The organism is Nocardia sp. NPDC088792 (assembly GCF_044750615.1).
Taxonomy (GTDB): Bacteria; Actinomycetota; Actinomycetes; order Mycobacteriales; family Mycobacteriaceae; genus Nocardia.
The window spans coordinates 512,130-555,455 of sequence record NZ_JBIVKC010000008.1 but is presented as its reverse complement, the minus strand read 5'-3'; the positions used below and the strand labels follow the sequence as shown (position 1 = coordinate 555,455).

44 protein-coding genes and 2 tRNA genes (1 of these 46 cut by a window edge) are annotated in these 43,326 nt (G+C 67.2%); 8 read left to right on the top strand and 38 right to left on the bottom strand.

All coding sequences use genetic code 11. The features are described from left to right. Positions 1–454 precede the first annotated feature (454 nt). The 20 genes from murA to rpmE form a co-directional block, all read right to left on the bottom strand. Entirely contained in the window at positions 455–1,717 is a 1,263-nt protein-coding gene (gene murA / locus ACIP5Y_RS44905) for a UDP-N-acetylglucosamine 1-carboxyvinyltransferase (protein WP_400359781.1), read from the bottom strand. A gap of 10 nt (positions 1,718–1,727) precedes the next feature. After that, complete coding sequence (locus tag ACIP5Y_RS44900; RefSeq protein ID WP_400359779.1) at positions 1,728–2,321, bottom strand: cob(I)yrinic acid a,c-diamide adenosyltransferase; 594 nt, start codon at positions 2,319–2,321, stop codon at positions 1,728–1,730. A 93-nt stretch (positions 2,322–2,414) separates the two neighbouring features. Beyond that, complete coding sequence (locus tag ACIP5Y_RS44895; protein WP_400359777.1) at positions 2,415–2,837, bottom strand: DUF2550 family protein; 423 nt, start codon at positions 2,835–2,837, stop codon at positions 2,415–2,417. Positions 2,838–3,000: 163 nt separating this feature from the next. After that, on the bottom strand, positions 3,001–3,696 hold the full coding sequence (locus ACIP5Y_RS44890) for an MspA family porin (RefSeq protein WP_400359776.1): 696 nt from the start codon (positions 3,694–3,696) through the stop codon (positions 3,001–3,003). Positions 3,697–3,726: 30 nt separating this feature from the next. Continuing rightward, complete coding sequence (locus ACIP5Y_RS44885) at positions 3,727–4,326, bottom strand: MspA family porin (protein ID WP_400359774.1); 600 nt, start codon at positions 4,324–4,326, stop codon at positions 3,727–3,729. 255 nt (positions 4,327–4,581) lie between these two features. Next, entirely contained in the window at positions 4,582–4,962 is a 381-nt protein-coding gene (locus ACIP5Y_RS44880) for a F0F1 ATP synthase subunit epsilon (protein ID WP_397007103.1), read from the bottom strand. A gap of 4 nt (positions 4,963–4,966) precedes the next feature. Further along, on the bottom strand, positions 4,967–6,409 hold the full coding sequence (gene atpD / locus ACIP5Y_RS44875) for a F0F1 ATP synthase subunit beta (protein WP_397007101.1): 1,443 nt from the start codon (positions 6,407–6,409) through the stop codon (positions 4,967–4,969). An 18-nt stretch (positions 6,410–6,427) separates the two neighbouring features. Next, the gene (locus tag ACIP5Y_RS44870; RefSeq protein ID WP_400359772.1) at positions 6,428–7,399 is read right to left on the bottom strand and encodes a F0F1 ATP synthase subunit gamma; all 972 of its coding nucleotides are present in this window, start codon (positions 7,397–7,399) and stop codon (positions 6,428–6,430) included. Between the two features lie 58 nt (positions 7,400–7,457). Further along, positions 7,458–9,098: a F0F1 ATP synthase subunit alpha gene (atpA, locus tag ACIP5Y_RS44865; protein WP_400359770.1), complete on the bottom strand. Its 1,641-nt coding sequence runs from the start codon at positions 9,096–9,098 to the stop codon at positions 7,458–7,460. A gap of 64 nt (positions 9,099–9,162) precedes the next feature. Next, positions 9,163–9,972: a F0F1 ATP synthase subunit delta gene (locus ACIP5Y_RS44860; protein ID WP_400359769.1), complete on the bottom strand. Its 810-nt coding sequence runs from the start codon at positions 9,970–9,972 to the stop codon at positions 9,163–9,165. 19 nt (positions 9,973–9,991) lie between these two features. After that, on the bottom strand, positions 9,992–10,546 hold the full coding sequence (locus ACIP5Y_RS44855; protein WP_400359767.1) for a F0F1 ATP synthase subunit B: 555 nt from the start codon (positions 10,544–10,546) through the stop codon (positions 9,992–9,994). 27 nt (positions 10,547–10,573) lie between these two features. Continuing rightward, positions 10,574–10,816, bottom strand: coding sequence for an ATP synthase F0 subunit C (locus tag ACIP5Y_RS44850; RefSeq protein ID WP_397007091.1), 243 nt, complete (start codon positions 10,814–10,816; stop codon positions 10,574–10,576). 75 nt (positions 10,817–10,891) lie between these two features. Then, entirely contained in the window at positions 10,892–11,677 is a 786-nt protein-coding gene (atpB, locus tag ACIP5Y_RS44845; protein ID WP_400359809.1) for a F0F1 ATP synthase subunit A, read from the bottom strand. Positions 11,678–12,041: 364 nt separating this feature from the next. Continuing rightward, a complete protein-coding gene (locus tag ACIP5Y_RS44840) occupies positions 12,042–12,479 on the bottom strand; it encodes a hypothetical protein (RefSeq protein ID WP_400359766.1) in 438 nt (145 codons plus the stop codon). A gap of 2 nt (positions 12,480–12,481) precedes the next feature. After that, positions 12,482–13,678, bottom strand: coding sequence for an MraY family glycosyltransferase (locus ACIP5Y_RS44835; protein ID WP_400359764.1), 1,197 nt, complete (start codon positions 13,676–13,678; stop codon positions 12,482–12,484). Between the two features lie 11 nt (positions 13,679–13,689). After that, positions 13,690–14,355 carry an L-threonylcarbamoyladenylate synthase gene (locus ACIP5Y_RS44830; RefSeq protein ID WP_400359762.1) on the bottom strand — a complete coding sequence of 222 codons (666 nt, stop codon included), beginning with the start codon at positions 14,353–14,355 and terminating at the stop codon, positions 13,690–13,692. 48 nt (positions 14,356–14,403) lie between these two features. Next, positions 14,404–14,901: an SAM-dependent methyltransferase gene (locus tag ACIP5Y_RS44825; protein WP_400359761.1), complete on the bottom strand. Its 498-nt coding sequence runs from the start codon at positions 14,899–14,901 to the stop codon at positions 14,404–14,406. Positions 14,902–14,934: 33 nt separating this feature from the next. Next, positions 14,935–15,813, bottom strand: a complete 879-nt coding sequence (gene prmC, locus ACIP5Y_RS44820; RefSeq protein ID WP_400359759.1) for a peptide chain release factor N(5)-glutamine methyltransferase — start codon at positions 15,811–15,813, stop codon at positions 14,935–14,937. A gap of 91 nt (positions 15,814–15,904) precedes the next feature. Next, complete coding sequence (gene prfA / locus ACIP5Y_RS44815; protein ID WP_400359758.1) at positions 15,905–16,987, bottom strand: peptide chain release factor 1; 1,083 nt, start codon at positions 16,985–16,987, stop codon at positions 15,905–15,907. Positions 16,988–17,125: 138 nt separating this feature from the next. Then, positions 17,126–17,347 (bottom strand): 50S ribosomal protein L31, encoded by a 222-nt coding sequence (gene rpmE, locus ACIP5Y_RS44810; RefSeq protein WP_040856062.1) that lies wholly within the window; start codon positions 17,345–17,347, stop codon positions 17,126–17,128. 397 nt (positions 17,348–17,744) lie between these two features. On the opposite strand from rpmE, the gene ACIP5Y_RS44805 reads away from it, so the two are divergent. Beyond that, positions 17,745–18,287, top strand: coding sequence for a hypothetical protein (locus tag ACIP5Y_RS44805; protein ID WP_400359755.1), 543 nt, complete (start codon positions 17,745–17,747; stop codon positions 18,285–18,287). Here the strand turns inward: ACIP5Y_RS44805 and rho are convergent. The 6 genes from rho to argS all read right to left on the bottom strand — a co-directional run bounded on the left by rho (position 18,185) and on the right by argS (position 27,149). Further along, the gene (gene rho / locus ACIP5Y_RS44800; protein WP_400359754.1) at positions 18,185–20,323 is read right to left on the bottom strand and encodes a transcription termination factor Rho; all 2,139 of its coding nucleotides are present in this window, start codon (positions 20,321–20,323) and stop codon (positions 18,185–18,187) included. The genes ACIP5Y_RS44805 and rho overlap by 103 nt on opposite strands. Positions 20,324–20,647: 324 nt before the next feature. Further along, the gene (gene thrB, locus ACIP5Y_RS44795) at positions 20,648–21,598 is read right to left on the bottom strand and encodes a homoserine kinase (protein WP_400359752.1); all 951 of its coding nucleotides are present in this window, start codon (positions 21,596–21,598) and stop codon (positions 20,648–20,650) included. Positions 21,599–21,623: 25 nt separating this feature from the next. Then, positions 21,624–22,709 carry a threonine synthase gene (gene thrC, locus ACIP5Y_RS44790; protein ID WP_400359750.1) on the bottom strand — a complete coding sequence of 362 codons (1,086 nt, stop codon included), beginning with the start codon at positions 22,707–22,709 and terminating at the stop codon, positions 21,624–21,626. Then, on the bottom strand, positions 22,706–24,073 hold the full coding sequence (locus ACIP5Y_RS44785; protein ID WP_400359749.1) for a homoserine dehydrogenase: 1,368 nt from the start codon (positions 24,071–24,073) through the stop codon (positions 22,706–22,708). The genes thrC and ACIP5Y_RS44785 overlap by 4 nt, the downstream gene beginning before the upstream one ends. Then, positions 24,070–25,491: a diaminopimelate decarboxylase gene (gene lysA, locus ACIP5Y_RS44780; protein ID WP_400359747.1), complete on the bottom strand. Its 1,422-nt coding sequence runs from the start codon at positions 25,489–25,491 to the stop codon at positions 24,070–24,072. The genes ACIP5Y_RS44785 and lysA overlap by 4 nt, the downstream gene beginning before the upstream one ends. Next, the gene (argS, locus tag ACIP5Y_RS44775) at positions 25,491–27,149 is read right to left on the bottom strand and encodes an arginine--tRNA ligase (RefSeq protein WP_400359745.1); all 1,659 of its coding nucleotides are present in this window, start codon (positions 27,147–27,149) and stop codon (positions 25,491–25,493) included. Before argS ends, lysA begins: the two co-directional genes overlap by 1 nt. Positions 27,150–27,273: 124 nt before the next feature. On the opposite strand from argS, the gene ACIP5Y_RS44770 reads away from it, so the two are divergent. The 3 genes from ACIP5Y_RS44770 (at position 27,274) to ACIP5Y_RS44760 (ending at position 29,161) form a co-directional block, all read left to right on the top strand. Then, the gene (locus tag ACIP5Y_RS44770) at positions 27,274–28,221 is read left to right on the top strand and encodes a DUF3105 domain-containing protein (RefSeq protein WP_400359743.1); all 948 of its coding nucleotides are present in this window, start codon (positions 27,274–27,276) and stop codon (positions 28,219–28,221) included. Positions 28,222–28,232: 11 nt separating this feature from the next. Further along, complete coding sequence (locus ACIP5Y_RS44765) at positions 28,233–28,952, top strand: DUF305 domain-containing protein (RefSeq protein ID WP_400359741.1); 720 nt, start codon at positions 28,233–28,235, stop codon at positions 28,950–28,952. A 136-nt stretch (positions 28,953–29,088) separates the two neighbouring features. Beyond that, positions 29,089–29,161, top strand: a tRNA-Arg gene (locus ACIP5Y_RS44760). Positions 29,162–29,244: 83 nt separating this feature from the next. On the opposite strand, the gene ACIP5Y_RS44755 is transcribed toward ACIP5Y_RS44760, so the two are convergent. Together ACIP5Y_RS44755 and ACIP5Y_RS44750 are read right to left on the bottom strand one after the other, a co-directional pair. Further along, a complete protein-coding gene (locus ACIP5Y_RS44755) occupies positions 29,245–29,658 on the bottom strand; it encodes a nuclear transport factor 2 family protein (protein WP_400359739.1) in 414 nt (137 codons plus the stop codon). Positions 29,659–29,702: 44 nt separating this feature from the next. After that, the gene (locus tag ACIP5Y_RS44750; protein ID WP_400359737.1) at positions 29,703–30,629 is read right to left on the bottom strand and encodes a zinc-binding dehydrogenase; all 927 of its coding nucleotides are present in this window, start codon (positions 30,627–30,629) and stop codon (positions 29,703–29,705) included. Between the two features lie 93 nt (positions 30,630–30,722). Here ACIP5Y_RS44750 and ACIP5Y_RS44745 point away from each other — a divergent pair, with 93 nt between their 5' ends. Beyond that, positions 30,723–31,118 (top strand): winged helix-turn-helix transcriptional regulator, encoded by a 396-nt coding sequence (locus ACIP5Y_RS44745; protein ID WP_400359735.1) that lies wholly within the window; start codon positions 30,723–30,725, stop codon positions 31,116–31,118. A 118-nt stretch (positions 31,119–31,236) separates the two neighbouring features. After that, on the top strand, positions 31,237–32,505 hold the full coding sequence (locus ACIP5Y_RS44740; protein ID WP_400359734.1) for an alpha/beta hydrolase family protein: 1,269 nt from the start codon (positions 31,237–31,239) through the stop codon (positions 32,503–32,505). Here the strand turns inward: ACIP5Y_RS44740 and ACIP5Y_RS44735 are convergent. Both ACIP5Y_RS44735 and ACIP5Y_RS44730 read right to left on the bottom strand, forming a co-directional pair. Next, entirely contained in the window at positions 32,460–33,896 is a 1,437-nt protein-coding gene (locus ACIP5Y_RS44735) for a hypothetical protein (protein WP_400359732.1), read from the bottom strand. The genes ACIP5Y_RS44740 and ACIP5Y_RS44735 overlap by 46 nt on opposite strands. Positions 33,897–34,095: 199 nt before the next feature. Further along, on the bottom strand, positions 34,096–34,449 hold the full coding sequence (locus ACIP5Y_RS44730) for a hypothetical protein (protein ID WP_400359730.1): 354 nt from the start codon (positions 34,447–34,449) through the stop codon (positions 34,096–34,098). Between the two features lie 139 nt (positions 34,450–34,588). Here ACIP5Y_RS44730 and ACIP5Y_RS44725 point away from each other — a divergent pair, with 139 nt between their 5' ends. Together ACIP5Y_RS44725 and ACIP5Y_RS44720 are read left to right on the top strand one after the other, a co-directional pair. After that, a complete protein-coding gene (locus tag ACIP5Y_RS44725) occupies positions 34,589–35,032 on the top strand; it encodes a hypothetical protein (protein WP_400359728.1) in 444 nt (147 codons plus the stop codon). Between the two features lie 7 nt (positions 35,033–35,039). Then, the gene (locus ACIP5Y_RS44720) at positions 35,040–36,434 is read left to right on the top strand and encodes a metallophosphoesterase (protein ID WP_400359727.1); all 1,395 of its coding nucleotides are present in this window, start codon (positions 35,040–35,042) and stop codon (positions 36,432–36,434) included. A gap of 66 nt (positions 36,435–36,500) precedes the next feature. On the opposite strand, the gene ACIP5Y_RS44715 is transcribed toward ACIP5Y_RS44720, so the two are convergent. The 8 genes from ACIP5Y_RS44715 to ACIP5Y_RS44680 form a co-directional block, all read right to left on the bottom strand. Continuing rightward, positions 36,501–36,571: transfer RNA gene (locus ACIP5Y_RS44715), tRNA-Cys, on the bottom strand. A 63-nt stretch (positions 36,572–36,634) separates the two neighbouring features. Next, positions 36,635–37,681, bottom strand: a complete 1,047-nt coding sequence (locus ACIP5Y_RS44710; RefSeq protein ID WP_400359726.1) for a hypothetical protein — start codon at positions 37,679–37,681, stop codon at positions 36,635–36,637. Positions 37,682–37,757: 76 nt separating this feature from the next. Further along, positions 37,758–38,300, bottom strand: a complete 543-nt coding sequence (locus tag ACIP5Y_RS44705) for a MarR family winged helix-turn-helix transcriptional regulator (protein WP_400359724.1) — start codon at positions 38,298–38,300, stop codon at positions 37,758–37,760. A 58-nt stretch (positions 38,301–38,358) separates the two neighbouring features. After that, entirely contained in the window at positions 38,359–39,135 is a 777-nt protein-coding gene (locus ACIP5Y_RS44700; protein ID WP_400359723.1) for an enoyl-CoA hydratase, read from the bottom strand. Further along, a complete protein-coding gene (gene mmsB / locus ACIP5Y_RS44695) occupies positions 39,132–40,034 on the bottom strand; it encodes a 3-hydroxyisobutyrate dehydrogenase (protein WP_400359807.1) in 903 nt (300 codons plus the stop codon). Before mmsB ends, ACIP5Y_RS44700 begins: the two co-directional genes overlap by 4 nt. A gap of 11 nt (positions 40,035–40,045) precedes the next feature. Next, positions 40,046–41,158, bottom strand: a complete 1,113-nt coding sequence (locus ACIP5Y_RS44690) for an enoyl-CoA hydratase/isomerase family protein (protein WP_400359722.1) — start codon at positions 41,156–41,158, stop codon at positions 40,046–40,048. Further along, positions 41,155–42,294 carry an acyl-CoA dehydrogenase family protein gene (locus tag ACIP5Y_RS44685; RefSeq protein WP_400359721.1) on the bottom strand — a complete coding sequence of 380 codons (1,140 nt, stop codon included), beginning with the start codon at positions 42,292–42,294 and terminating at the stop codon, positions 41,155–41,157. Before ACIP5Y_RS44685 ends, ACIP5Y_RS44690 begins: the two co-directional genes overlap by 4 nt. Before the next feature lie 3 nt (positions 42,295–42,297). Next, a protein-coding gene (locus tag ACIP5Y_RS44680; protein WP_400359719.1) for a CoA-acylating methylmalonate-semialdehyde dehydrogenase crosses the window boundary here: on the bottom strand, positions 42,298–43,326 show its 3' portion. It continues 471 nt past the right edge of the window; the window shows 1,029 of its 1,500 coding nt (coding positions 472–1,500); the start codon falls outside the window, past its right edge — the gene reads right to left on this strand; its stop codon occupies positions 42,298–42,300.

The window sequence follows — 43,326 nt, the reverse complement described above, 5'->3', positions numbered from 1 at the left end:
CTCTCCGTTGAAGACTCTCAACCAACCCCGAAGGGCTAATCGGAAGAATTAACCAGAGTCCGAAAACCTTGGCAAAATCAAACGCCAGCAAAAAGATTTGCTGACTAAATGTCCGACCTCAACACACGGGGGGCGTGAGGCCGGAACCAAATTAAATATTTGGCACTGACATTCATCGACACACTATTGAGTTCTCAAAGAACACACGCACAAGCCATCTCCCGGGCGCTGAGCCCGTTCGATCAGCTAGGCAACTTTTCAAGCTTAGCCCCAGCCGCGCAGCAGAACCAAATCCGCTGGTTGGTTGGGAGCTAGTGTGATCATCAGGCGCTCTCGTCTCACCGGAGTCGGTGTCCGTGTCGCTCTGACCTGGAATAAGTTACGTGTTGGTGGTTCGCATGTCAAATCGCCTGTTCAGGAGCGTTTTTCGCAAACACGTACCGACATGAGCTGTTCAGTCTGCCGTTCCGACGCGTTCGATCTCGGCCCCTAGGGACCGCATGTTCTCCACGAAATCCGGGTAGCCCCGGTCGATGTGGAAGACGTCGTGCACTTCGGTCACCCCGTCGGCGACCAGACCCGCGAGCACCAGGCCCGCGCCGGCGCGAATGTCCGAGGACCAGACCGGCGCGCTCGACAACCGCGGAATCCCGCGCACCACAGCGTGATGCCCATCGGTCCGGGCATCCGAGCCCAGCCGGATCATCTCCTCCACGAAACGGAAGCGCGCCTCGAAGATGTTCTCGGTGATCATCGAGGTGCCGTCGGAGATGGCGGCCAGGCCGATGGCCATCGGCTGCAGGTCGGTGGGGAAACCCGGGAAGGGCAGCGTCGAAAAGTTCACGGCACGAGGCCGATCCGACTGCACCACCCGGAAACCGTCCGGTTCGAACGAGATTCGCGCCCCCGACGACCGCAGCTTGTCCAGCACCAGCGAGAGATGCTTCGGGTTGATACCCGTCACCCGCACATCCCCCTGCGTCATCGCCGCGGCGATACCCCAGGTCGCGGCGACGATGCGATCACCGATCACCCGGTGCTCGGTCGGCGACAGCTTGTCCACGCCCTCGATGGTCAGCACCGAGGTGCCGGCGCCCGCGATCTTCGCGCCCATGCGGATCAGCATGTTGCACAGATCCACGATCTCCGGCTCGCGCGCCGCATTGTCGATGACCGTCTCGCCCTCCGCGAGCACCGCGGCCATCAGGATGTTCTCGGTCGCACCCACCGACGGGAAGTCCAGGCGGATCCGCGCACCCTGTAGTTCCTCGGCACGCGCCACCAGGCAGCCGTGCTCGATCTCGCTGGTGGCACCGAGTAACCGCAGGCCGGCCTGATGCATGTCCAGCGGACGCGAACCGATGGCGTCACCGCCCGGCAACGCCACCACCGCACGCTTGCACCGCGCCATCAGCGGACCCAGCACACACACCGACGCCCGGAACTGCGTCACGGCCGGAAAGTCCGCGTGGTACTTCGGTTCCGGCGGCGTCGCGATCGTCACGGTCTCGTGGTCGACCGTGACATCGCAGCCGAGGCCGCGCAGCACATCCGCCATCAACGGCACATCCAGGATGTCCGGGCAGTTCGTGATCGTGGTCGTACCCTCGGCCAGCAGCGCTGCGGCCATCAGCTTGAGGACGCTGTTCTTCGCGCCGCCGACCGCGACCTCACCGACGAGCGTGCTGCCCCCGGTCACCAGAAACCGTTCACTCACGGGGGTCAGCCTAGTGGTCCTCTCCCGCGCCCGTGGCTTCTCCGCCCGGCCGCCAGAGGATGTCGCCTTCCGGATTCGCGACCCGGCCGAGAATGAACAGCAGGTCGGACAGCCGGTTCAGGTATTTCGCGGGCAACACGCTGGTGTCGTCCGGGTGCGCATCGACCGCGGCCCACGCGGAACGCTCGGCGCGCCGCGCCACCGTGCGCGCCGTGTGCAGCAGCGCGGCCAGCGGCGTGCCGCCCGGCAGGATGAACGAATTCAACGGCGCCAGAGGCTCATTGAACTCATCGCACCACTGCTCGAGCCGGTCGATATAGGGCTGGGTGATGCGCAGCGGCGGGTACTTGGGGTCCGCGACCACGGGGGTGGAGAGGTCCGCGCCGGCGTCGAAAAGGTCGTTCTGTATGTGGCGCAGCACAGTCAGAATCCGCTCGTCCGGCTGACCCAGAGCAATCGCCACCCCGAGGGCGGCATTGGTCTCGTCACAGTCGGCGTACGCGATCAGCCGCGGGTCGGTCTTCGGCACGCGCGAGAAATCGCTGAGGCCGGTCGTCCCGTCGTCGCCGGTCCGCGTATAGATCCGCGTCAGGTGCACACTCACGAGATCACCGTAACCGGTTCCCACACAAACAGGACCTGTCCCCGTCGCAATAGCGACGGGGACAGGGAACTCGCGAGGTGGATGGGTGCTGTCTCAGTGCGCGGGCCGCCGCCGGATACGTTCGGACGGACGCGACTCCACCCAGGACAGCAGGGCCGCCAGCGCGCCCCGATCGAGGGCCAGCTCGTAACTGCCGTTGCCGTCGGAGATATTGACGATCGCCTCGTCGGTCATGATGTCGTATTCGTCCCCATCGGGGGAGCGCCGCGGACCCACCTCGATCGCCAGGCGACGCAATGTCGAATCGGGACCGAGCTTCAGACTCGAGAGTTTGTAGAAGACGAGGGTGTCCTCGTCATAGCGGATCAGCCCGTGCCGCCAGCCGCCGCCATGCCCGCGAGCAGGCAATACGCGCAGCAACGCCGCCGTCCCACCACGCCGCAACATGATCAGCCGATAGGTGGAAGCCAAGGCCAAGGCGACAAGCAACAGCACCAGAATGATCAGAAGCACCATCCCGGTTTGCAATGCCGCTCCGTCCCTTCGATTCGCGTCGGTCGAACCACCCGGCCGATGGCCGGACCCCGCGTGTATTCGGTCGATACTAGCGACCGCCGAAACGCCGGGTCCGGCCATCCACCGAATGTGACGTATGACCAGGTCAGCTGTGCCCGAAGGCTCAGCCCATACTGAACGGCTGACCCCACACGGTGACGTCACCGATCTGGGTATCGGTATAGGCCGAGATCAGCACGAACGACCGCGCCTGCGCGTAACCGCCGCAGCCGTTCACCTCGAACGCCTCGTCCACCCAGGACACGCTGGCGTGCGGACCCGGAGTCTTGTTGTAGCGGTTGTGCTTTTCCTGGCCGTAGTCGTCGGGCGCCTCGAGGTCGAGCATCAGCCGGGCGACCGCCTGCCCGGGCCCCAGGGAGAGACCGCCGCCGAAGGTCTGGGACGGGGTGAAAGAAGGCGCGCCGCCACCGGTACCAGGCGCCCCCGTGCCGGTGCCGCTCTCGGACTCGCTGAACTGGCCGATATCGACCTGACAGCCGACCACGTATCCGGGTGAGATCTTGATGGTGCTGGTCGCCGCGCTCGGTCCCGAAATGTCCACGCTGCCACGTCCGGTCACCCATACGTTCCGGTGCGCGGGCGTCGATCCCATCGAAGGACTGATCTTCGCCGATTCATTGTCGATCCGGACCGTCACCACGGTGCCGTCATCGAGTGTGCGGCTGATTTGCCCGCCGGGCAGCGGAATGAACGTATCGGCATTTGCCGCACCCCCGGAACTCGAACCCCATACCACCGCGGCAGCCATGGCGACGCCGAAAACCTTGCCGCCCCGCGCGTATTCAACCCTGCCGAACATACGATCCCTTCGCGTCGGAGTGAATACGGATCAGCCGATACTGAACGGCTGGCCGTAGAGCGAGACCTTGGCGTAGTCGGCGCCGATGATCTCGACCACCGAGAATTGCCGGGCCTGCGCGAATCCGGCGCAGCCCTGCACGTCCATCGGAACGTCCTGGTATTGAATGTGATACGTGCCGCTCTTGGGCGTATCGATATTGTCGATCTGCACCCACGCCACCTGCCCCACCGACAGCGGGAAACTCACGCCGCCGCTGATGGCGGGCGAGGTCGGGCTGATGGTGAACCCCGTCGACGCACTCAGCGCACCCAGCGCCACCTGACAGCCGACGATGTAGCCGACGGTCAGCCCCGAGGAGCCGTGCGTCGAAGAGTTGTTGGTACCGGGGAAATTCTTGGCGCCATTGTTCGGCCCGATGGTGCCGTCCGGGGTATCCACCTCCGCGGTGATATTTCCGGAGACCCAGGTCGAGCGGCCGGCGCCGTTGTCCGCCAGCGAGGGCGAAACTATCGCGCGCTCACCGCGACTCGTGATCTTCACGCCGGAACCCTCGATATGCCCGTCCGGTAGGGCCACCCAGGCGTCGGCGTTCGCCGCACCGGGTGAAAAGAATCCGATGGCGACCATCGTCGCGACGGTCGTGATGATTCCGCGGAGTGCCCGCGACGTACGTACAGCTCGAAACCCGCTCATTCACCCCTCGCTCTGCGCATGCTCATGACGGTAAAGCTGGGAAGTGCTTGTAATAGCTAAGGTTTAGCCAGATGCGCCAGATCACAGAGAGGACCGGCGAAAGAATTCAATCACACCGCTATCAATAGAAAAAGCAGCGGCCCCAGGAAAATCCTGGGGCCGCTGCCTATTTGCTCTCGGGCAACAGCGTCAGTGCGCTGCCGCCGCCTTCTCCAGGGCACGCAACCGGCCCTGCGCCTCGGCCTTCGCCGCCTCACTCGCATCCGCATCGGCGAGCACGGCCTTCGCGGCCGCCTCGTCGATATCGCCCGCGAACTCGGCGGATTCGGCCAGCACGCGCACCGCGCCGGCCGTGACCGAGAAGAACCCGCCGTGCACGGCAGCGACAATGCGCTCGCCCTCGACGGAATCGATGGTCACGGTGCCGCCCTCCACGAGCTGCCCGAGCAGCGGTTCGTGGTTGGGCATGATGCCGATCTCACCCTCCGTGGTCTGGGCGGAGACGAAACTCGCCCGCCCCGACCACAGCAGTCGCTCGACGGCGACCAGATCAACAGACATATCCGCCATTGGACTACTTCCCGGCGATCTTCTTCGCGGCCGCCTCGACATCGTCCAGGCCACCACAGGAGTTGAACGCCTGCTCCGGCAGGTGGTCGAACTCGCCCTTGCAGACCCGATCGAAGTCGTCGATGGTCTGCTCCAGCGGCACAACCGAACCCGGCTGACCGGTGAACTTCTCGGCCACGATGAAGTTCTGGCCGAGGAACTTCTCCAGCCGGCGGGCACGGCCGACGAGGACCTTGTCCGCCTCGGAGAGCTCGTCCATACCGAGGATGGCGATGATGTCCTGCAGCTCCTTGTACTTCTGCAGGATCCGCTTGACCTCGTTGGCCACCGCGAAGTGCCGATCGCCGACGATCGACGCCTCGAGAATACGAGAGGTCGAGGTCAGCGGGTCGACGGCCGGGTAGATGCCCTTCTGCGAGATCGGGCGGGAAAGCTCGGTCGTCGCATCCAGGTGGGCGAAGGTGGTCGCCGGCGCCGGGTCGGTGTAGTCGTCGGCGGGAACGTAGATCGCCTGCATCGAGGTGATCGAACGGCCACGGGTCGAGGTGATCCGCTCCTGGAGCTGACCCATCTCGTCCGCCAGGGTCGGCTGGTAACCGACCGCCGAGGGCATACGACCCAGCAGGGTCGAGACCTCGGAACCGGCCTGCGTGAACCGGAAGATGTTGTCGATGAACAACAACACGTCCTGGTTCTGCACATCCCGGAAGTACTCGGCCATGGTCAGGGCCGAGAGGGCGACGCGCATACGCGTGCCCGGCGGCTCGTCCATCTGGCCGAAGACGAGGGCGGTGTCCTGTAGGACGCCCATCTCTTCCATTTCCAGGTGGAGGTCGGTGCCCTCACGAGTACGCTCGCCGACGCCCGCGAACACCGAGGTGCCCGAGAACTCGCGCGCGATACGGGTGATCATCTCCTGGATCAGCACGGTCTTGCCGACACCGGCGCCACCGAACAGACCGATCTTGCCGCCCTTGACGTACGGGGTCAGCAGGTCGATGACCTTGACACCGGTCTCCAGGATCTCGGTCTTACCCTCGAGCTGGTCGAAGGCGGGCGGCTGGCGGTGGATGCCCCACTGCTCGCCGTCGCGGCCCAGGCCGGGGGTGTCCAGGCAGTCGCCCAGGGCGTTGAACACGTGGCCCTTGACGACGTCACCGACGGGCACCGAGATCGGCTTGCCGGTGTCGCGCACCTCGACGCCACGCACCAGACCATCGGTCGGCTGCATGGAGATGGTGCGAACGATGTTGTCGCCCAGGTGCTGTGCGACCTCGAGGGTCAGGGTCTTCGCCACGGACGGGAGCGCGATGTCCACGTTCAGGGCGTTGTAGAGCTCCGGGATCGAACCACGCGGGAACTCGACGTCCACGACGGGTCCGATGACGCGGGAGACGCGGCCTGTGCCGGCGCCAACCCGGGTTTCGTTAGTGACAGCTGCGGTCATTGCTTCTCTTCCTACGGCTTAGTCGCGGTCCGAGCTCGAAGCCAGCGCGTTGGCGCCGCCGACGATTTCCGTGATTTCCTGCGTGATTCCGGCCTGCCGCAACGAGTTCGCGGTACGGGTCAGTGAATTCACCAGGTCCGTCGCGTTATCGGTGGCAGCCTTCATAGCGGTGCGGCGCGCAGCCGACTCCGATGCCGCCGCATCCAGCAGCGACGAGTAGATCCGAGTGTTGATGTACTTCGGCAGCAGCGCGCCCAGCAGGCGGTCCGCGTCCGGCTCGAACTCGTACTGGGCGTGGACATCCGCCGTCTCCGAATCGGAGAAGCTGTCCGGGCCCATGTCGAAGTTCTCGTCCACGAAGCTGATCTGGATGGGCGCCAGGCGGCGCACCTCCGGCACCTGCGACAGCATCGACACGAAACGCGTGTAGACGATGTGCAGTTCATCCACACCCGGCATGGTGCCGACCCCGTTGGGAGCGGCGACCTCGCCCTCGGCACCCGCCATGAACGCCTCGACCAGGTGGTTGCAGGCGGCGGACGCGTCCAGGTAGTTGGGCGACTGGGAGAAACCGACCCACGAACCGTTCACCTCGCGGCGACGGAAGGTGTAGTAGGTCAAACCCTTCGAGCCCATCACGTACAGGATCGGCTCTTTGCCCTCGGAACGCAGGGTGGTCAGCAGCTCCTCGGTGCGCTTCAGCACATTGGAGTTGTAGCCACCGCACATGCCGCGGTCGCTGGTGATCACCAGCACCGCGGCACGCCGCGCATTCGGCCGCTCGGTCAGCAGCGGATGGGTGAGATTACTACTGGCGCTTGCCAATTCGGCGAGCACCTTGGTGATCTCCTCCGCGTACGGCTTGGCAGCCGCGACTCGGGCCTGCGCCTTGCTGATTCGCGAGGTCGCGATCAGCTCTTGCGCCTTGGTGATCTTCTTGATCGAGCTCACGGAACGAATTCGGGAGCGCAGTTCGCGCACGCTTGCCATTAGCGGTTCACACTCCCTTCATTCCTCGAGTCAGTCAGTCGCATTCGCTTCGCCCGTCTTACTTCTCGACGTGCTTGCGCGTGACGGAGAGCGACTCGACCTCTTCGTGATCGAGCTGGCCGGCCGCCGCCTCGTTCACGACACGACTGCCGTCGGAGGCCAGGAAGCCCTGCTTGAACTTGTCGGTCGCGGCCTTGATGGCCTCGGCCGGCTCGCCCTCGAGCTTCTTGGCGCCACCCTGCAGGGCGTCGAAGGAGGACTGCACGGAACCGTGCAGGTACTCCAGCAGCTCGACATTGAAGCGGCGGATGTCGCCGACCGGCACCGAATCGTAGAAGCCGGCGTCGACCAGGAACAGCGAAACAACCTGGTCCTCAACGGAAACCGGGGCGTACTGGTCCTGCTTCAGCAGCTCGACCCAGCGGCCGCCGCGCTCCAGCTGCGCCAGCGAGGCCGCATCCAGGTCGGAGGCGAAGGCGGAGAACGCCTCCAGCTCACGGTAGGAGGCCAGCTCCAGACGCAGCGAACCGGCGACCTGCTTCATGGCCTTGGTCTGCGCGGCGCCACCGACACGGGACACCGAGATACCGACGTTGATGGCCGGACGGACACCCTTGTTGAAGAGGTCCGACTCCAGGAACACCTGACCGTCGGTGATGGAGATGACGTTGGTCGGGATGAACGCCGACACATCGTTGGCCTTGGTCTCGATGATCGGCAGTGCGGTCATCGAGCCCGCGCCCATCGCATCGGACAGCTTGGCGCAACGCTCCAGCAGACGCGAGTGCAGGTAGAAGACGTCACCCGGGTACGCCTCGCGGCCCGGCGGGCGACGCAGCAGCAGCGAGATCGCGCGGTAGGCCTCGGCCTGCTTGGACAGGTCGTCGAACACGATCAGGACGTGCTTGCCCTGGTACATCCAGTGCTGGCCGATGGCCGAACCGGTGTACGGCGCAAGCCACTTGAAGCCGGCGGAGTCGGAGGCCGGGGCCGCGACGATGGTGGTGTACTCCATCGCGCCGTGCGCCTCGAGGGCAGCCTTGACGCCCGCGATGGTGGAGCCCTTCTGGCCGATCGCGACGTAGATGCAGCGCACCTGCTTCGACGGATCGCCGGTGGCCCAGTTGGCCTTCTGGTTGATGATCGCGTCGATGCAGACCGCGGTCTTGCCGGTCTTGCGGTCGCCGATGACGAGCTGACGCTGGCCGCGGCCGATGGCGGTCAGCGCGTCGATCGCGGTGATGCCGGTGGCCATCGGCTCACCGACCGGCTGGCGCTCCAGCACGGTCGCGGCCTGCAGCTCGAGCACGCGACGCTCGTCGGCCTCGATCTCGCCCAGGCCGTCGATCGGGGCGCCGAGCGGGTTCACCACGCGGCCCAGGAACTTGTCACCGACGGGGACCGAGAGCACGTCGCCGGTGCGGCGGACCTGCTGGCCCTCCTCGATGGTGTCGAACTCACCCAGGACGACGGCACCGATTTCGGTGTCCTCCAGGTTCAACGCGACGCCGAGGACGCCGCCGGGGAACTCCAGCAGCTCGTTGGCCATCGCGGACGGGAGGCCGCTGATGTGGGCGATACCGTCGCCGGTGTCGGTGACGACGCCCACTTCCTCGATGGAGGTTTCCGGGGTGTAGCTCTGGGTGTAGCTCTCGATCGCGCTACGGATCTCATCGGGGGAGATCGTCAGCTCCGCCATGTTCTTCCTGCTCTCGCTGTGGTCTCGAATGTCGGTGTGTTATTGCGCTTTTGGAGCGTTGGTCTCAAGCGAGAGACTGACGCAAGCGCTGCAGCCGTCCGACGGCGCTGCCGTCGATCACGTCGTCGCCCACGCGCACGACGACACCGGCCAGCAGGCTCGGGTCTTCCTGCACGTGCACGGTGACCGGCTTGTCGTAGATGCGCTGCAATGCGGCCGCCAGGTGCTCGCGCTGCTGCGGCGTCAGGGCCGCCGCGGCGCGCACGTGCGCCACGATCTGGTCGCGAAGCGACGCCGCCAGGTCGGACAGCTCATCGATGGCCTGGCCGACATCGCCCTTGTGCCGCAGCACGGCCTGTTCGGCCAGCTGCAGGGTGATGTCCTCGACCTTGCCCGCGAGCAGCCGCTGCACCAGGGCGCGCTTGGCCGGAACCGGCTTGCCGTGGTCCTGCAGCGCCTGCTCCAGGTCCGGGTTGTCGTCGATGATGCGGCCCAGCCGGAAGAGCTCGTCCTCGACGGCATCCAGGCGGCCGCGCTCGTCCGCGGCGCGCAGCAGCGCTTCGCGGCCGAGCACCACCAGGGTGTCGACGAGGTCGCGAGCCCGCGACCAGTCCTGGGCCACCGCGGTGGTCAGCACCGCCTGCGTGGCCGCGCTGATCTTGCCGCCGAACAGGCGTTCGGCCAGTTCGGCGCGCACCGAACTCGACACCGACTTATCCGCGAGCGCCACACGCAGCGAACGCTGGTCGTCGAGGACGGCGACAACGGCGAACAGTTCGGAGCCCGTCGTGGCCGCGACGGTGTCGCTTCCGGTCAGAGCGGCCCGAAGAGCTTCCCGCGCACGGGAGCTCGCCTCGCGGCTCGCTGCGTACATGCTTCCCACTTTCGGTTCGTTACCTTCCGACCCCGATGCCGGCGTTCGAATCCAGCTCCCGGAGGAACTGGTCGATCGACGCGGCCTGCTTGGCCTCATCGGCCACCGACTGGCCGATGATCTTCTCGGCCAGGTCGACCGCGGTACGGCCCAGCTCGGAACGCAGCTCGGTCACGATCTGCTGGCGCTGTGCCTCCAGCTGCGCGTGGCCCGCGGCGACGATGCGGTCGGCCTCGGACTGAGCCTCGGCGCGCATCTGGGAGAGGATGGTCTGGCCCTGAGTGCGGGCCTCCTCACGGATGCGAGCAGCCTCGAGGCGAGCCTCGGCCAGCTGCTCCTGGTACTGCTGCAGCGTGGCCTGCGCCTCGGCCTGCACGGTCTCGGCCTTGGCGATACCGCCTTCGATCTTCTCGGAACGCTCGTCGAGCACCTTGGACAGGCGCGGGACGACGTACTTGGCGAAGACGACGGCGATAACGATGAAGACGACCGCAGACCAGAGGATGTCGTACGGCTCCGGGATGAGGGGGTTCTTGTCGGCCCCCTCAGCCGCGAGCAGGTAGGTGCTGTTCATCGTTGATTCCTAGTCGTTTTGCCGGAATCAGAAAATGAAGCCGGCGACGAGACCGATCAGCGCCAGGGCCTCGGTGAACGCGATACCCAGGAACATGGTGGTCCGGATGGTGCCCTGCAGCTCGGGCTGGCGGGCGATGCCCTCGATGGCCTTGCCGACCACGATGCCCACGCCGATGCCGGGGCCGATCGCGGCGAGACCGTAACCGATGGCGCCGTAACCCTTGACGGTCGGAGCGTTCTCGGCCAGGAAGGTCATGGTGCTGCTCATTGGTGTTTGTTCCCTTTCTGTCGCCCACCCGCCGAAGCGGCGTGTGTGGCAGGTTTCTGGTGTTGGTGCGGTTGGTCAGTGAGAGTCGGCGTGCTCGGCCAGACCGATGTACACAGCGGTCAGCAGCGCGAACACGTACGCCTGCAAGAAGATCACCAGCACTTCGAAGAGGGTGAAGCCGAAGCCCGCGATCAGCGAGAACGGCGACAGGACCTTCATCCATGCGACGGCATCGAACAGGAAGAACTGGGTGGCACTGAAGAACAGCACCAACATGATGTGGCCCGACAGCATGTTCGCCATGAGACGAACGGTCAGCGTGAAGGGGCGCAGCAGGAAGGTCGAGATGAACTCGATCGGGATCAGCAGCACGTGCAGCGCGGGCGGAACGTTCGGCACCACGATGGACGAGCGCACGTACTTGACGAAGCCGTACTTCTTGATGCCCACATAGTTGAACGTGATGTAGGCGACGACGGCCAGTACGAGCGGCATGCCGACACGGGCGTTCGACGAAATGTTCAGGAACGGAATGACGCTGGAGAAGTTCAGGAACAGGACGCCGAAGAAGATCGACGCGATCAGCGGGAAGAACTTCTTCCCGGTTTCCTTGCCCAGGATCTCGTCACAGATCTGCTCCTTCACGAACACCAGACCGTATTCGGCGACATTCTGGAGGCCGCGCGGAACCAGCTGCGGCCGACGGAATGCGGCCAGCATGAGGATCACGAGAACGGCCGCCATGAGGATGCGAATGAGCATCAAGCGATCGAGATCGAAGAGCCCGAAAGGCGTGTCCCCGAGGATCTTCTCGGGGAAGAAGTCGTTAAGCGACGGCGCGTGGAACTCGCCCGCCAAAATGGTGACGCTCAGCGTTCTCTCCCGTGGTCGGGCCGCAGGAGATAGTTTTCTCCTGCGGATCGATCGGACATTGACGATCTGGTGGGTCGACTCAGGTCGGCTCGAAGTTCGTCAGCAGCTGTGGCAGTCACGCCCTGGCGTCTGTACGCGCGTCGGCGACATCGTCGACGGTGCAGAACCATGACCCTGGGGGTCAGGTACGGCTGTAAGCATAACCTGGTCTCAGGCGGGTCTCAGGCGACCCCCCCTGTTGATTCGGTTGGCTACAAGTAAAGAGTTTATCAAGTTATCTACGACAACGTGTAGGGGGTGGCAGAAACTCCCCCGCGAAAGTGTCGCGGGGCTGTTTCACGCAGGTCGGGGACTAGAGCTCCCGCTCCACCTGCACGGTCGGAACCCGGTGGCGCAGAAGGCCATACGTCTCCGCGCCGAGCACCACCAGCAGCGCCCCGACGACTGTGAAGAACAGTGCGTTGTGGCTATAGAAGTCGTACTGCTTGAGCACCGCGATGACGATCACGGCGACCAGCAGTTTTCCGACCCAGCTGCCGAGCAGGACGATGCCCTGCAGGCCCGATTGGATTTTCGCGCTGAACAGCACGGCGGCGGCCGTCGTGAGGATGAATCCGCCGCCGATGGCGGATCCGAGCAGGGCGCCCCACAGGCCGTGCAGGCCCGCGAAGATCGACGCCAGGACGGCCGAAACCACAACGAGCACAGCCAAACCCAGGAGGCCGTAGCGCAGCGCTGCCCGCAGCGGGGCGTCGGGATGGGTATCAGAAGGCGTGCTCACAGCTGGCAACTCTACCCGGCGGCGTGATCATGACTGCGGGGCGGTTTGCTGCGGGGTTTCACCTTCAGCTCGCGCCAGGACGGCACCGCGGTGACGACGAGCGCGAAAACGAGTCCGGCGGCGAACAACAGGACAACCATGCGCCGATCCGAGATCAGCGAGGTGCCGACCGCGCCGAATGCGAGCACGCTCACCCACAAGTAGATCAACAAGACGACGCGGCGCTGCGAATGTCCGATTTGGAGCAATCGGTGATGCAGATGCATTTTGTCGGGAGTGGAGAAACTCACACCTGCGCGAACGCGTCGCACGATGGCCAGAACAAGATCAAGTACCGGAATGAACATCACCGCGCCCACCAGCAACAGCGGTGACAGCAGACCCACGATGTCGCGCGGTCCGTAACCCTGCAGCGGAATTCTTCCGGAAGCGCCCGTGGATACCGCCGCCAGCATCAAACCGATCAGCATCGAGCCGGTATCACCCATGAATATTCGGGCGGGCTGAAAATTGTGCGGAAGAAATCCCAGACAGCCGCCCGCGAGTGCGGCCGCCAGCAACGCCGGCGGATAGGTGTCGGTGGAACCGCCCACTTCGTACAGCAATCCCACGGTGAACACGAAAACGGCCGCCGCGCAGATGAAACCCAGCCCCGCCGCGAGCCCGTCCAGGCCGTCCACGAAATTCATCGCATTGATGATCGTCACCGTGAGGCCGACGGTCACCAGACCGCCCTGCAGCGGATCCAGCACCACCGTTTCATTGGTGAACGGGTTGTAGATGGCCACCCAGCTCAAACCCATGACGGCCATGACGCTGGCCGCGGTGATCTGGCCGACCAGCTTCGTCAGCCAGTCCAGCCCCCAGCGGTCGTCGAGGATGCCCACGAGCACGATCAGCGTGCTCGCGGCGAGGACCGCGGGAATGTCCTTCGGGTAGTCGAATCCGCGCCGCAGGGCAGGCAACTGGTGGGCGAACAGCACGGCGGTCACCAGGCCGAACCAGATGCCGAGGCCGCCCATGCGCGGCGTCGGCTTCACGTGCACGTCCCGCTCGCGCGGCACGGCCACCGCGCCGAAGGCGATGGCCATCACCCGGGCGCCGCCGGTGCTCAGATACGCGACGACCGTGGCGACGAGCAGTACCAGCAGCAGCTCGCGGAGCGGGACCACCGCTCCTTGGCTGAATACGCCCTGACTGAGCAGCATCTATCGGGCCGTCACCGCGCGTCCTGCGCCAGGAGTTCCTCGGGCGACATGCCGAGGACCTCCGCGATCTTCGCCGCCGGGATCGCGCCCTCGCGCAGGATGCGCGGCAGGTCCGAGGTCAGGTCGACGATGGTGGAGGCGACGCCGTGATCGGCCGGACCGCCGTCGAGGTACACCCCGACCAGCTCGCCCAGCTGGGCCTTGGCCTCGTCCACGGTGGCGGCCGGCGGCTGCCCGGAGACATTGGCGCTGGACACGGCGAGCGGACCCACCTCGCGCAGCAGTTCGAGGGCCACCGGATGCAGCGGCATGCGCAGCGCGACCGTGCCGCGCGCGTCGCCGAGATCCCAGGCCAGCGAAGGCGCCTGCTGCACAACGAGAGTCAGGCCGCCGGGCCAGAACGCGCGGATCAGCTCGCGGGCCTGCGGGCGCACCGAGAAGACCAGGCCGTCGATCGTGGTCCACGATCCGACGAGCACCGGCACCGGCATATCGCGCCCGCGCCGCTTGGCGGCCAGCAGGGCGTTGACGGCCTGACTGTCGAACGCGTCGGCCGCGAGGCCGTACAGCGTGTCGGTCGGGATGACAGCCAATCGACCGGACTTCAGGGTGCTGCGGGCAGCGGACAGGCCGGCGGCACGGGAGTCGGGATCGGCACAGTCGTAGACGGTACTCACGGCTGACATCTTGGCACGTCTGCGCGGGCGCGCGGCAATGTGTCTGCGCTAGGTGGTATCCAGGCGCCCGCGCTGACTGCCATCGAGCTGCCAGTACCCGGACATGAGTTCGTGTGACCATGCGGGCTGGCGGATTTCGCCGCGGGCCGCGAATTCGGTCATATAGGGCTTGATATCGAGTACCGGGGTGCCGTCGATGGCATCGAGCCCGCGCACGGTCAGGGTCAGGCCGTCGACGCCGAGCAGTTCGCAGACGGTGACGCCGATCCGGTTGGGGCGGGCCTTGCCGCGCTGGGCGAAGATGCCGATGCGCGGCCAATCCTGGTTGCCGCGCGGATGCCGGGCGCCGGTGTGGATATCCGTTTCCTCGACACGGTCGAAGACGTACACCACCTCGATGTGGGAGAAGGCGTCGAGACCCGCCACCGCGTCGGGCGTGAAACGCGCCCCGTCGAGCGTGATCGTGGAGGTGACGGCGTCCCAATCGTCGTCCAGCGGTTCGGTTCTCGGCGACTTCACCCAGGCAATCGGTGCGACTTCGATCATGTCCCCGAACCTACTCCGGTGCGGGTCGGACGGTCAGGCGAGAATGCGCCGCGCCACCACGAACCGCGGCTTGCCCGCGAGATCGGGATGCTCGGCGATATCCGTGAAGCCGCCGTGGGCGGCGAAGAGGGCCGCCACGTCGGAGCCGTTGGTGTCGTCGTGTTCGACGGCCACGGTGCCGCCGTCGCGCAGCAGGCGCGCGATGGTGGTGATCATGGGCCGGATGACGTCCAGGCCGTCGGGCCCGCCGAAGAGCGCCCGGTGCGGATCGTGGTCCATCACTTCGGGATCCAGTTGTGCCGCCTCGGGAATGTAGGGCGGGTTGGAGACGATCACGTCGACGCGGCCGTCGAATTGCCCGAGGATGGCGGGATCGGTGACGTCCCCTTCGTGCAGTTCGATCGGGGTATCGCCTTCGTCGGCGAGTTGGCGGGCATTGCGTTTGGCCCAGGACAGCGCTTCCGGGTCGAGTTCGACCGCGTGCACGTCGGCGTCGGGCCGGGCGTGGGCGACGGCCAGGGCCAGGGCCCCCGAACCCGTGCACAGATCCACCACGACGGGCGGATGTTCGTGGCCGATCTCCTCCAGCTGCGCGAGCGCCCAGGCGAACAGCAACTCCGTCTCGGGCCGCGGGATGAACACGCCGGGCCCGACCGCGAGATCGATCTCCCCCATCGCGGCGGTGCCCGTGAGGTGTTGCAGCGGAACGCGTTCCGCGCGCCGGGCGACCAGCTTGCGGTACTCCTCCAGCTGGTCCAGGGTCACCATGGGGACCAGCAGCAGCCGCATGCGGTCGACCCCGAGCACATGTGCGGCAAGTAGTTCCGCGTCCGCCTGCGGGCTGTGCACGCCGGCCGTTCGCAACGCCTCGACGGCTTCGAGAATCGCAGGACGCAACGGCACGCGGCTCATGATTGCGCGACCTTTCCGGTAGGGGTTCCCGGCGGGGCACTCATGTTCGCACGAAACCTGTAGCGCCTCGCCGGTTTACAACCTACCGCTATTACTCGGCGGCGAGGCGGGCGGCACGGTCCGCTTCGCCGAGGGCATCGAGCAGATCGTCGAGGTTGCCGTCCAGCACCGAGTCCAGATTGTGCGCTTTGAAGCCGATGCGGTGGTCGGCGATGCGGTTCTCCGGGAAGTTGTAGGTGCGGATGCGCTCCGAGCGGTCCACGGTGCGGATCTGCGAGGCGCGGCCGGCGGCGGCGTCCTGGTCGGCCTGTTCCTCGACGAGGGCCTGCAACCGGGCGGCGAGAACCTGCTTGGCGCGGATCTTGTTCTGCAGCTGCGACCGCTCGTTCTGGCAGGTCACCACGAGCCCGGTGGGCAGGTGGGTGAGGCGCACGGCCGAGTCGGTGGTGTTGACGCCCTGACCGCCCTTACCCGAGGAGCGGTACACGTCGATGCGCAGATCCTTCTCGTCGATCTCGACTTCCTCGACCTCATCCGGTTCCGGATAGACGAGCACGCCCGCGGCCGAAGTGTGAATGCGCCCTTGGGATTCGGTGACCGGCACGCGCTGCACCCGGTGCACGCCGCCCTCGAACTTGAGCCGGGACCAGACGCCGTCGCGGGCGGCCTCCTTGCTCTTGATCGAGAAGCTGGCCTCCTTGTACCCGTCGAGGTCGGAGTAGGTGACGCCGAGCACCTCGACCTTCCAGCCGTGCCGTTCGGCATAGCGGAGGTACATACGGGCCAGGTCGGCGGCGAACAGGGCCGACTCTTCGCCGCCCTCACCGGATTTCACCTCGAGCACGACATCGTCGGCGTCGTGCGGGTCGCGCGGCGCGAGCAGGTCGGTGAGCTGTTTGTGCAGCTCTTCCGCCTGCGCCTGCAGGCCGGGCACCTCGGCGGCGAAGGACGAGTCGTCGGCGGCCAGTTCCTCGGCGGCGGCGAGATCCTCGCGCGCGGTCTTCAGCTTGTTGTAGGTGGCCATGATCGGCCCGAGTTCGGCGAATCGCTTACCGACGCGGCGGGCAGCGCCCGGGTCGTTGTGCAGCGACGGATCGGCCAGTTGGAGTTCCAGCCCGGCGTATTCGGCCAGGATGTCGTCGATCGCGTTCGGGGCCGTTGCTTTGTCGGCCATCGCGGTTGTCCTCCTGTCGGGAGTGCCGGGAGGGGCACACCCGGAAAGTATGTGTGAGCTGCGTCAGCTCCCTGCAAGTAGGTCCGTAAACGCACCAACGCCCGACCCGCGAGTGCGGGACGGGCGTCGGCGGGACAGCTACTTGGCAGCCTTGTCGCGCTTGCCGTAGCGAGCCTCGAAGCGGGCCACACGGCCGCCGGTGTCCAGAATCTTCTGCTTACCCGTGTAGAACGGGTGGCACTGGGAGCAGACCTCGACCGTGATCTGGCCCGACTCCTTGGTGCTCTTCGTCTGGAAAGTGTTCCCACAGCCGCACACCACGGTGGTGTCGACATAGGTGGGGTGAATTCCTGCCTTCATGGGTGTCCTTTCAATGGTCGCCGGGTCGCCGTCGCGAAGCGTCAGAAGCTGCGTCACGAGGACGTGAACCGGAACCGACTAGGCATGGTTGCCGACTGGCAAGTATAGACGTCGGCTCGCCCCCGGTTATTCCTGGGACAGGGAAAACGCTGCGACCAGCGGTTTCACCGCCAGTTCGGAGGAACTCATCGGTCTTTTCACAGCCGGTTCCCAGGGGTGCGGGCGTAATGTCTGTTCGTGGAATAGCGGCGGCCCCCAAGGAACTACGGGCACGCATATTTCGGGGTCTCGAGCGAGGCTGAAAGACGAGTAGTCGGCTACTCAGGAATGCGAACACTGATGTTCATAGAGTTTGCACCAGGTGAGAGATAGCTCTGCGACTACGGAAGGAACGGCCGTGACCAGGCAGGACGCGACAGCAGGGGTAAATGCCCCGGTCGGCGCGCACGCCGGGACCGGAGACAGGAACCGGCGCCGCGCGGAAACCGTCGCGGGGGTGGTCCTGGCCACACTGAGCCTGCTCGTAGTGCTGGGCTGGCTGACGGCTCCCGGAGAGCCGGCCGCCACGGCGGGGACCCAAACCCTGGCCCCAACCCCGCCGCAGGGGGACGGCACTCTCACCTACGTAGCGGTCGCGGTGCCGGGCGGCCAGCCCGGCGCCGTGACCGCCATCATCCTCGGCTTCATGATCGCCGGGGCCGCACTGATCGGGCTGTTCTTCTACAGCCCCCGCCCGCTTCCGGCAGCGACACCTACGCTGCCGGAAATGCGACGGCGACCCCACCCGAGCGGGGTCGCCGTCGCAACCAAATTCTTCTTACCGGCTGTGCGCCAGGCTTATTCGTCCAGCGCGCCCGGTGCGGTCTTCGAGACCGTCATCAGGAACTCGATATTGGACTTGGTCTTCTTCAACCGGTCCACCATCAGGTCGATGGCCTGATGTGAATCCAGGCCGGACAGTACGCGCCGCAGCTTGTGCAGCACGGCCGCCTCGTCCGGCGACATCAGCAGATCGTCGCGGCGGGTGCTGGACAGGTTGACATCGACTGCCGGGAACACGCGGCGCTCGGCGATCTTGCGATCGAGCTTGAGCTCGGCGTTACCCGTGCCCTTGAACTCCTCGAAGATGACCGTGTCACCGGTGGAACCGGTCTCGACCAACGCCGTCGCGATGATGGTGAGCGAGCCACCGTTCTCGATATTGCGGGCCGCGCCGAGGAACCGCTTGGGCGGGTACAGCGCGGTGGAATCCACACCACCGGAAAGGATTCGGCCCGACGCCGGGGACGAGTTGTTGTACGCGCGGCCCAATCGGGTGATCGAGTCGAGCAGCACGACGACGTCCTGACCCATCTCCACCAGACGCTTCGCCCGCTCGATGGCGAGCTCGGCGACCGAGGTGTGATCGCTCGGCGGGCGGTCGAACGTGGAGGCGATGACCTCGCCGCGCACGGAGCGCTGCATATCGGTCACTTCCTCGGGACGCTCGTCCACCAGCACCACCATCAGGTAGCACTCGGGGTTGTTGGTGGCGATCGCATTGGCGATGTCCTGGATGACCATCGTCTTACCCGCCTTGGGCGGGGACACGATCAGCGCGCGCTGACCCTTACCGATCGGCATGATCAGGTCGATGATGCGCGTGGTCAGCTTGTTGGGCTGAGTCTCCAGCCGCAGGCGCTGGTTCGGGTACAGCGGGGTGAGCTTGTTGAATTCCGGTCGGCGCTTGGCGCTTTCGACGTCCGAGCCGTTGACCGTGTCCAGCCGCACCAGCGGATCGAACTTCTGGCGCTGGTTGCTCTGATCCCCGTCACGCGGAGCGCGGACCGCACCGGTGATGGCGTCACCGCGGCGCAGGCCGTTCTTTCGGACCAGGTTCATCGACACGTACACGTCGTTCGGGCCGGCCAGGTAGCCGGAGGTGCGGACGAACGCGTAGTTGTCGAGCACGTCGAGAATGCCGGCGACCGGCTGCAGGACGTCGTCCTCGCGGATCTCCATCTCGCGGGTCTCGCCACCGGCGGCGGTGCCTTCGCGATCCCGCCCCCGACGACGCTCACGGAAGCGACGTCCCCGGCGGCCGCGGCCACCTTCCTCGTCGTCGTCGTTATTCCGGTCGTTGCGGTCGTTGCGATCATTGCCGCGATCGTTGCCGCGGTTGCTGTTTCGATCGTTGCCGCGGGCAGTGCCGTTCTGGCTCTGCTGGTTCTGACCGCCACCGTTCTGGTTACTGCGGTCGCGGCGACGCTCACCGCCGTCCTGCTCCGCCTTCTCGGCGGTATCGGCGGCATTGCTCTCGGCATTGGCGCGATTGCTCTCGGCCCGGGTGGCTTCGGCGGCGGCGCGATTGCCTTCGCCGCGGTTGCCCTCGGAACGGTTGCCTTCGGCGTTGGCAGTCGCGGCGGCGGCCCGCTGCTCGCGGCCCCGGCGCTGCCGTCCGCGGCCGCGCTGGCCACCCTCGCGGCTGTCCTCGCCGCCGTCGGCGCGAGCGCCGTCGTTCTCTTCGCGCTTGGAGCCCTCTTCGCGCTTGGATTCGCGCGCCTCACTGGCGTTTTCGCGCACCGGCTCGGCGTTCTTGGCCGGAGCCTGCGCCTGCGCGGTCTTCGCCTCGGCCTTGGCCGGAGCGGTTTCCGCCTTGGGAGCGGCGTCGGCGGCAGGCGCGGAGTTCGCGGCCTTCTCGCCCTTGGCGTCGGTGCGGGTCCGGGTGGCCTTGGCCTCCGTGACCGGCTTGGCGGCGCCCGCCTGGTTCTCCTTTATGGCGGCGATGAGATCACCCTTACGCATCCCGGAAGTGCCTCGGATACCGAGTTCTCCCGCGAGCGCACGCAACTGCGGCAACAACATTCCAGTCAGCCCCGATCGTGCGACGTCGGTTTGTTCACTCATCTTCGAAATCTGTCCGGAGTCACTATCGCGGTCCGAGGAGTCTGAATCACTGTCCACCCCGGGTGTCGCGAGCAGGTCCGTATCTGTCACGGAAATCCTTTCCTTCCCTCGAGTGCCTTTTGCCTGTTCGAGGGTTCCTCCTGCAGTCCGGTCGTACGCCGGACTCGGATGCCGTATCGCCTGTCCCGCCGGGCCGGTAAGGGCACCACCGCGTGGTCTTCGCCACCGAAGAAAAAGGTGGGAGAGATCATCCCAGTTGACTGGCTACCCCCAAGTTTCGAGCCTCAAGCCTCGAGCCTGAGCAAGGAGCCTCTGGAGCGATTGCCCTGATGAAGCACCGGCGTCTGACGCGCACGATGTACGGACTCGCTCAGGATAGCTCCCGCCTTTTGCATCGGCAAGGCAGGCACGCTGTCAATCCACGGATACGCCGTCGGCAATTCCGGGTTCGAGTACGCGCAGGCCGTCGGTAATGGCGAGTTCACGCAGTTCGGACGGGAATTCGCTGGTCGCGAAGGCGAGCACGGTGGGTCCCGCGCCCGACACGGTGGCGGGGATGCCGGCGTTGCGCAGTCGTTCGATCCATTTGGTGGTGAGCGGCAGCGCGGACGCGCGGTAACCCTGGTGTAGCCGGTCCGCGGTGGCGGGCATCAGCAGATCGGGGCGTTGCGTCAAGGCCACTACCGCGAGGGCCGCACGACTCGCATTGAAAGCCGCATCTACGTGCGGAACCATGTCCGGGAGCAGGCCGCGGGTGTGCGCGGTGGACGAGCGCTCCTCGGGAATGAGCACGACCGGGCGCAGGCTGGAATGCGGCGCCAGGCGCACGGCGCGGTACACGCGAGCGTGGTGTTCGGCGCCGTTTCCCTCTGCGGGCCGGTCGGTTTCGGTCCAGGACACCACTATTCCACCCAGCACGCTCGCCGAGGCGTTATCGGGGTGACCCTCGAATTCCGAGGCCAGTTGCACCATGACGGAGTCGTCATAGGCGAGTTCGGGATCGAACTTGGCGGCCAGGCCACGCCCGGCGGCCAGCCCGCCGACCACCGCCGAGGCCGAGGAACCCAGGCCCCGCGAGTGCGGAATCACATTGCGGCACACCACGTCCAGGCCGTCCGCCCAGACCCCCGCGGCCTGCAGGCCGCGTTCGATGGCGCGCACCACCAGATGCGAAGGGCCCCAGGGCACATCGTCGGCGCCCTCCCCCTCGACCCGGATGGCGAGCCCGGTGTCCGTGGTGGACACCGTGATCTCGTCGTACAGGCCCAAAGCGATTCCGAGGGAATCGAACCCCGGGCCCAGATTGGCGCTGGACGCCGGAACCCGCACGGTCACGGAGATTCCGGCGGGCAGCGTCCTTGTCATGAGCTGACCTTCGCGCGAATTCAACTCAGGCCAGCTCGAGTTCGTGCGCCACGGCCACGGGGTCGACGGCGATGGGCTTGACCTCGGGCATGCCCTTGAGGGCGTTGTCCGGGTCCTTGAGGCCGTTGCCGGTCACCGTGCAGACCACGGTGAGGCCGGAGTCCAGCCAGCCTTCCTGGCGGGCGGCCAGCAGACCGGCGATCGAGGCGGCGGAGGCGGGTTCCACGAACACGCCTTCCTTGGCCGCGACCAGGCGGTAGGCGGCGAGGATCTCGTCGTCGGTGGCCGCGCGGAAGGCGCCGCCGGACTCCTCCTTGGCGGTCATCGCACCGTTCCACGACGCGGGCGCGCCGATCCGGATGGCGGTGGCGATGGTCTCCGGGTTCGACACCGGGGCGCCGTTGACCAGCGGTGCGGCGCCGGCGGCCTGCACACCCAGCATGCGCGGGCGCGAGGTGGTGATGCCGTCGGCGTAGTACTCGCTGTAGCCCTTCCAGTACGCGGTGATGTTGCCCGCATTGCCGACGGGCAGCGCGTGCACGTCGGGGGCCTTGCCGAGCGCGTCCACGATTTCGAAGGCCGCGGTCTTCTGGCCCTCGATGCGGGCCGGATTCACCGAGTTCACCAGGCCGACCTCGGGGAAATCGGAGGTGACCTTGCGGGCCAGTTCCAGGCAGTCGTCGAAGTTGCCGTCGACCTGGATGATCTTCGCGCCGAGCATGACGGCCTGGGCCAGCTTGCCCATGGCGATCTTGCCCTGCGGAATGAGGACGGCGCAGTGCAGGCCCGCGCGGGTCGCGTACGCGGCGGCCGAGGCCGAGGTGTTGCCCGTGGACGCGCACAGCACGGCGGTCTTGCCGTTGTACTTGGCGTCGGTCATGGCCATGGTCATGCCGCGGTCCTTGAAGGAACCGGTCGGGTTCGCGCCCTCTACCTTGAGGTACACCTCACAGCCGGTGAGCTCGGAGAGGTGATGCGCGGGCACCAGCGGCGTACCGCCCTCGAAGAGGGTGACGGCCTGCCAGTCGGCGGGAATCGCGAGGCGATCCCGGTACGCATCGATGAGGCCGGGCCACGGCTTGTAGGTAGCAGCCCGCGCGGTTGCACTCATTCCTCGGTGCCTTCCAATCTCAGAACACTGGTCACGGACGTGACGGAGTCCAGTTCGGCCAACGCGGCAACCGTATCTGCCAGCGCTGATTCCTGCGCGTGGTGGGTCACCACGACCAGGCGTGCGCCCTCGGTGTCGTGGCCTTCCTGGCGGACCGTCGAGATGCTGACGCCATGCTTGGCGAATTCGCCCGCCACCGCCTGTAAAACGCCGGTGCGGTCGGCGACCTGCATGTTCACGTGATAGCGGGTGGGGGTGTCGCCGATCGAGGCGATCGGCAGCTCAGCATAAACCGACTCGCCCGGCGCCCGGCCACCGAAGAACTTGTTGCGCGCCGCCATGACCAGGTCACCCATCACGGCGGAGGCGGTCGGCGCGCCACCGGCGCCCTGACCGTAGAACATCAGGCGGCCCGCGTTCTCGGCCTCCACGACCACGGCGTTGAACGCGCCGTTGACGGTGGCGAGGGGGTGCTTGCGCGGGATGAGTGCCGGGTAGACGCGCACCGAGATGGATTCCTTGCCGCCGTCGTCGGTGACGCGCTCGGCCATGGCCAGCAGTTTCACCGTGCAGCCGACGGCCGCGGCGGTCTCCAGATCCTCGGCGGTGATCTGCGAGATGCCCTCGCGGTACACATCGCCGGAGGTGACGCGGGTGTGGAAGGCGACCGAGGCGAGGATGGCGGCCTTGGCGGCGGCGTCGTAGCCCTCCACGTCGGCGGTCGGGTCGGCCTCGGCGTAGCCCAGGCGGGTCGCCTCGGCGAGCACGTCGGAGTAGTCGGCGCCGGTCTCGGACATGGCCGAGAGGATGAAGTTGGTGGTGCCGTTCACGATTCCCACCACGCGGTTCACCCGGTCGCCGGACAGCGACTGGATGAGCGGGCGCACGACCGGGATGGCGCCGGCCACCGCGGCCTCGAAATACAGGTCGGCACGGTGGTTTTCGGCCGCGTGCGCGAGTTCGCCGGTGTAGTCGGCGAGCAGCGCCTTGTTGGCGGTGACGACGGACTTGCCGTGGTTCAGGGCCTGGGAGATGAGGGCGCGGGCCGGGTCGATGCCGCCCATGACCTCCACGACGATGTCGACATCGTCACGGGCGATGAGCTTTTCGGCATCGGTGGTGAGGAGTTCGGCCGGGATGCCGCGGTCCTTGCTCGCATCGCGGACCGCGACACCGCGCAGGACCACGGGGGCGCCGACACGGTTGCACAGGTCGCTGGCGTGGTCGCGGATGATGCGCACCACCTCCGTGCCGACCGTGCCCATGCCGAGGACCGCCACGCCGATCGGATGATCCGATCCCCACACGCCCTGCGCGGCAACCTTTGCACGGCTCGCCGTGGTGTTGTTGTTCGCCTCGGTCATGCCTTCACCTCCAAGCTGAGTAGGTCCTCCACCGTCTCACGGCGAAGGATCAAGCGCGCCTTGCCGTCTCGCACAGCGACCACCGCGGGCCGGGTGAGCAAGTTGTATCGGCTCGACATCGAGTAGCAGTACGCGCCGGTCGCGGCCACCGCCACCAGGTCGCCCGGGCCGACATCGGCCGGGAGCCAGGTATCGCGGATGACGATATCCCCACTCTCGCAATGCTTTCCGACCACTCGCGCAACGACGGGCTCGGCGTCGCTGGAGCGCGAAACCAGTCGGCAGTCGTACTCGGCCTGGTACAGCGCGGGCCGGATATTGTCACTCATGCCGCCGTCGATGCTGACGTAGCGGCGGCGGGCGCCCGCGTCCAGCACAACATCTTTGATGGTGCCGACCTCGTAAAGCGTTACAGTGCCGGGCCCGGCGATGGCGCGGCCCGGCTCGACCGCGATGGTCGGTACCGGCAGGCCCGCGCGCTCGGCCTCCTCGGCGACGATGCGGCGCAGGCTCGCGGCGAAATCGTCGAGGGCGGGCGGCGTGTCGTGCGGCAGGTACGAAATGCCCAGGCCGCCACCGAGATCCAGCAGGTGTACCTGGGCGGCGCGCTCGGGGCCGAACTTGTCGGCGACCTCGCGCAGCAGGCCGAGCATGCGGCGCACGGAGATCTCGAAGCCGTCGATCTCGAAGATCTGCGAGCCGATGTGCGAGTGCAGGCCGACCAGGCGCAGGTTGTCGGATTCGAAGACCCGGGCGATGGCCTGCATGGCGTCGCCGGCGGCGATGGAGAAGCCGAACTTCTGGTCCTCGTGCGCGGTCGAAATGTATTCGTGGGTGTGGGCTTCCACGCCGACGGTGACCCGGACCAGTACGTCCTGCACCTTGCCGGCGCGCTTGGCGACGGCTTCCAGGCGCTCGATCTCGATCAGCGAGTCCAGCACCACGTCGCCGACGCCGGTCTCGACGGCGGTCTCCAGCTCGCGCACGGATTTGTTGTTGCCGTGCAGGGCGATTCGCTCGGCCGGGAAGCCCGCGTTCAGCGCCACGGCCAGTTCGCCGCCGGAGCAGACGTCCAGGTGCAGGCCCTCGTCGCGGATCCAGCGGGCGATCTCGCCGCACAGGAAGGCCTTGGAGGCGTAGTGCACTCGCGCGCCCGCACCGAAGGCGCGGACCATATCGCGGCAGCGGGAGCGGAAGTCGTCCTCGTCGATGACGAAGAGCGGGGTGCCGAATTCGGCGGCCAGTTCGTGCACCGGCACTCCCGCCAGGCGCACCACGCCGTCGGTGTCGCGGGTGGCGTTGCGCGGCCAGACATTCGCGGGCAGCTCGATCATCTGCTTCGAATCGGCCGGGCGTTCCGGCAGATTCGGGGCGGGCGGGATGCCTTCGTGGCGGGGACCGGCGGGGTGGGCACTCATCACATACGCTCCGGAGCACTGACGCCTAGCAGCCCGAGGCCGTTGGCGAGAACCTGACGGGTGGCTTTGACCAGTTCGAGACGGGCCGCGTGCACCGGGGTGACGGGCTCGTCGCCCTGCGGGATCACGCGCAGCGCCTTGTCGGACTGGAACGGGTGGTACGCGCCGGCCAGCTCCTCGAGGTAGCGGACGACGCGGTGGGGTTCGCGCGTTTCGGCGGCGGTGGCGACGACGCGCGGGTATTCACCGAGGGTGCGGATGACCTCGCCCTCGCGGTCGGCGGTGAGCAGGGCGAAATCCGGTGTCACCGAGTCGTATTCGAAGGCGGCCGAATTGCCGATGATCTGATTCGTGCGCGCGTGCGCGTACTGCACGTAGTAGACCGGGTTCTCGCTGTCGGACTTGGTCCACAGGTCCAGATCGATGTCGATGCTGGTGTTCACCGACCAGCGCACCAGCGAGTAGCGCGAGGCGTCGATGCCGATGAGGTCTACCAGATCGTCGAGCGTGACAACCGTTCCCGCGCGCTTGCTCATCTTGACGGCCGCGCCGTCCTTGACCAGGTTCACCATCTGGCCGATGAGCACCTCGACCACGTCCGGGTCGTCGCCGAAGGCCGCGGCGGCGGCCTTGAGCCGGCCGATGTAGCCGTGGTGGTCCGCGCCGAGCATGTAGATGCACAGGTCGAAGCCGCGGGACCGCTTGTTCTGGAAGTAGGCGATGTCACCGCCGATGTACGCGGACTTGCCGTCGCTCTTGATGACGACGCGGTCCTTGTCGTCGCCGTATTCGGTGGAGGAGATCCACCAGGCGCCGTCCTTCTCGTACAGCTTGCCGGAGTCCTTGAGCCGCTGGATGGCCTCGTCGACCGCGCCGGAGGCGAACAGCGAGCTCTCGTTGAAGTACACGTCGAAGTCGACGCCGAACTCGTGCAGGTTCTGCTTGATCTGCGCGAACATCAGCTCGACGCCCTCGCGGCGGAACAGTTCGTGCTGTTCGCCGGTGGACAGGGTCAGTACCTCGGGGTGTGCGGCGACGATGGTGCCGGCGATCTCGTCGATGTACGCGCCCGCATAGCCGTCTTCGGGCGTGGGCTGCCCGGTGGCGGCCGCGACCAGCGAGTTGGCGAAGCGGTCGATCTGCGCGCCGTGATCGTTGAAGTAGTACTCGCGGGTGACCTCCGCGCCCTGCGCCGACAGGATCCGGCCCAGTGCGTCGCCGACGGCGGCCCAGCGGGTGCCGCCGAGGTGGATGGGGCCGGTCGGGTTGGCGGACACGAATTCGAGATTGATCTTCGTGCCCGCGAGAGCGGCTGCGGTGCCGTATTTCTCGCCCGCGGCCAGGATGGTCTCGACGATCGCGCCCTGTGCGGCCTTGGCCAGGCGGATGTTCAGGAAGCCCGGTCCGGCGACCTCCGCGACCTCGATGCCCTCGGATTTCGACAGCGCCTCGGCGAGTGCGGTGGCGAAGTCGCGGGGGTTCATGCCCGCTTTCTTGCCTACCTGCATGGCCACATTCGTGGCATAGTCACCGTGCTCGGGATTGCGGGGACGCTCCACCTTGACCTCGTCGGGCAGGACCGCTGGGTCGGATCCACGTTCGACAAGTACCTTCGCGGCGACGCTACGAAGGAGATCTGCAAGGTCAGCTGGAGTCACGAGTCACTATCCTATGGTCCGAGCAGGTGAACACAGTAAGCGGGCACCTACCGGGCAGGCGCCCAGCAAACGATGCGGCGGCATCGTTTGATTGTCCGACACGTCGAAAAGAGCGCAACGAGCGATGCCGAGCAAGACCAGTGCCAAGTCGGCCAAAGCGATCAAGGCCGCGGGCAAATCCTCGAACTCGTCCAGAAAAGGCGGCTCCGGCAGCAAGTTAGCCGGTAAGCGCCAGCTGCCCTGGATGATGATCGCCGCCGTGGCCTGCATCATCGCCCTGATCGGCGGTATCGCCTGGGTGCTGGTGCCGAAGATCCAGGACCGGCAGGAAGCCGACAAGTTCACGCCGAGTGCGCAGGACAAGGATCCCTCGGCGCACATCTCGGGTGTGGTGAAGAAGGATTACGCGGCCGGTATGCACGTGTCGGCGACGCAGCGGGTGGCCTATGACCAGTCGCCGCCGTTCGGTGGTCCGCACGATGCGTCGTGGGCGGTGTGCACCGGTGTCGTGTACCCGAAGGCGATCCGCACGGAGAATGCTGTGCATTCGCTGGAGCACGGTGCGGTCTGGATCGCCTACAACCCCGACAAGCTGGGCAAGAGCGGCATCGACACGCTCGCCGCGAAGGTGAAGGGCAAGCCGTACAGCCTGATGTCGCCGTACCCGGGCCTGGATTCGGCGATCTCGCTGCAGTCGTGGGGTCATCAGCTGAAGTTGAGCAGTCCCGATGACAAGCGCGTCAACGAGTTCTTCACCGCGCTGCGGCTGAACCAGAACACCTACCCCGAGGTGGGCGCGGACTGCGCCAACCCGACCTTCAATGTGGACAACCCGCCGCCGTTCGATCCGACCCCGCCGGGAGCGGACGCCATTCCGATGGACGGTAAGGGCATTCAGCAGGATCAGACCGAATTGAGCGGCGGCATGCCGGGTGGCGGTCTGCCCGGTGGTGGCCTGCCGGGTGGCCTGCCCGGCGGTATTCCGGGCCTGCCGAACGGTATTCCGTCCATTCCGGCGCCGACCGACGCGCCCGGCTCCCAGCAGCCGGAACAGCCGGCTCCGACGCAGTGACGCCGCCGTTCATGTCCGACGTGCCCGATCGCAGTTCCGAACCGGATCCCGCCGCCGAGCCGATCCAGCAGCGGGCCCGCAACCAGCGGTCGGTGCTGCTGGTCCTTGCGGTGGTGGGGGTGCTGCTCGTCGGTTTCGCCGGCGGCCTGCTGGTCGGCAATTCCACGCACCGGGCGTCGGATGCGCCGAATGCGGTGGATGTCGGCTTCTCCCAAGACATGTCGGTGCATCACACCCAGGCGGTGCAGATGTCGAGCCTCGAGCTGGCGGGGGCGGTGGATCCGGAGGTGAAGCGGCTCGCCTACGACATCCTGACCACGCAGGCGAATCAGGCGGGCCGCATGCAGGGCTGGCTGCAACAGTGGGGCAAACCGTTCCTCGGCGCCGACGGCTACATGGGCTGGATGACGGACACGTCCGGTCATGACGGCATGAACATGGGCGCGGGCATGAAGATGGGCCCGGTGCAGTCCATGCCGGGCATGGCCTCCAACCAGGAGATGGCCGCCCTGCAGCAGGCCACCGGCCCGGCGCTGGACACCATGTTCCTGCAGCTCATGTTGCGTCACCATCAGGGCGGTATGCCGATGATCGTGTACGCGGTCGAGCACGCCGATACCGACGAGATCCGTTCGCTGGCCGAGAGCATGCAGAAAACCCAGCAGAACGAGGCCGATCAGATGACCCAGATGCTGGCCGCCCGCAAGGTCTCTCCCCTCCCCCTCAGCTGATCCGCACTACCCCGAGACACCGTGCCCGGACCGGGCGCCGATGAAGAAACGCCCGGTCCGCTAATGTTTTTGGCGCATCGCACCCGATGCGATACGCTTTCCCAGCCCGACCGGGAGACCGGACGGGACCATCCCCGCCCTCGTAGCTCAGGGGATAGAGCGTCTGCCTCCGGAGCAGAAGGCCGCAGGTTCGAATCCTGCCGAGGGCACAGCGAACAGCCCCGATCGGATACTTCCGATCGGGGCTGTTCTCGTTCCCGGCCCTTCGGCCACCGCGGTACGGCGCTCCTCGTCAGGGGCGGCCGAAGAGGAGGCGGCCGGCGTAGGCGGTGTCGAAATACTCACGGCCCGAGGCGATTTTGCCGTCGGTGAGGCGGAAGACGATGGCGACGTCGTTGTCGTAGGGTTCGCCGTCGATGGTGGTGGCGTGGGTGGTCCATTCGGCGAGGGCGTGGTCGCCGTCGGCGAGGACGGTGTGGACCTCCTGGCTGATCGGCTGGGTGAGGTCGAAGCGGGCGACCATCTGGGTGAGGAAGCCGCCGAAGATCTCGTCGCGGCCCTTCCAGGTGCGCGAGACCGGCAGGTCGCCGCCCAGGGTCCAGGTGGCGTCCTCGGTGAAGAACTCGGCGCGGCGGTCGGCGGCCTGGCCGGTGCGCAGGGCTTCGATGTAGTCGAGGATGAGGGTGCGGGTCTGCTCGGTGGTCATGGCGTCGATCCTTGTCTGGTGCAGGGGTTTTCGTGGTTCGGAGGTCAGGCGATGGTGAGGGCCGCGTTGCCGCGGATGCGGCGGCCGACCAGATCCGTGAGGACCGTGGCGGTTTCGGCCCAGTCGGCGGTGCGGCCGAGTTCCGGGTGGATGACACCGGTTGCGGCCAGCCGGACCAGTTCGGCGAGGTCCTCGGCGTCGGTCCGGTCCGACACCCAGTGCGGGAAGTGGTGCAGGGTGAAGGGGGTCACGCCGAACAGCGCGAAGAAGTCCAATCGGATCGGCTCGCGGCCGGCCTGGCCGAACCAGATTACGGTGCCGCCGGGGACCAGCCGTGCGAGGGCGGCGGTGAACGTGTCGCCGCCGACCGATTCCATGATGAGGTCGAATTGCCCGGCGGTCTCGTCGATCTCGGTGATGATGCGGGCGCCGAAGTCGGCGAGGCGCTGCCCGCGTTCCCGGGTGGCGGTCACGGCGGTGACGGTCGCGCCGGTCGCGAGGGCGAGTTCGACCACGAGGTGGCCGACGCCGCCGGTCGCGCCGGTGATGAGCAGTCGCTTGCCGTTCAGGTCCCCGGCCCGGCGGATGAGGCGCAGGGCGGTGAGGCCCGCCAGCGGCAGGGTGGCGGCCGCGGTGGCCGGAAGGCCTTCGGGCAGTTCGGCGATGGCGTCGGTGGTGACGGCGACGCGTTCGGCCCAGCCGCCGCCGGCGGCGTGTGCGATGACGCGGGTGCCCGCCGCCGGGCCGCTGCCGTCGGCGGCGGCCTGCAGGATGCGGCCGGTGACGTCCTGTCCCGGGATGTGGCCGGGCTCCGGGTCGGTGCCGTAGACCCCGGTGAGCGCGAAGAAGTCTCCGCGGTTGACCGAGAACGCGTCGACCGCGATGACCGCCTGGCCGGCGGCGGGTGCGGGTTCGGCGACCTCCGCGAAGGTGATGACGCGGTCGTCGGCGGTGGCGGTCAGTGCCTTCATGGTGCTGCTCCTTGTTCGTTCCTGCTTGGTACAGACGTTATGGCGGCCGGTATCTCCTCGGAAGAAGGCAGTATTTGGTGGTATAGGTACCTGGTGGAAACCATCGAGGTAGAGGGCGTTCCGGAGTGGGATGTCTTCAGCATCAACTGCCCGTCCCGCCAGATTTTCGACCGCGTGGGCGAACGCTGGACGGGCCTGGTCCTGCTGGCCCTGGAGCCGGGCACCCAGCGCTTCTCGGAGTTGCGCCGCAAGATCCAGGGCATCACCCAGAAGATGCTCACCCAGACCCTGCGCGCGCTGGAGCGCGACGGCATCATCGAGCGCACGGTCTTCCCGACCGTCCCGGTCACGGTCGAGTACACGCTGACGCCGCTGGGCCGCAGCCTGGCTTCGGCGGTGGCCGAACTGCGCGCCTGGTCGTATGCGCACATCAGCGAAATCCATTCCGCACGATCGGAATACGATCAGCGCGAGCTTCCGGCGCACTGATCGGGCGGTAGGAGTGCCGGACAGACGGCCGGTGGCGCCCGGTATGGGCACGCCGACCGATCGCCGGTTCCTGTCGCCTTCCCGCAAGAAAGGGCAACGGACCGGTATGTTTTGGGGTATGTACCGACTCACCGGCCACCTCGCTGTCATCCTGGCGGCCGCCCTCGCGGGCGTGGCCGGACCGGCGAGCGCCGCACCGGTTTCCGGGGATGCGCCGGCCGGTGCGACCGGACCCGCCCCCGCGGCACCGGTTTCCGACGAGTCGGGCCTCGCGTTCTACACGCCCGAGGCGGACCGGGTCCCCGGCCCGCACGGCACGGTGATCCAGCTGCGGCCGATTACCGGCGATCCCGGGCTGCCGGGTGCGCGAAACTATCTGGTGCTCTACCGATCCGTCGATATGCAGGGCGAGACGGTGGCGGTCTCGGGCACCCTCGCCGTTCCGGAGGGCATACCGCCGCCGGGTGGCTGGCCGCTCATCTCGTGGGCGCACGGCACCACCGGCGTGGCGGATGTGTGCGCTCCGTCCCGCGATACCTCACCGGAATTCCCGGCGCACGATTACACGTCGCTGGTGCGTGCGACGCAGGCGCAGTGGATCGCGGCGGGATACGCGGTCGCGCAGACCGACTATCAGGGGCTGGGTACGCCCGGCCCGCACGGTTATCTCATCGGGACCGCGGAGCAGCGGGCCGTGGCCGATATGGCAAGGGCCGCACGGGAAGTCGAGCCGGAGATCGGCACGCGCTGGGTGGCCATGGGGCATTCGCAGGGCGGGCAGGCGGCCGTCTTCACCGATGCGCAGGCGCAGGCGTGGGCGCCGGACATGCAGTTGCTCGGGGCGGTCGCGATGGCGCCGGCCTCGCATATCGGGACCGGTGTGCAGGCGTCGCAGGCGGCCGCCACGGCCGGTGCGGCGACGGTGCTGGCTCCGGTCACCGGCGGCTCGACATCGTTCCTGCCCTTGCTCATTCGCGGTGCGCAGACGGTGTCGGACCTGGATCCGGCCCGATTCCTGGCCCCGCGTAGCGATTCCATGCTGCCGCTGGCGGATGCGACCTGTATCGGCCAGTTGCGGGGCAAGGATTCGTGGGGCGGCATCCCGGCGGCCGAGGTCTTCTCCCCCGGCGGCGACGACAGCGCGCTGACCCGCGTTCTGAACGAGAACGACCCCAGCGCACTGACTTTCGCCCAGCCGCTACTGGTGTTGCAGGGCGCGGCGGACACCACGGTTCCGGCGGTGGCCACCACCGCCATGGTGGCGCAGCAGAAACTGACCGGGCAGCCGGTGCAGTACCGCACCTATCCGGGCGCGGATCACCGCGGCCTGCTCGCGACCTCCTACCCGGATGCGCTCAACTGGGTGAACGCCCGCTTCGGCCGCTGAAGGTCGAGAAGCAGGTTCGAGGCGGGGCCGGATTCCGATTCGCTCTTGCGGCTACGTCCGATCCACGCCTGCGGCAGGGACTTTCGCGCGACGATCCGGCTGCGCACGGCCGGTGAGGTCCGCAGTCGATAGAGGATGAACATCCCGAGGCCGCAGCCCAGGGTGACCGCCAGCGCCACCCAGCCGGGCGCCGCGGATGCCGCGCCCTCCGGATCGCGGTACCACTGCGGCGAATACGCGATCCGACCGAAGCTGCTGCCGCGCAATGCGACCACCAGGCACGGCACGATCAGTACGGCGATGGCCACCACCGCGCTGCCCGCGTTGCGGGGTACGGCCGTGCCGAAGCAGTAGCCGACCAGCAGCGCGGTCACGGTGATGCCGAGCACGGGCACGAGGGCGGTGCCGTGCGCCGTGCCCGCCGTCAGGGCCGCGAACACCGACAGGCCGGCCGTCCCCCACAGTGCCGCCCAGGGCAGCGGCCGGCGGCGACCGGCGAAGAGTCCTGCCACGACCGCGATCATCGGCAGTGGCGCGGACCATTCGGGCCGTGGCACGGCGATGATCGCGCTCCCGGCGTTCGTGACCGCAACCGACAGCAGCACCAGCATGCCGTCCCGTCCCGGCAGCAGCAGCGCCGCCACCATCGCGGCGGCCACGGTGATCACGGCGGCAATGGTGACCTGTTTGGACGTCCCGGCATGTCGCACAACCCATTCGGTGGACAGCGCGGTGGCGGCGACCAGCAGCAGCGCGGCGACGATCGGCCCGATGGGCAGATCACTGTTCGGCTGATGGTGGGACGCGGGCCGTTGCAGCAGCAGTCCGGCCGCCAGCAGCGCGACCGCGAGGAAGTACATCCACAGTGGCGGTGAGGCGGTGGCGGCCCAGGAGATCAAGGGCTCGTGCCCACTGTCGCTCGGCAGCGAGGTCTGATCGCCGATCAGAATGGCCCCGAGCGCGCCGATGAGATAGGCGGAAGTGGCGGTGCGCCTGCCGAAGACGGCCACCGCGAGCGCGCCCAGCAGGATGCCGCTGAAGATGGAGTCGACGTAGTTGACGGTGGTGAGGTTCCCGTTGTCGACGGCCTGCCCGGTGAACAGCCGATCGAGCAGCAGTACGAGGGAACTGCCCGCGGCCACCACCCAGGCCGTGCGCCGGCCGAGCGCGATGGCCAGCGCGGCCGAGACCGCGGCGAAGACCGCCCCCGCCGCGGCGGCGCGGGGCATATTGAGTACCAGCAGGTCGAGTTGGAAGCTGGGCCCGGTGGTGGCGCCGACATCGAGGGGCGCCATCAGTAGCAGTCCGGCGATGACCGCGCCCAGGAAGGCGCCGATGGCCTCTATTGTCCCGGTGTACCGGCGAAGGTCCCGGGCCGGTTTCACGCTCATGGGTTGTGCCAACGCGAACTTCGCGCCCAAGTCGTCACCCTCCCTCGGTGACCCGACGCCTATCGCGATCGAGCAATACGAGCCAGCTATCTCTCGCCGAGGTTAACAGTCACACCCTGAGCAAGCCCTGAGAAGTGCCTTCGGTCACACCCCTGCTCCGGCCCGTGCCGTAACCGATCATCGCAGGTCAAGGGGTGTGTCAGGCGCAGCGGAAGTGGAACAGCGCGGTAGGGGTGAGGCCCGGGAGGGAGGTGACCTGTTGTGCCGCATCGCCGTCCAGTGAACAGCCGATCGGGGCGGAGACCTGCACCTTGTAGCAACCGATCGCGCCGTTGTACGTGGCGGATCCGTCGTCGCCGGTGGTCAGGGTGGCCACGCTGGCGCCGCCCGCGCAGGGTGCGACGTCGGCGGTGACGCCGGCCATGGGGAACTGTTCGGGCCCGAAGACGGCCTGCACCTTCACGACCGGATCGGCGGGCGGCTGCGCGGCGGCGAACGGCGCCGCGGCGACCGCGGCGGCCAGGACGGACGTGGCGAACAGCAAGCGGCGCACCGGGTCTCCTTCGATCGGGCTGAGGCGAATCGACCTCCGCGCCAATATAGGTGGTGTTCGCTCCCGGGCCGCGATTTCGAAATCCTCGTGCCGTAGTCTGCGGTCATTCCTCGTGGCCCCGAATCGATGAAGGATCTCGATGACCCTCGCACGGCGTACTCCCCTGACCATCGGACTCGGCGCACTCGCCGTGGTGCTAGTCGGAGGAGGTATCGCCGCCGCGGTGACCCTGAGCGGCAATGATTCCGCGCCCAGCGACAATCAGCGCATCGAGTCGGCGGTCCGCGATTTCTACGGCACGCTCTCCACGCAGGGCGCGTCGGTGGCGGTGAACCAGACCTGCGCCGGTGACCGCGCCCAGTACGCAGCCCTGCCGGACGCGCAGAAGAAGGCCATGGACGACGGCAAGGTCGTCATGAAGGTGGATTCGGTACAGAGCATCGCGATCAACGGCGATCGCGCCACGGCCACCACGGCGGGCGTCCTCAGCCTGCCGGGCGCCCAGGACGACAAGCGCAGCACCACCGAACATCTCCGTAAGGAAGACGGCACATGGAAGGTCTGTTCCTCCGACGCTCGGTAGCACGCCGATGAGCTGCTGCGGGCCGAACCGCCGGCAGTTGCTCGGCCTGGTCGCCGCGGCCGCGGCGATGCCGTTGCTCGGGTCGAATCCGGCTCGTGCGCAGGCGGGTTCGCCCATCGTCACGGATCTCGAAGTGGTCACCATTACCGAGCGGTCGGCGGTGCTGACCTGGACGACGCTCGGGCCGGATGCGAATCCGGTGGCGACCGACAGCGAGGTGTGGCTGGGTCCGGCCGACGGCCGCACCCAGCGCCAGGTCTGCGGTGACTCCGAGCCGACCGCCTATCACTACGCCGAGGTCGACGGCCTGGAACCCGGCCGCGGCTACCGTTTCGAAGCGCGTTCCGCGGGCGTGCCCGCTACGCCTTCGCCGGCCGCCCTGACACTGCTGGCGAATACGCCCGAATCACAGGGCATGTTCACCACGCTGACGCCGCCGCCCGGCCGCCTGCTGCGAACCCTGGCGTTGTCCAACGACATTCACTACGGCGAGGAAGTGAGCGGCATCATCTCCGGCGAGCTCCCGCCGGGTGTGCGCCAATTGCCGGGTCTCCCACCGTATCCCGAGGTCATGCTGACCGCGCTGCTCGACGATCTGCGCCGTCCCGATCGCGGCGTGGATCAGCTGATCGCCGCCGGCGACCTCACCGCCGAGGCCACCCCCGATCAGGTGCGGGGCGTGCACGATCATCTGCTGGCCTGGGGTGCGCAGGGCCGGGATTGGTTCGCCTGCCGCGGCAATCACGATCGCCCGCACCTGGGTGCGGATTACGCCTCGTGTTCGCCGTATCTGGATCATTTCGACTGCTGGGGCGATTCGTTCGGCACCAGACAGCAATTGGGCGAGTACGAGGTGGGTGAACTGCGCCTGCTGGGCCTGGATACCACCGAACTCGACAACTCCGGCGGCACCATGGATCGCCAGCAGCTCGACCGGCTGCGTACGGTGCTGCGGGCCGATCCGGACCGTCCCACACTGGTTTTCGGTCATCATCCCGTCACCACCCAGTCGGGGCGGTCGAATGTCGCGGGTCCGGGTTTCATTCTCGATGCCGCGAATTCCGCGGAGCTGCAATCCCTTTACGCCTCGACGCCGGGTGTGTTCCTGCATCACAGCGGGCACACCCACCGCAATCTCCGCACCCAGCCGGACGTGCCGATCCCGGTGGAATTCCTGGAAGTCGCCGCCTGCAAGGAGTATCCGGGCGGTTACGCCCGGGTCCGGCTGTACGAGGGCGGCTACATGCTCAACTTCTTCAAGACCCGCAGCCCCGAGGCGCGGCAGTGGAGTACCCGCACCCGATCCGAATACTGGGGCCGCTGGCCGGATTACACGCTGGGCAGCGCCGCCGACCGCAATCACACGGTGCTGCGCGACTTCTCGGGCCTGACCGCCGCCTGATCCTCCTCGAAAGCACAGAAACGACAGGGCCCCCGATGAATTCATCGGGGGCCCTGTTGTTCCCAGAGCGAGCGGCGGGATTCGAACCCACGTAAACGGCTTTGCAGACCGGTACCTAGCCACTCGGTCACGCCCGCATCATGATCAATAGTGCGGTATCCGGGGCACTCCGGCGAGGGTTGGGATCAGCGTGATTTCTATCAGCCGTGTTTCGGCGGTCCGACGACCTCGACGCTGGGCTTGCTGTCGCCGTGCCCGCCGGTGTCGCGGTCCATGGCGAGCGCGCCGACGATGGTTCCGCCCAGGGTGGCGGTGACGGCCACGGCGGCGACCAGCTTCTTGCGGGAAACCGGTCCGTCGTTCGATTCGCTGGGCGTGACAATCGGTCCGGTTCGGACACTTCGGACACGGCGGGCGGAGGGTCGTTCGGCGGCCAGCAGCACCGCGCCGCGGGTGGAGACGAATTCGGGCTCCGGGTCGTAGATCATGGGTAGCTCGAGCTGCTGTTCCAGTTCGTCCCGGATGCTCTTGTTGCGGGTGCAGCCGCCCAGCAGGGCCATTCCGTCGGGGTGGATACCCGTCTCCTCGACCATGTGCCGCACGAACGAGGCCGAGTGGTGGATACCGGCCTCGACCAGGTCCGCGAAGTCGCTGCGGGTGATGACGGCGCGCTGCCCGGAGATGGGGTCGCAGACGGTCAGCACGCGTTCGGAGGCCAGCGCCTCCTTGCTGCGGCGGGTGGTGTTGAGGTCCACGGTGACACCGCCGCGGGTGAGCAGCCAGCGCAGCAGCGCGTCGTGCCCGTCACCGCCGAGCACGGTGCTGCGCTTGCTCGCCAGCACGGCATCGGTGCGGCAGTCGATCTGGGTGAGGGTGAGACCGGACGCACCTAGGTCGTAGAGCAGGACGGAACCCTCGGTCGGCAGCCGGCCGGTGAATCGGAGATAGCGGAGTTGCGCCACCGGTTCGTCGATCACGGTGAGGCGATTGCGCCCGGCCGTGGTGCGGACGGCCTCGGCGTGTGAGGAACTGCGGGTGGTGACGGCGATGCCGGTAATGAATTCGTCCCGCTTGGCGGCCGATTTCCGCATGAGCCGAATGGCTTCGAAGACCGCTTCCTCCATGCTGCCGCTGCGGCGACGAAGCACCTTGCAGCGGTCGATGGGAGGGAGATGTGGCTGGTCGGAGTGGGTGAGCATGGCGCGCGCACCCCCCGCGCCCGCCGACACCCCGAGGACCAGCACCATGGCCTCAATGGTGAACCTTTTGCCGTCCGATTCCAAGACTATGACGCAGGAAATTGGCTGCGTGGATGCTGGACGGTTACCGTTCCGACCAGCGAGCAGGCCGGTTACCCGTATCGAAGTCGCCTGCGGACTGCCGGAATTCGGACAACAATTCCAGCAACAATTGCAAACGTTCCGGCGGCAGGCCGGTGTTCGCGAATACCTGCCGGTTCAGCTGACCGGTGGCCTTGGCAACCGATTCTCTTCCGGCATCCGTGATTTCGATGAGCGTCGCCCGCCGGTCACTCGGATGTGGCACCCGCTTCACCAACTTCGCAGCTTCGAGGCGGTCGACGGTGTTGGTGACGCTGGTCGGATGTACTTGCAATCGGGCGCTGGCGACGGCCATGGGCAACGCGCCCGTTTTGCTGAAACTCAGCAACATGAGTAGCTCGTAGCGGGAGAACGTCAGTCCGGACGGTTTGAGCGCCTCGTCGACCCGAGCCATGACGATCTGCTGGGCGCGCACGAGGGAGGTCACCGCCGCCATGCCGTCGGCGACCTCACCCCAGCCGTGCTCGGTCCACTGGCGATGCGCCTCCTCGATGGGATCGAGCGGCAGGGGGCGGGGCCGGGACATGACTCCGATCATCGCATGGGGAAAGGGTCCGGGGCCGCAGCCCCGAACCCTTTCGAAATCACTTGTTGCCGAAGTCGGCTGGGCGCTTCTCTACAAAAGCGGTCATGCCTTCTTTTTGATCTTCGGTGGCGAAGAGCGAATGGAAGACGCGGCGTTCGAAACGCAGGCCCTCGGTGAGGGTGGTTTCGAAAGACCGGTTGACGGCTTCCTTGGCGATCATGACCGACGGCAGCGACATCGAGGCGATGGTCGCGGCCACCTCGAGGGCGGTGGAGACCAGGTCGGCAGCCGGAACGATGCGGGACACCAGACCCGCGCGCTCGGCCTCCTCGGCGTCCATATTGCGGCCCGTCAGAACCAGATCCATGGCCTTGGCCTTGCCGACGGCCCGGGTCAGGCGCTGCGACCCGCCCATGCCGGGGATGACACCCAGCTTGATCTCGGGCTGCCCGAACTTGGCGGTATCGGCGGCGAGCAGGATGTCGCACATCATGGCGAGTTCGCAGCCGCCGCCGAGGGCATAGCCCGCGACCGCCGCGATGAGCGGCTTGCGGAAGGCGGCGAGACGGTCCCAGCCGGCGAAGTGGTCGGTCAGGAACATGTCCATGTACGACTTGGACTGCATTTCCTTGATATCCGCGCCGGCCGCGAAGGCCCGGTCGGAACCGGTGAGCACGACCGCGCCGATCTCGTCATCGTTCTCGAGCTCGTCGAGCGCCGCGGTGATATCGGTCAGCACCTGCGAGTTGAGCGCGTTGAGGGCCTTCGGCCGGTTCAGCGTGATGAGAGCGACGCGCCCCTTGCGCTCCAGCAGAATGGTCTCGAAGTCGGTCACGCCGATTCCCCTTCGGATTCAGATCGCTTGCGGATATCGGTGACGATAGCCGAGAAGTCCTTGCCCGCTTCGTCCTGGTTGAAGCGGCTGTAGATCTCCGCGGCGAGCAGGCCGATCCGGCCGTCGACACCGTTGGTGCGCAACGCATTCGCGGCCAGACCGAGGTCCTTGTTCATGAGCGCGGTGGCGAAGCCCGGCTGGTAGTCGTTGTTGGCCGGGCTGGCCGGCACCGGACCCGGGACGGGGCAGTACGAGGTGAGCGCCCACGACTGGCCCGATGCGGTGGAGACCACGTCGTAGAACTTGTCGTGGGTCAGCCCCAGCTTCTCACCGAGCACGAGGGCCTCGGACAGCCCGATCATGGAGATGCCGAGCAGCATGTTGTTGCAGATCTTGGCGGCCTGGCCGACGCCCGCGCCGCCGCAGTGCACGACCTTGCCGCCCATGATCTCGAGCAGCGGCAGGGCGTCGGCGAAGTCCGCCTCGGGCCCGCCGACCATGAAGGTCAGGGTGCCCGCCACCGCGCCCCCCACGCCGCCGGAGACGGGGGCGTCGACGGCCCGATGCCCCTGTGCGACAGCGAGTTCCGCGGCCGCGACGGCATCGGCGACATCGATGGTGGAGGAGTCGATGAACAGGGTGCCCGGCTTGGCCGACGGCAGCACCTCGCGGTAGACGTCGAGCACGATGCGGCCGCTGGGCAGCATGGTGAGGACGATGTCCGCTGCCGCAACGGCTTCCACGGCGGTGGCGACGACGGTCGCGCCGTCCCGGCGGGCCTGTTCCTGGGCGGCGGGCACGGGGTCGAAGGCGAGGACCTCGTAGCCGGCCTTGATCAGGTTGGCCGCCATGGGGCCACCCATGTGGCCGAGGCCGAGGAATCCGACCTTCTCGGTGATGTTCTCAGTGCTCACTGTGCGTCCTTAGGTGCGACCAGTCCCAATTCGCGGTCGCCGAGTTCCTGGAAGTAGGCGTCCACGTCCGCGCCGGTGACGTCGGCGAGGGTGGCGGGCGACCACCGGGGGTTGCGGTCCTTGTCGACGACCTGGGCGCGAATGCCCTCCACCAGGTCGTGGGTGCCGAGCGAGGCGACGGACACGCGGTATTCCTCGTTCAGTGCTGCCTCGAGGTGCGCGGCGGTGCGGGCATTGCGCAGCGAGCGCAGCGTGACCTTCAGTGCCGCGGGGGATTTGGACAGTACGTCGGCGGCGGCCTTGGCGGCCTCGGCGCGGCCGTCGTTCCGCAGCCGGTTCACGATCTCCTCGACGGTTCCGGCGCTGTAGCAGGAGTCGATCCAGTCGCGCTGCGCCACGAAGTCCGAAACCGGTGCGGGCTGCGCGAATTTGGCGATGGCGATATCGACCTCGTTGGCGTGCAGGGCTTCCAGCAGCGCCGGGATCTGGTCGGACGGCACGAAGTGGTCGGCGAATCCGGCCGCGATGGCGTCGCCGGCGTTCATGCGCGCGGTGGTGAGCGCGACATGGGTGCCGATCTCGCCGGGTGCGTGCGCGAGCAGGTAGGTGCCGCCCACGTCGGGGATGAAGCCGATTCCGGTCTCGGGCATGCCGACCATGGAGCGTTCGGTGACGATGCGGTGCGAGGCGTGACCGGACAGGCCGACGCCGCCGCCCATGACGATGCCGTCCATCACGGCCACATAGGGTTTCGGGTAGCGGCCAATGAGCGCGTTCAGGATGTACTCGTCGCGCCAGAACTTGCCGCTCGGCGAATCCGCCCGCGCCGCAGCCGAATCACCGTCCGCGACGGCCTTCTTCGCATCGCCGTGGATGGCGACGATGTCGCCACCGGCGCACAGGCCGCGCTCCCCCGCGCCGGTGAGTACGACGGCACGCACCTCATCGTCGCCGGCCCACTCGCGGAGGGCGTCGAGGATGGCGAGCGCCATCGGGTGATCGAGGGCGTTGATGGCCTTGGGCCGGTTGAGCGTGATCAGGCCGAGCCCATCACGCTTTTCGATGAGGACCTCGGGCTCGACCACGCCGGACTTCTCGCTCGTACTCATGCCGCTCCTACTACAGCGCGCGCCACTACGACCCGCATGATCTCGTTCGTCCCTTCGAGAATCTGATGTACCCGCAGGTCGCGGACGATCTTCTCGATTCCGTATTCGGCCAGGTAACCGTAGCCACCGTGCAGTTGCAGAGCCTTGTTGGCCACGTCGAATCCGGCGTCGGTGGTGAACCGTTTGGCCATGGCGCAGAGTTCCACCTTGTCGGGGGCGTCGGCGTCCAGGGCGCCGGCGGCGCGCCAGAGCAGGGTGCGGGCGGCCTCCAGGGAGGTGCGCATATCGGCGAGTTCGAACTGCAGGGCGGTGTTGTCCAGCAGCCGGGAGCCGAAGGCCTTGCGCTCGGCCAGGTAGGCGACGGTCCGGTCGAGCGCGGACTGCGCCCCGCCGAGCGAGCAGGCGGCGATGTTCAGCCGCCCGCCGTTGAGCCCGTTCATGGCGATGCGGAAGCCGTTGCCCTCGGCGCCGAGCAGATTGGCGGCGGGCACCCGGGCCTGTTCGAGGATGACCTGCCGGGTGGGCTGGGCGTTCCAGCCCATCTTGCGCTCGTTGGCACCGAAGGACAGTCCCGGCGTGTCGGCCGGGACGATGAAGGCCGAGATCCCGCGCGCCCCTTCGGTTCCGGTGCGCGCCATGATCACGTAGACATCGCTGCTGCCCGCGCCGGAGATGAATTGCTTGACCCCGGTGAGCAGGTAGTCGTCACCGTCGCGGACGGCCTTGGTGCTCAGGGCCGCCGCATCGGAGCCGACGCCCGGTTCGGTGAGCGCGTAGCTGGCCAGCAGGTCCATCGAGGTGAGCCCGGGCAGCCACTGATTGCGTTGTGCCGCATCGCCGTACGTGTCGATCATCCACGTGGCCATATTGTGGATGGAGATGTAGGCGGCGATGGCGGGGCAGCCGGTGGAGAGCTGTTCGAAGATGCGCACGGCATCCAGTCGCCGCAGGGCCGAGCCGCCCACGTCCTCCTGTACGTAGATGCCGCCGAGGCCGAGCGAGCCGGCCTTGCGCAGCACATCGACCGGGAAGTGCTTGCGCTCATCCCATTCCAGGGCGTTCGGCGCGAGCAGCTCGTCGGCGAAGGAGCGGGCGGTCTCGACGATCGCCTTTTCGTCCTCGTCCAGTACGAACATGAATCAGTCCATGGTCGGGATGACGAAGGCGTTGGACTCCTTGAGACCGGAAGGCCAGCGCTGCGTCACCGTCTTGGTCTTGGTGTAGAAGCGGATGGAGTCGGGGCCGTGCTGGTTGAGGTCGCCGAATCCGGAACGCTTCCAGCCGCCGAAGGTGTGGTAGGCGATCGGCACCGGGATCGGGACATTGATGCCGACCATGCCGACCTGGACGCGGGAGGCGAAGTCGCGGGCGGTATCGCCGTCGCGGGTGAAGATGGCGACGCCGTTGCCGTATTCGTGCTCGTTGGGCAGGGTGAGCGCTTCCTCGTAGTCCTTGGCGCGCACCAGCGCCAGCACGGGACCGAAGATCTCTTCCTGGTAGATCCGCATCTCCGGGGTGACGCGGTCGAAAAGGGAAGCGCCCGCGAAGAATCCGGCCTCGCCGCCCTCGACGACGAGTCCGCGGCCGTCGATGACGAGTTCCGCGCCCTCGTCCACGCCGATCTGCACGTAGTTGTTCACGCGGTCCACGCCGTCGCGGCCGACCAGTGGGCCGAAGTCGGCGCCCGGGTCGTCGGAGAGGCCGACATTCAGCTTCTCGATGCGTTCGATGAGCTTGGCGCGCAGGCGATCCGCGGTCTCCTCGCCGACCGGCACGGCGACCGAGATGGCCATGCAGCGCTCGCCCGCCGAGCCGTAGCCGGCGCCGATGAGCTGGTCGGCGACATCGTCGAGGTCGGCGTCGGGCATGACGACGGCGTGGTTCTTGGCGCCGCCGAAGCACTGGGCGCGCTTGCCGTTGGCGGTGGCGGTCTCGTAGATGTACTGGGCGATCGGGGTGGAGCCGACGAAGCCGACGGCCTTGACGCGGTCATCGTGCAGCAGCGCGTCCACGGCTTCCTTGTCGCCGTTGACGACATTGAAGACGCCCGCGGGCAGTCCGGCCTGGAGGAACAGTTCGGCCAGCCGCAGCGGGACCGAGGGGTCGCGCTCGGAGGGCTTGAGCACGAAGGCATTACCGCAGGCGAGTGCCGGTCCGGCCTTCCACAG

Excerpts from the sequence above, each read along its gene's own strand:
- ACIP5Y_RS44895 (WP_400359777.1), bottom strand. The coding sequence starts at position 2,837 with ATGGTGCTTCTGATCATTCTGGTGCTGTTGCTTGTCGCCTTGGCCTTG.
- ACIP5Y_RS44890 (WP_400359776.1), bottom strand. The coding sequence starts at position 3,696 with ATGTTCGGCAGGGTTGAATACGCGCGGGGCGGCAAGGTTTTCGGCGTC.
- ACIP5Y_RS44885 (WP_400359774.1), bottom strand. The coding sequence starts at position 4,326 with ATGGTCGCCATCGGATTCTTTTCACCCGGTGCGGCGAACGCCGACGCC.
- ACIP5Y_RS44880 (WP_397007103.1), bottom strand. The coding sequence starts at position 4,962 with ATGGCGGATATGTCTGTTGATCTGGTCGCCGTCGAGCGACTGCTGTGG.
- atpD (WP_397007101.1), bottom strand. The coding sequence starts at position 6,409 with ATGACCGCAGCTGTCACTAACGAAACCCGGGTTGGCGCCGGCACAGGC.
- ACIP5Y_RS44870 (WP_400359772.1), bottom strand. The coding sequence starts at position 7,399 with ATGGCAAGCGTGCGCGAACTGCGCTCCCGAATTCGTTCCGTGAGCTCG.
- atpA (WP_400359770.1), bottom strand. The coding sequence starts at position 9,098 with ATGGCGGAGCTGACGATCTCCCCCGATGAGATCCGTAGCGCGATCGAG.
- ACIP5Y_RS44860 (WP_400359769.1), bottom strand. The coding sequence starts at position 9,972 with ATGTACGCAGCGAGCCGCGAGGCGAGCTCCCGTGCGCGGGAAGCTCTT.
- ACIP5Y_RS44855 (WP_400359767.1), bottom strand. The coding sequence starts at position 10,546 with ATGAACAGCACCTACCTGCTCGCGGCTGAGGGGGCCGACAAGAACCCC.
- ACIP5Y_RS44850 (WP_397007091.1), bottom strand. The coding sequence starts at position 10,816 with ATGAGCAGCACCATGACCTTCCTGGCCGAGAACGCTCCGACCGTCAAG.
- ACIP5Y_RS44835 (WP_400359764.1), bottom strand. The coding sequence starts at position 13,678 with ATGCTGCTCAGTCAGGGCGTATTCAGCCAAGGAGCGGTGGTCCCGCTC.
- ACIP5Y_RS44825 (WP_400359761.1), bottom strand. The coding sequence starts at position 14,901 with ATGATCGAAGTCGCACCGATTGCCTGGGTGAAGTCGCCGAGAACCGAA.
- prmC (WP_400359759.1), bottom strand. The coding sequence starts at position 15,813 with ATGAGCCGCGTGCCGTTGCGTCCTGCGATTCTCGAAGCCGTCGAGGCG.
- prfA (WP_400359758.1), bottom strand. The coding sequence starts at position 16,987 with ATGGCCGACAAAGCAACGGCCCCGAACGCGATCGACGACATCCTGGCC.
- rpmE (WP_040856062.1), bottom strand. The coding sequence starts at position 17,347 with ATGAAGGCAGGAATTCACCCCACCTATGTCGACACCACCGTGGTGTGC.
- thrB (WP_400359752.1), bottom strand. The coding sequence starts at position 21,598 with ATGACAAGGACGCTGCCCGCCGGAATCTCCGTGACCGTGCGGGTTCCG.
- thrC (WP_400359750.1), bottom strand. The coding sequence starts at position 22,709 with ATGAGTGCAACCGCGCGGGCTGCTACCTACAAGCCGTGGCCCGGCCTC.
- ACIP5Y_RS44785 (WP_400359749.1), bottom strand. The coding sequence starts at position 24,073 with ATGACCGAGGCGAACAACAACACCACGGCGAGCCGTGCAAAGGTTGCC.
- lysA (WP_400359747.1), bottom strand. The coding sequence starts at position 25,491 with ATGAGTGCCCACCCCGCCGGTCCCCGCCACGAAGGCATCCCGCCCGCC.
- ACIP5Y_RS44770 (WP_400359743.1), top strand. The coding sequence starts at position 27,274 with ATGCCGAGCAAGACCAGTGCCAAGTCGGCCAAAGCGATCAAGGCCGCG.
- ACIP5Y_RS44765 (WP_400359741.1), top strand. The coding sequence starts at position 28,233 with ATGTCCGACGTGCCCGATCGCAGTTCCGAACCGGATCCCGCCGCCGAG.
- ACIP5Y_RS44755 (WP_400359739.1), bottom strand. The coding sequence starts at position 29,658 with ATGACCACCGAGCAGACCCGCACCCTCATCCTCGACTACATCGAAGCC.
- ACIP5Y_RS44750 (WP_400359737.1), bottom strand. The coding sequence starts at position 30,629 with ATGAAGGCACTGACCGCCACCGCCGACGACCGCGTCATCACCTTCGCG.
- ACIP5Y_RS44740 (WP_400359734.1), top strand. The coding sequence starts at position 31,237 with ATGTACCGACTCACCGGCCACCTCGCTGTCATCCTGGCGGCCGCCCTC.
- ACIP5Y_RS44735 (WP_400359732.1), bottom strand. The coding sequence starts at position 33,896 with ATGAGCGTGAAACCGGCCCGGGACCTTCGCCGGTACACCGGGACAATA.
- ACIP5Y_RS44725 (WP_400359728.1), top strand. The coding sequence starts at position 34,589 with ATGACCCTCGCACGGCGTACTCCCCTGACCATCGGACTCGGCGCACTC.
- ACIP5Y_RS44720 (WP_400359727.1), top strand. The coding sequence starts at position 35,040 with ATGAGCTGCTGCGGGCCGAACCGCCGGCAGTTGCTCGGCCTGGTCGCC.
- ACIP5Y_RS44710 (WP_400359726.1), bottom strand. The coding sequence starts at position 37,681 with ATGGTGCTGGTCCTCGGGGTGTCGGCGGGCGCGGGGGGTGCGCGCGCC.
- ACIP5Y_RS44705 (WP_400359724.1), bottom strand. The coding sequence starts at position 38,300 with ATGTCCCGGCCCCGCCCCCTGCCGCTCGATCCCATCGAGGAGGCGCAT.
- ACIP5Y_RS44690 (WP_400359722.1), bottom strand. The coding sequence starts at position 41,158 with ATGAGTACGAGCGAGAAGTCCGGCGTGGTCGAGCCCGAGGTCCTCATC.
- ACIP5Y_RS44685 (WP_400359721.1), bottom strand. The coding sequence starts at position 42,294 with ATGTTCGTACTGGACGAGGACGAAAAGGCGATCGTCGAGACCGCCCGC.